We start from the raw sequence: 54,938 nt of genomic DNA on the forward strand, positions 1-54,938 counted from the left end.
CGGGGCTCTTCAAGTCGTTCATCGACGTGCTCGACCCCGACGCCCTCACCGGCAAGCCCGTGCTGATCGGCGCGAACGCGGGCACCGCCCGTCACTCGCTGGCGATCGACTACGCCATCCGGCCGCTGTTCACGTACCTGCACGCCGAGCCGGTCTCGACCGGCGTGTTCGCCGCGTCGAGCGACTGGGGCGCATCGGCCGACAACGTCGCGCCGCTGGGCGAGCGCATCGATCGCGGTGCGCGCGAGCTCGCCGAGGCCATCGAGCGCCGCGAGCCGGCGACCGACGCCGACCCGTTCGACCCCGCGAACTACCTCGGTGAGGGCCGTTCGTTCGGTCACCTGCTCGGCGGTCTCGCAGGGGAGTGATCCTCAGCTGAGGACGACATCCTCCGGTGCGCGGAGGGGACGCCACGCGTCCTCTCCGCGCACTGTCGTGCGGGGGAGGACATCGGCCTCGACGAGGCTGCCGAGGTCCACGCCTGACAGCTCCTCGATGTCGGCGATCGGCACCTGGAAGGTGCGGAAGGCGCCGAGCGTCGGCACCTCGAGCACGCCCTGGCTGAGGTCGATGAGCTCCGACTGGTCCAGCACGAAGCCTGCGGCCGCGAGCCGAGGCATCCCGTCGTCCCTGATCGTCCACGCGGCGACCTTGAAGAACCGGCGCGGGACACGGATGCCGCGGTACAGCGGATCGTCGGCGGCCAGCACCGGTGCCGTGAAGACGCTGATGCGCTCGTCGGTGGCGTCGGCGAACTCCAGCACGTGGTCTTCGAGGCCGAGCCAGAGCTCCTTCGACTGGTTGAACCCGCTCGCCTGCGGCGCCGCGTTCGGGTAGGTGAACGTCGCCTCCGTCGCCCGGCGAGCCTCTTGTTCGGAGCCCCAGCCGGGATCGCGGCGGCGCACCAGATGCCCGCGGTCCAGGTCGTTCGAGGCGTAGACGGCCGGGCCCGCCTGCTCCGCCGCAGGGATGCGCGGATCGAGCTCCCACGTGCCAGTGCGGGGGAGGTCCTGCAGCGCGGCGCCGTCGATGTTCACCCCGGTCACGGCCGCGAGCCGGCGCTGGGGATCGAGCAGCACCGTGAACCGCGGGTAGGTCAGCTCGCGCACCTCACGCCCGTCGCCGGGCCGGGGGAGGGGGAGCGGTATGCCGAGGAAGGCGTCGTCGTATGCGTCGGGTGTCACGTCTGCCACGCGCCCATCATGGCCTCCGGGGGCGACATCACGCGATGCCCGGCTCATTCGTTCTCGGCCGCGCGCCGGGCGCCCAGGCGCCGCGCGAGCACCGCGTCGATCGCGAGCCCGAGGCCGACGGCGAACGCCACCGAGACGACGACGGCCACCACCGGCCCACCGGGGACGAACGTGGCGACGATCGCGCCGACCAGCGCCTGGTAGATCGCCCACGCGAGGGCGGCGAGGCCCGCCACCGCGAGGTAGCGCGGTGCCGGCAGGCGCGTCGCGCCCGCGGTCAGATTGACGGCGAGCCGCGCGAACGGGATGAACCGTGCCGTGAACAGCACGAGCGCCGCGCGCCGCTCGAGCCGCAGCCGCGCCCATGCGAAGGCCGTCTGCGTTCGGGGTGCGCGCATCCAGCGCCAGCGCTCGAGCCCGATCGTGCGGCCGATGAGGTAGCAGATGGCGTCGCCGGTGAGGGCGGCGGCGGCCGCCACGAGCACGATCGCGACGAGCGCGGGCTCGCCCTGCGACACCGCCAGCGCACCCAGTGCGGTGACGGCCGCCTCGCCCGGGATCACCACCAGGAACGCGTCGCCCAGGACGAGGGCGAAAAGCAGCGGCAGCGCCCACGCGCTGGACGCGACGGTGGTGAGCAGGTCCTCGACCATGTCTTCTTGGTAGCCGCCCGCGGTGAACGGCGACGGAACGGGGCACGTCCGGTGACCCGCCGCGGTGCATCCGGTGAACTCTTCCGCACGGAGGCGGGTTCGCGGCATCCGTCTTCCTTCGTCCCGTCACGCTGGAGGCGTGAGAGTCGCACTGCTCGCCGAATCGTTCCTGCCCCACATGAACGGGGTGACGGGGTCGGTGCTCCACGTCCTCCGGCATCTCGCCGCCGAAGGACACGAGACGCTCGTCATCGCACCGCGCGCCGGAGAGATCACCACCGATCTCCACGGCGCCCGCACCGAGCTGCTGCGCTCGGCGCCCCTGCCGTCGTATCCCGAGGTGCGCGTGGTGTTCGCGCGGGCCGCGCGGCTGACAGCGATCCTCCGCGAGTTCCGGCCCGACGTCGTGCATCTGGCTTCGCCGTTCGTCCTCGGCTGGCAGGGTCTCGCCGCCGCCGACGCGCTGCGGGTGCCGTCGGTCGCGGTGTACCAGACCGACGTCGTCGCGTACGCGGAGAAGTACGGGATGCCGCAAGCCTCCGCCCTCGTCGGACGCCACATCGGGCGCCTGCACCGACGTGCCACGCTCACGCTCGCACCGTCGTCCGCGTCGCTGCGGCAGCTCGAGGACCTCGGCGTGGATCGCCTGCGCCGCTGGGGACGCGGCGTCGACGTCGAGCGCTTCGGGCCCGAACGACGCAGCGACGACTGGCGCGCGCGCATCGCGCCGGGGGAGACCATCGTCGGCTACCTCGGCCGGCTCGCGCCCGAGAAGCAGGTCGAGGACCTCGCCGCGCTCGCCGGGCTCCCCGGTACGCGCCTGGTCATCGTCGGCGACGGACCCGCCCGGCCGGCGCTGGAGCGCGCGCTGCCGGACGCCGTCTTCACCGGACACCTCACCGGGGCCCGGCTCGCCGAGGCGCTCGCGAGCTTCGACGTCTTCGTGCACCCGGGCGAGAGCGAGACGTTCGGGCAGACGATCCAGGAGGCGCTCGCCAGCGGCGTGCCGGTCGTCGCGACCGGCGTCGGCGGCCCCGTCGACCTGGTGCGATCGTCGGTCGACGGATGGCTCTACCGACCCGGAGACCTCGGCGACCTGCGCGCCCGCGTCGCCGACCTCGTCGGCGACGCCGGCAAGCGCCGCGCGTTCGCGGCTGCGGCCCGCGAATCGGTGCGCGAGCGCACGTGGCACGCCGTCTGCAGCCGCCTGGTCGAGCATTACGACGAGGCGCGGATGCTGCGACCCATCGACGACGCGCAGCCTCAGCGCGCGGCGACCCGGCCGGCGGTGCCGACGCCCGCGCCGCGGCGCTCGTGGTCGCGGTTCGTCGCGCTCGGCGACTCGATCACCGAGGGGCTCTGCGACGCCTCGCGCATGCCCGCAGGGCAGTACCGCGGCTGGGCCGACCGCCTCGCGCAGCTCCTCGCCCACGCGGGGGCCTCCGGCGAGCCGTTCCGCTACGCCAACCTCGCGGTGCGCAGCCGCCGGGTGCGGCACGTCGTGAGCGAGCAGGTGCCCCAGGCGCTGGCACTGCGGCCGCAACTCGTGTCGATCCTCATCGGCGCCAACGACCTGGTCGCGCGCCGCGTCGATCCGGTCGCCGTCGCCGGTGAACTCGAGGACGCCGTGCGGACGCTGCGCGGCGCCGGGATCGACGTGCTCCTCGTGACGCCGTTCCTCCCGCGCCGGCGCCCGGCGCGGCTGTTCGCGCGCCGGTTCGCCGTGTTCTCGTCGGAGCTGCGGCGCATCGCCGCGGCCACGGGCGCGGTGCTGCTCGACACCGACGCGTTCCTCGACGCGCGCGGGCTTCCCGCCGTCGGCGACCTCGACCTCTGGGCCGACGACAAAGTGCACCTGCGTCCGCGCGGTCACCGGTATCTCGCCTACCGCGCGGCCGAGGCCCTCGGCGTGCCCGACGCCGAGGCGCTCGGCGAGCTCGACGCGAGCCTGCACGCCGACGACGACCCGGTGCTGCCCGGCACGTGGCTCCGCCGCGACGCCCTGCCATGGGTGTGGCGGCGCCTCCATGGGCGCACGGCGGGGGACGGGCTCGTCGCCAAGCACGCCGACTACGTGCTCATCGGCGGCCCCGGCGACGTGCCTGCCCGCGCGCACGCAGGCTGAGGCATCCGTTCAGTCCTTCTCGCCGATCGTGCGGCGGGCCAGCAGGGCCGCCGCGAAGAAGCAGAGCGCGCCCACGCCCGTGCCCAGGTTCGCCCACAGCGGGCTCAGGAGCTCGCCGGTCGCCGGCACCACGAAGGCGGCGACCGCGGAGACGCCGAAGGCGATCGAGCCCAGCAGGTTGAGGCCGGTGCCGTGCCACGTGCGGGCGTCGCGGTCCCACAGCGTCCCGCGGTCCTTCGTCGCGACGACCGCCAGCACGCTCGAGACGAGGAAGGCGATCGACCCCCAGGCGTCGGGCCGCCAGCCCGCGCCGACGTAGTCCGGATCGGTCATCGCGGCGATGAGCGCGGCGGCGGTCGACACGTTGAACAGCAGCGTGCCGGCGAACTGGATCGCGGCCGCCCACCAGTCGAAGCGGTCCGCCCGGTTCATGCGCACGTCCGGCGCTTTGCGTCCGCTCAGCAGCAGCTGGATGAGTCCGGCCGTCGTGAAGAAGATCGATCCGGCGAAGAACGTGACGTTCGCGCCGACCAGCCCCGCCCACGCGGCATAGGCCGGCACCACGCCGATGAAGAACAGCGCCGAGCCGACCGCGAAGCCCCACGACTCCCGCCGGAGTCGCCGCATGCGCCGCGCGGCCGGGTCGGCCGATTGCGCGGCGCTCAATGGTGGAAGACGGGACCGATGCCGGGGTGGGGCATAGGGCTGTCGAGTGAGTCGAGGAACTCGGTCTCGCTCTGGATGTCCTTCATGAGATCCTCGGCGAGGTCGCGGCTGAGCCCGTTGCGGCACACGATGCGCATCACCGTCTGGTCCGACAGCTCGCCCGACAGCGGGTACGCCGGGACGAGCCAGCCCTTGATGCGCAGCCGCTCCGACAGGTGGTAGAGCGTCCATTTGTCGGTGTGGCCCTCCTTGAGGCGCCACGCGAACACGGGGATGTCGGTGCCGTCGCTCAGCAGCTCGAAGGCGTCGAGCTCGGCGATCGCCGACGAGAGGTACACGGCGACGTTCTGCGAGGCCTGCTGGATCGCGGTGTAGCCGGCGCGGCCGAGGCGCAGGAACCGGAAGTACTGCAGGAGCACCTGGGTGCCGGGCCGCGAGAAGTTCAGCGCGAAGGTGGGCATCGACCCGCCCAGGTAGCTCACCTTGAAGACGAGGTCGTCGGGCAGCGCCGCGGTGTTGCGCCAGACCACCCATCCGACGCCCGGGTAGACGAGCCCGTACTTGTGGCCCGACGTGTTGATGGACTGCACGCGCTCGACGCGGAAGTCCCACTCGAGGTCGGGCTGCAGGAACGGTGCGACCATCGCGCCCGAGGCGCCGTCGACGTGCATCGGGATGTCGAGCCCGGTCTTCGCCTGGATCTCGTCGAGCTTCGCGGCGATGGCCTTCACCGGCTCGTACGCGCCCGTGTACGTGACGCCCACGATCGCGACGACGCCGATCGTGTTCTCGTCGACGTAGTCCTCGAGCCCTGTGCCGTCCATGAGCGGGTGCTCCTCGGTGACGGGGACCAGCCGCATCTCGACGTCGAAGTAGTTGCAGAACTTCTCCCAGCACACCTGGACGGCCGAGCTCATGATGAGGTTGGGCTTCTCGGTGGACTTGCCGGCGGCGCGGCGCGCGTGCTGCCAGCGGCGCTTGAGTGCGAGGCCGCCGAGCATGCACGCCTCGGAGGAGCCGATGGTGGATGTGCCGATCACGTCATCGTTGTCGGGCACGTTCCACAGGTCGCCGAGGATACGCCAGCAGCACTCCTCGATCGCGGCCGTCGCCGGGTACTCGTCCTTGTCGATCATGTTCTTGTCGGCGGACTCGACCGTGAGCTTGTCGGCGTAGTCGTCCATCCAGGTGCCGACGAAGGTCGCGAGGTTCAGCCGCGCATTGCCGTCGAGCATCGTCTGGTCGCGGATGACCCGGTACGCGGTCTCGGGCAGCATCTCGCCCTCGGGGATGACGTTGTACCTCGCGGTCGTCGCCTCGCCGGCTCGGGTGAAGGTGGGCTGGAGCGCTTCGTCCTGGTACATGCATCCTCCATCGCTGGGCGGGCCGGCCGCGCGGGCGCGCGACGGAGGCTGCGGTGCGCAGTCCACCGCACCCCCCGGTCGACCCTTCGGTGCCGAAGCTATACCGCAGCGCGCGCCGCGTCATCCCCCAGATCGCGTGACGGCGGCCTGTCAGGCGTCGGGGCTGATCTCCCCGGCCTCGATCGCCGATTCACGCTCCTCGAGCTCGACGTCGTCGACCTCGTCCTCGACCGCCTCGAGCGGGTCGAGGGTCGGCGGAGGGAGCTCGAACTCCACGCTGTCGTCGACGGGCACGTCGCGCTCGTCGTCGGGGATCCGCTCCCGGAAGTCGCTCATGGCCGCCTCGCGATCATTGCTCCGACCTGCTCCTACCCGCTCTTGCGACGGAATTCGCGCTTCGTGACCGCCCCGTGCGTGCCGTGGATCGCCGAATCGGCGTCCATGTGGGACTCGCCCTGACGGTTGTTCGCGTTCTTCTTGTCGAGTGCTTCCTTGAACTTGCGCTTCATCTCATCGGATGCCGCGGACGCCGGCTTCTCGTCGGTGCTCATGCCCCCCACCCTAGGCGCGGCATCCGGCGCCCGCCAGGGTGGGTGATCGGAGGGGGTGGCTGATAGGCTGTGTCGGGTTGCCCTGTGGCAACCGCTCAATTCCACATGTGAGCTACTCGGAGCAGGCCGGCAGGAAGCTGGTCCCCTGTGGTGGATTCCCCGCCCCGACGACGTCGGGTGATCTTCTACTGGTGACCAGCGCTGGCGAACCTCGCGGCACTCCCGCGCGCCGAGATCTGCCTGTTCGTGCTCCTTCGCACAAGCTCGTGCGCGAAACGCGCGTGCGAGCCTAAACAAAGAAGGAGAGACCTCTTGGAAGGTCCTGAAATCACCGCCGCTGAGGCCGTTCTCGACAACGGCCGTTTCGGCACCCGTACCGTCCGGTTCGAGACCGGACGACTCGCGCAGCAGGCACAGGGTGCCGTCGCCGCGTACCTCGACGAGGAGACGATGCTCCTGTCGGCGACCAGCGCCGGCAAGTCCCCTCGCGAGGGCTTCGACTTCTTCCCGCTGACCGTCGACGTCGAAGAGCGTTCGTACGCCGCCGGAAAGATCCCCGGCTCGTTCTTCCGTCGTGAGGGCCGCCCCTCGACCGAGGCGATCCTGGTGTGCCGTCTCATCGACCGCCCGCTGCGTCCGTCGTTCGTCGACGGCCTCCGCAACGAGGTGCAGATCGTCGTCACGGTTCTCTCGATCGCGCCGGGCGAGTTCTACGACGCGCTCGCGATCAACGCGGCATCGCTGTCGACCCAGATCTCCGGTCTGCCGTTCTCGGGCCCGATCGCGGGCGTCCGCCTCGCGCTCATCCCCGGCCACGGCGAGCACGCCGACCAGTGGATCGCGTTCCCGACCGTCACCCAGCTCGAGGAGGCCGTGTTCGACCTCATCGTCGCCGGCCGCGTGCTGCCCGACGGCGACGTCGCGATCATGATGGTCGAGGCCGAGGCCACCGAGCACAGCTGGAACCTCATCAAGGCGGGCGCCACCAAGCCCAACGAGGAGATCGTCGCCGCAGGCCTCGAGGCCTCGAAGCCGTTCATCAAGGAGCTCGTCGCGGCGCAGAACGTCGTCGCCAACTCCGCGGCGAAGGAGATCAAGGAGTTCCCGGTCTTCCTGCCGTACAGCCAGGAGACGTACGACTTCGTCGCGCACCGCGCCTACGACAAGCTCGTCCCGATCTACCAGATCGCCGACAAGCAGGACCGCCAGAACGCCGACGACGAGCTGAAGGACGCCGTCAAGGCGGAGCTCGTCGCCGCCGTCGAGGCCGGCGAGCTCCCCGCCGTCGCGACGACCGAGTTCTCGGCCGCCTACAAGTCCGTCACCAAGAAGATCGTCCGCGGTCGCATCCTCGCCGAGGGCGTCCGCATGGACGGCCGTGGCCTGGCCGACATCCGCCCGCTCGACGCCGAGGTGCAGGTCATCCCGCGCGTCCACGGCTCGGCGATCTTCCAGCGCGGCGAGACCCAGATCCTGGGTGTCACCACGCTGAACATGCTCAAGATGGAGCAGCAGATCGACTCGCTGTCGCCTGTCACGAGCAAGCGCTACATGCACCACTACAACTTCCCGCCCTACTCGACCGGTGAGACCGGCCGTGTCGGCAGCCCGAAGCGTCGCGAGATCGGGCACGGCTTCCTGGCCGAGCGCGCGCTCGTGCCGGTGCTGCCCAGCCGCGAGGAGTTCCCGTACGCGATCCGCCAGGTCTCCGAGGCCCTCGGCTCGAACGGATCGACATCGATGGGCTCGGTGTGCGCGTCGACCCTGTCGCTGCTGAACGCGGGTGTGCCGCTGCGCGCCCCCGTCGCCGGCATCGCGATGGGCCTCGTGTCGGACGAGGTCGACGGCCAGACGCGCTACGCGGCGCTGACCGACATCCTCGGCGCCGAGGACGCGCTCGGCGACATGGACTTCAAGGTCGCCGGCACGAGCGAGTTCGTCACGGCGATCCAGCTCGACACGAAGCTCGACGGCATCCCGTCGTCGGTCCTCGCCGCCGCGCTCACTCAGGCCAAGGACGCGCGTCTGACGATTCTGAACGTGCTCAACGCCGCGATCGACGGCCCGGACGAGATGGCACCGACCGCTCCGCGAGTGATCAGTGTTCAGATCCCGGTCGACAAGATCGGCGAGCTGATCGGCCCGAAGGGCAAGACGATCAACGCGATCCAGGACGAGACCGGCGCGCAGATCTCCATCGAGGAGGACGGCACCGTCTACATCGGCGCGACCGACGGCCCGTCGGCCGAGGCCGCCCGCGCCCAGGTCAACGCGATCGCCAACCCCACCAACCCGGAGGTCGGCGAGCAGTTCCTCGGAACGGTCGTCAAGATCGCGACGTTCGGCGCGTTCATCTCGCTCCTGCCCGGCAAGGACGGCCTGCTGCACGTCAGCGAGGTCCGCAAGCTCGCCGGCGGCAAGCGCGTGGAGAACGTCGAGGACGTGCTCTCGGTGGGCCAGAAGCTGCTCGTCAAGATCACCAAGATCGACGACCGCGGCAAGCTCTCGCTCGAGCCGGTGCTCGAGGAGGCCGCCGACCAGGAGGGTCGCGCCGCGGCCAGCGAGGGCCCGGAGGCTCCCGCCGAAGGCTGAACGCCCTCGCCGTCCGGTCCGCCCGGTCGATGAATCACGGATGCCCGTCCCCTCGTGGGGGCGGGCATCCGTCGTCGGTCGTCCGGTAGCTGCAGACGGCGGGGCAGGCGCCGATGAGGGGGTGAACCCCCTGAGGATCGGCGCGTCGTGACCAAAGCGTTATGTAATGTTTATCCATAGTTCGCCTCAGTGAACGGCTCCCTGTCCGGACTGGCCTACCCTGTGTGTAAGCGCCGGGGGGCGCGAACAGTGATCACGACATCCGTGCGGATTCGTGAGGGGGTGGCACATGGCTTACTTCGGCGTTGACTCGACGCTCCCGTCGTCGAGTCCGGATGCCGCGTCCGCGTCGCCGGGCGCCGTCGTCCGCGGCCCGCATCCCTCCGCCCCGATCCCGGTGCAGGGTCCCGCGGTCGGCAGCAACATCCGTGTCCCGCTCGGCGAGAGCGGCTCGCACATCTTCCCGCTCATCCTCGGCGCCGCCGAGTTCGGGTGGAACGTCGACCTCGAGTCGAGCCACGCGATCCTCGACACCTACGCCGAGCTGGGTGGCAACGCCGTGCACACCGCAGACAGCTACTCCAGCGGTCGCAGCGAGCACATCATCGGCCAGTGGCTGCAGTCCCGCGGCCTCCGCGACGACGTCGTGCTCGCCGTCCGCGTCGGCGGCCACGCCGACAACCCGGGTCTCGGGCCGGTCAACCTCGTGCGCGCGGTCGAGGCGTCGCTCAACCGGCTGCGCACCGACCGCATCGACGTGCTCTATCTCGATGCGACGACCGATCGCGCCTCATCCCTCGAAGACACCCTCGCGACGGCGGAGTGGCTCGTCGAGACCGGCAAGGTGCGGGCGCTCGGCGCCATCGGCTACAGCGCCGCGCAGCTCGTCGAGGCGCGCATCTTCGCGTCGGCGGGCTATCCGCGCATCACGGTGCTCGACGTCCCGTTCAACGTGCTGCGCCGTCACGAGTTCGACGCCGACCTGCGACTCGTCGCGGGTGCGCAGGGCATGGCGGTGACCCCGTCGCACGCGCTGGAGCACGGCTTCCTCGCGGGCCGCCAGCGCTCCAAGATCCGCGGCGCCCTGTCGGTGCGTGGTGCACAGCTCGCCGCCAACCTCAATCGCCGCGGAAGCCGCACGCTGCGCGCCCTCGACGCCGTCGGTGCGGAGCTCGGAGTGCCCGACGCCGCGGTCGCCGTCGCGTGGCTCCTCTCGCAGAAGCTCGTCACCGCGCCGATCGTCAACGCCTACGCGCCGCAGCACGTCGAGGAGCTCGTGCAGGGCGTCGGCGTCCGTCTCAGCCGCGGCCAGCTGTCCGACATCGGCCGCGCCTCGGAGTAGTCGCCGCGCGGCTCGCGGGCCGGGCGGAGCGACGTTCGGCACACCGCCTCCGCGCCGCTCGCGGGCCGATCGACGCGCCCGTCCACAGGGTCGCGGGCGACCCCGGGGCGGTGTCATAGGGTGGAGGGAGTGCCTTCCCCTGGGCACGCGATCCCCGACGGAGTGAGCTGCGTGACGCACTACATCTACCTCGTGCGGCATGGTGAGCATCAGGACGCCGAGCACGGACTCGTCGACGGACCCTTGTCGCCGCGCGGTCGCCGGCAGGCGGCGCTGATCGCAGATCGGCTGTCCGGGGTGCCGTTCGACGCGCTGTGGCATTCGCCGCTGGAGCGGGCCAGCCAGACCGCTCGTGCGGTCGCCGAGCGGATGCCGTCGCTCACGCCCGAGCCGTCCGCGCTGCTGTTCGATTGCGTGCCGACGGGCATGACCGACGAGACGCCGGCCGCCTTCGAGCCGTTCTTCGGCTCCGTCACCGAGGCCGAGGTCGAAGCCGGCCGTGCCCAGATGGCGGATGCGACGAGCGAGTTCCTGGCGCGCAAGCGCGGCGAGGTGCACGAGCTGCTGATCACGCACAACTTCGTGATCGCGTGGTTCGTGCGAGAGGTGCTGCAGGCGCCCGACTGGCGCTGGATGACGCTGAACCAGGCCCACTGCGGGCTCACGGTCATCGCGCAGAAGCAGGGGCGCCCGTGGACGCTGCTGTCGCACAACGACCTCGCACACCTGCCGGTCGAACTCCGGACAGGCCTCCCCGAGGTCTACCCCGTCTGACTCGCGGCGGCGCTCAGAGCGGCTTGCCGTACCAGCGTGACGCGTTCGGGTTGTCGTTGTACGGCTCGATCGCGACGAACCCGGTGCGCGCGTAGAGCGCGCCGGCGGCCTCGAGCGAGTGGTGCGTGTCGAGCACGAGTTCTGCGGCGCCGAAGGCGCGCGCGCGTTCGACCAGGTCCTCGACCAGCAGGCGGCCCCACCCGCGGCCGCGGGTGACCGGGCGCAGGTACAGGTGCTTCAGTTCGTACCGCGTGCCGAGAGGCCCGTCGGGGATGAGGCGGATGCCTCCGCAACCCTGCGCCACGCCCTCGTCGTCGTCGAGCACCACGAAGACGCCGGCGGGCGGGACGAAGGCCGCGGGGTCGGGGAAGGTCGTGCGATAGGCGACGCCCTGGTCGGCGAATCCTTCGGTGCGGATCCGGAAGTACTCGGCGAGGAGGTCATGGGCGTCGGGCGCGTCGACGGGGGAGGGGCGGAGTGTCACCACCTCTCCAGCGTAGGCGCACCGGGGCGGCGCGGCCCGGGGCGCGGGCCGCCCGCCGCCTAGGATGGAGGCATGACGACACGCGTGGCCATCGTGGGCGGCACCGGAAAACTCGGCGCGATCATCCGCGATGTGGTCGAGGCCGAACCCGGGTTCGAGGTCGCCGCGGTGCTGTCGTCCCGCTCCGAACTGTCCGAGCTCGCTGGGGCGGACCTCGTGGTCGATGCCTCCACGCCGGCCGTGTCGATCGATGTGGTCCGCGCCGCGATCGAACAGGGCATCAACGTGCTGGTCGGCACCTCGGGGTGGTCGGCCGAGCGCATCGCATTGGTGCGGCCCCTCGTCGAGGCGGCCGGCACCGGCGCCGTCTTCATCCCCAACTTCTCGCTCGGCTCGGTGCTGGGCTCGGCCCTCGCCGCCGCGGCAGCCCCGTTCTTCCCGTCGATCGAGATCGTCGAAGCTCATCGCGAGACCAAGATCGACTCGCCCAGCGGCACGGCTGTGCGGACGGCAGAGCTCATCGCCGCCGCGCGCGACGGTGTCGGCCCGGTGGAGTCGCCGCACGTCGACCAGCGCGCCCGGGGCCAGCAGGTCGCGAGCGTGCCGATCCATTCCCTGCGCCGCCCGGGCGTCATCGCCCGCCAGGAGACCATCTTCTCGGGCGCGGGGGAGTCCCTCACGATCGTTCACGACACCGTGGATCCCGCGCAGGCGTACGGTCCCGGCATCCGTCTCGCCCTCGCCGCGGCGCGCGACGCCGCGGGGGTGACCATCGGGCTCGACAGCCTGATCGACATCGGCATCGGCCGTCGCACTCCTTCGGCCGACGGGCGGCCCGTCGACGAGGGCGGCGTGCCCGGTCAGGTCGCCCGCACCACCGGCGCATGAGCGCTCGCATCGGCGTCGCCGTGATGGCGGCGCTGCTCGCGCTGTACATCGTGCTCGTCGGTCAGCGCGCGTGGCTGCTGCTGCTGAGCGGCGATCCCGTCGGCATCGCGATGGGTGCGGCGCTCGTCGTGCTGCCGCTCATCGCCGCATGGGCGCTCTGGCGCGAGCTCTGGTTCGGCGTGCGCGCGCAGCAGCTGGGCACGCGGCTCGAGGCGGAGGGCGCGCTGCCGCAGGAAGAGGTCGCGGTACGCCCCAGCGGTCGCGTGATGCGCGAGGACGGCGACGCCGTCTTCCCCGCGTACCGTGCCGACGTCGAGGCGCACCCCGACGACTGGCGCGCCTGGTACCGGCTCGGCCTCGCCTACGACGCCGCGGGCGACCGCCGTCGCGCGCGCGAGGCCGTGCGGGCCGCCATCCGCCTCGAGAAGGCCGACCGCCCCGGCTGAATCCCGCCCGGGGTGAGGACGAGGATCAGGATGCCGCGGGCACGGCCGCCGCGACCGCGTCCTCGACCGTCGGGTGCGCGAACGTGAAGCCCGACGCCTCGAGGGCCTCCGGTACGACGTGGGCGTCGGACGTGAGGATCGCCTCGGTGGCGTCCGCGCCGAGCGCGAGCTTCATGCCCCACACCGGCGCGCGCAGCAGGAACGGACGGTTCATCCGCACGGCGAGCGCGAAGCCGAGGTCGTTGGCGGTGGCGCGGGTCGGCCCGCTCAGGTTCACCGGCCCGCTGAGACGCGAATCGATGACGTGCCGGATCGCACGCACCTCGTCGTCGAGCGAGATCCACGGCCAGGCCTGCGTCCCGCGGCCGATCGGCCCCGAGACGCCGAGCTTCGTCAGGAGCATCAGCGGCTTCAGCACGCCGTCGGCGTGCACGACCGGCGCCGTGCGCAGCACCGACACCGCAGCATCCGTCCCCGCGCCGAACGCGGCGGCCTCCCACTCGCCGCAGAGATCCGCGAGGAAGGTCTCGCCGCGGCGGGCGTCCTCGGTCAGACGCGTACCGGGGACCGAGCCGTAGTAGCCCACTGCCGAGGCCGACACGAAGTGCGGCGCATCCGTGCGGAGTTCGCGCACCGCACGGGCGAGCGCGCGGGTGGGCGCGATGCGTGACCAGAGCAGCGTGCCCTTGTACGCCGGCGTCCAGGGGAACCGCCCGATGCTCGCGCCGTTGAGCCCGACGACGGCGTCGGCGCCGTCGAGCACCGCCGGATCCAGCGGCTCGGCCGTCGTGAGCCACTCCACTTCGTGCGCGGTCTCGGCCTGCCGGCGCACGAGGGTCGTCACCTCGACGCCGTCGGCGCGGAGACTGTCGACGAGCGCCCGGCCGATGAGGCCGGACGCCCCGGCGACGACGACCCGCCGGCCGCCGTCACCCGTGGGACGGCCTTCAGGCAAGCGTCGCCTCGAGGGTGATCTCGATGCCCGCGAGGGCCTGCGAGACGGGGCAGCCGCGCTTCGCGGCCTCGGCGAGACGTTCGAAGTCCTCGGGCTCGAGGCCCGGTACGACCGCGTTGACGTTCAGATGGCTGCCGGTGATGCCGGTGCCCGGCTTGAATGTGACGGACGCGGTGGTGTCGATCGACTCGGGAGGAGTGCCGTTCTCGGCCAGCGCAAGCGAGAACGCCATGCTGAAGCACGACGCGTGCGCCGCCGCGATGAGCTCTTCGGGCGTCGTGACCGACGTCGAGCCTTCGCTGCGGGCCTTCCAGTTGACGGGGAAGGTCCCGAGGCCCGACGACACGAACGTGGTCTCACCGGAGCCGTCGAACAGCCCGCCCTTCCACGCCGTGGTTGCTTCGCTCGTGACGGTCATGTGGGCCTCCTCGGTGGCGGGTCGCCCGCGTGCCGGGCGTCACGCGTCAGCCTATGGTGTGGGGCCGACACCTCGCGATGGGTTGACGGATGCTGCGTCCCTCGCCATGCGACGGGCGGCAGGCGCGTCAGGCCGAGGCCGGGCGCGCGCGCCCCATGATGCCCGCGCGCTGCAGCAGCAGGTACAGCTGGCAGCCGAGGCAGAGACCGAAGACGGCGTTGAGGAACGCCGCGATGAACGCCGCCGCCGCGGCGATGGTGAGGGCCCACGGCACGCCGAAGAGCTGCAGCACGAGGCCGAGGGCCGAGACGAAGAGGCCGACCCCCTGGGCGAAGCGCGGCGGGCGCGGGTCTTCGAGCTCGGTCGGCGGCGAGAGCTTCGGCGCCACGACCTTGCGGTAGAGGACACCCCACGGCGCCGTGCGCGGGGAGATGACACCCCAGAGGAACAGGAGGGTGGCCGCGAGCAGGAGCAGGAACGCGGGGTCGAGCACCCGGTCGGCGATGCTCGCCGACGAGATCGCCCAGCCTTCAGCCGTCTGCGCCGTCGACAGGCCGGTGAGCCCGAGGAACACGACGATCAGGAGCAGCACGGCGGTGATCCCCGCAGCGAAGCGCGGACCTCGGGGATCGATGCCGCGCAGGGGCGCAGCATCCACTCGTTCAGACATTCGCGTCTTCTGCGATCAGCCGGTTGAGCTCGAGTTCGAGCACGTCGCGGCCGGGGGCGCCGCCGAAGCGGGTCTGCACGACGCCGTTGCGGTCCAGCACGAGCGTGGTGGGTGTCTGCAGCACGTGGAAGTGCTTGGCGATGTCGGGGCGGTGGGTGAGATCGACGTCGAGGTGGCGCACGCCCTCGTGGTCGTCGGCGATGGCCGCGAGCGTGCGGTGCACGCCCGGACAGCGGGCGCAGAGCTCGGTGCTGAACTGGAGGAGGGTGGCGACTTCGCCGAGTCCGTCGGCGCCGAGACGGTGAGGTTCGACGACCTCGTGCTCGACGTTGCGGCGGGCGTGGGACTGTCGCCAGTTCAGGAAGACACCGAGTGCCACCGTCGCCGCGAGGAGCGCGGCGAGGGCGATGAGGGCGCCGACGAGGTTCACAGCAGATCAGGCTAACCCCTTTCACCTGAATGGAGGCCGAAACGGCCAATATGTCCGGCGAGCCGTAACAATTCGGGGGTGACGGCCGTGAGTCCGGGCGGCGCGGGCAGGGCCGTCATGTCGGCTGCCGAGGGTATCGTGGCAGCCGTGACGACGCCGATCCCGACTCCGTACGAAGACCTTCTGCGCGACGTGCTCGACCACGGCACCCACAAGGACGACCGCACCGGCACCGGCACGACGAGCGCGTTCGGCCGGCAGATCCGTTTCGACCTGTCGCAGGGCTTCCCGCTCATCACGACCAAGCGCGTGCACTTCAAATCGATCGCATACGAGCTGCTGTGGTTCCTGCGGGGCGAGTCGAATGTCGCCTGGCTGCAAGAGAACGGCGTCACCATCTGGGACGAATGGGCGGATGCCGCGGGTGAGCTGGGTCCCGTCTACGGCGTGCAGTGGCGCTCGTGGCCGACGCCGTCGGGCGAGCACATCGACCAGATCGCGCTCGTGCTCGACCAGATCCGGGCGAACCCCGACTCCCGACGCCTGATCGTGTCGGCATGGAACCCGGCCGACATCCCCGACATGGCCCTCGCGCCGTGTCACGCGATGTTCCAGTTCTACGTCGCCGACGGCAAGCTGTCGTGCCAGCTGTACCAGCGCAGCGCCGACCTCTTCCTCGGCGTGCCGTTCAACATCGCGTCGTACGCGCTGCTGACGCTCATGGTGGCGCAGCAGGCAGGGCTCGAGCCGGGCGACTTCGTGTGGACCGGTGGCGACTGCCACATCTACGACAACCACGTCGAGCAGGTGCGCGAGCAGCTCACGCGCGAGCCATACCCCTACCCGACGCTGCGCATCGCGCGCACGCCCGAGTCGATCTTCGACTACCGCTACGACGACTTCGTGCTCGAGGACTACCAGCACCACCCCGCGATCCGCGGGGCCGTGGCGGTATGACGGCACCGGTCGGCCTGATCTGGGCCGAGGCGCACGGCGGGGTGATCGGCGCTGACGGCGGCATGCCGTGGCACGTGCCCGAAGACCTCGCGCACTTCAAGGCCCTCACCCTCGGGGAGCCCGTCGTCATGGGGCGACGCACGTGGGAGTCCTTCCCCGCGCGGTTCCGACCGCTGCCGGGGCGGCGCAACATCGTGATCACCCGGCAGGACGACTGGACGGATGCCGGCGCCGAGCGCACCGGCTCGCTCGAGGCCGCGCTGGCCCTGGCCGACGAGGGCGCGCCCACGCGCATCTGGGTGATCGGCGGCGGGCAGCTGTTCCGCGACGCCATCGACCTCGCCGATCTCCTCGAGGTCACCGAGCTCGACGTCGCGGTGCGCGGCGACACGCTCGCCCCCGACCGCGCCGGCTGGGCGACGGCCTCGACGGACCCGGTCGACGGCTGGCACACGTCGGGTGGCGGCATCCGCTATCGCTTCCTGCGACTGGTGCGTCCCGCCGTCGGCGCGGCGCAGGTCGATTCGGCGGAAGGCTGACCTGGCATGGCGAAGACGGCGCTCGTCACCGGTGCGAGTTCGGGGCTCGGCGCGGAGTATGCGCGCCAGCTCGCAGCGAAGGGCGCGCACCTGGTGCTCGTGGCCCGCGACCGGCATGCGCTCGAGCAGCTCGCGGTCCGGCTGCGCGCGACCTACGGCGTCGAGGTCGAGGTGCTCGCGGCCGACCTTCTGAAGCGCCGCCAGCGCGAGCGGGTCGAAGCGCGCGTCGCCGACGAGGCCCGTCCCATCGAGATCCTGGTGAACAACGCGGGGTTCGGGCTGCCGCTGGCGTTCGAGCGCAACGACATCGAGGACGAGGTGCGTCACCTCGAGCTGCACGTCGAGGTGCCGATGCGTCTCACGCATGCGGCGCTGGGCGCGATGCTGGCGCGTGGGCACGGCCGCATCATCAACGTCGCGTCGGTCGCGGCGTTCATCCCGCGCTCGACCTACGGCGCCGGCAAGGGCTGGCTCGTGAGCTTCAGCCGCTGGGCGAACGGCCGGTACGGCCCGCGCGGCGTCACGGTGACCGCCGTGTGCCCCGGCTACACGCACACGAACTTCCACGAGCGCCTCGGACTCCCGCCGGGGCAAGAGGGCGTGCCCGACGCGATGTGGCTCGATGCCGGCACCGTGGTGGCCGAGTCCCTGCGGGACGCCGCCCGCGGCGCGGCCGTCTCGATCCCGTCGCTGCGCTACAAGCTGCTGGTGACCCTCGCCCGCTTCGCCCCGCCGTCCCTCGCCGCCCGCCTCGGCGAGCGGGGCCGCTGACCCCCGCACCCCGGGGTCCCTCTTTCCCCTCTCGGTTCTCTCTTGCCGAAACACGGGTCGGTGACGACGACACGCCGGTGATGGATGCTGCGGCCCGGCGTGTCGTGTGATGCGCCCGTGTTTCGGCAACAGACGCCGGCCGCCCACCCCGGTGAGCGTCCGGACTCGCTCCCTACGTAGAGGTCCCTGCCTTCGTCGGGCACCCGAGTCTGGTTCTTGCCGAAACACGGGCCGGTGACGACGACACGCCGGTGATGGATGCTGCGCCCCGGCGTGTCGTGTGACGAACCCGTGTTTCGGCAACAGGGAGGAGAAGGGGAGGAGAGAGAAGGGGGGGAGAGAAGGGGAGGGGAGAAGACGGTGGCCGGTCCGCCGGAGTGATCTGGGGGAGCGTGCCGCCGGTTCCTCCACAGGAGTCGTGTGCTGGAGGTTATCCCCGGACGGGGCCCGCACGGCTCCGGCGGCCCGCCGACCGCGCCACGGTGAGGCATGACCGTCGAATCCGCCGTGGCCGTTGTGGAGATGCTCGGAGGTGCTGCACGCACGCGCGACGTCGTCGCCCAGGGCGTCCGCAAGGGCGACCTCACTCGTGCGCGCCAAGAGGGTCTCCTCCTGCGGCCGAGGGTCGGCGTCTACGTGACACCGGCGACTCCGCCCGCCACGGTCGAGGCGCTGAGCCATCGCGGCCGGATCGCGTGCGTCACGGCAGGACGTGCCTACGGGCTGTGGATTCTCGACGACAGAGACCAGGAACCCGTCCACACCTGGATCGACGAGAAGCATCACCCCATGCGGATCGCCATCCACCCCGAGCCCGACGACCGTGCGTGCTGCGCGTTCCACCGCGACGTCGCCCTCGACGAGCCGACTCTGACGTGCGTCGGACTTCTCCACTGCCTCCGGCAGATCCTCGCATGCCGGGGCGAGGAGGCGTTCTTCGCTGCGCTCGAATCGGCGCTGCGACAGAGCCTGATCGATGACGAGGCACGGGAGCGTCTGAAGCTCAGCCTGCCGGCCGCATCGCGATGGCTCGTGGACTTCGCCCGCTCCGACGCCGACAGCGGACTCGAGTCCCTCGTACGGCTGCGACTGCGCAAGCACGGGCTCGTCCTCACGCCGCAAGTCGCCATTCCGGGAGTCGGCATCGTCGACTTCGTCAGCGGCGACTGTCTGATCCTGGAGGCGGACGGCGACACCCACGAAGGACCCTCCCGGCACCGTGACCGCGTCCGGGACGCGGTGGCCATGGCGCTCGGCTTCGTCTCCCTGCGGTTCGACTACGCGCTCATCGTCCACGAGTGGGAGGTCGTCGAGGCCGCGATCCTCGCCGCGGTCTCGCGGAACCTGCACCGCAGCACCGCCGGCCTCACGTGGTGACCGCCGTCTGACTCGCCGCGGGGTCGGCACGCAGCATCCGTCCCCCTCCTTCGCCGGCCTGCCGAAACACGGGTCGGTGACGACGACACGCCGGTGACGGATGCTGCGCCCCGGCGTGTCGTGTGACGAACCCGTGTTTCGGTGAAGAGTGGGGAGAGGGCGGCGGGCGGGCAAGAGCGTCACCGGGCGCGCCGGGGCGCGGCGGCCAGATAACCTGAGTGCATGACGCATACGGGCAATCCCTTCGGACAGGTGCTCGTCGCGCTCGTCACCCCGATGACGGCCGACGGCGAAGTCGACTGGCCCGCTGTCGAGAAGCACATCGACGACGTCATCACCGCGGGCGCCGACGGCATCGTCGTCACCGGCACCACCGGTGAGACGTCGACCCTCACCGATGCGGAGAAGATCCGCCTCGTCGAGGTCGGGAAGGATGTCGCCGCCGGCCGCGCCAAGATCATCACGGGCGGCGGCTCCAACGAGACCGCGCACGCGATCGAGCTCTACAAGGCCAGCGAGAAGGTCGGCGCCGACGGCATCATGATCGTCACGCCGTACTACAACAAGCCCACGCAGGCCGGCATCCTCACGCACTTCCGCCTCGTCGCCGACGCGACCGATCTGCCGGTGATCCTGTACGACATCCCCGGCCGCACCGGCGTTCCGATCCGGTACGAGACGATCCTCCGCCTCGCCAAGCACCCGAACATCCTCGCCATCAAGGACGCCAAGGGCGACTTCAGCGAGGTGAGCCGCGTGCTCAACCAGACCGACCTGATGTACTTCTCGGGCGACGACGCCAACGTGCTGCCGCATCTCGCGATCGGCGCGACCGGTCTCATCGGCGTCACCGCGAACATCGCGGCCCAGCCGTACCGCGCGATCGTCGACGCCGTGAACGCCGGCGACCTGAAGACCGCCACCGCCGCGCACCAGCAGCTCGAGCCGCTCGTGCGCGCCGTGATGACGCACGTGCCCGGCACCGTGTCGGCGAAGTACATCCTCCACGGCCTCGGCCGCATCGGCAGCCCGCGCGTGCGTCTGCCGCTGGTCGGACCGGAGGAGTGGGAGGCCGCGAAGATCGAGGACGAGCTCGCCCTCGTGAGCGACGTTCCCGGCGCCGACTTCTCGAACTTCCGCCCCGACCGCAACGCCGCCGCCGGCGGCGCACTGCCGAAGGTCTCGGGCACCACGAGATAACGAATCGCGCCGTCGCGGAATCGGCGGCGGCGCGCAGATGACGGGCGTCCCAGCGCCCGGAGGAGGCTTCGCAATGCCCACCACCCCGTACGACCCGCCGGAGCTCGAAGCAGGAACTCTCCGGATCGTCCCGCTCGGCGGCCTCGGCGAGGTCGGCCGCAACATGACGGTGTTCGAGTACGGCGGGAAGCTTCTCGTCGTCGACTGCGGCGTGCTGTTCCCCGAGGAGCACCAGCCCGGCGTCGACCTGATCCTGCCCGACTTCGAGCCGCTCAAGAAGCGGCTGGACGACATCGTCGGGGTGGTGCTCACGCACGGCCACGAGGACCACATCGGCGCGGTGCCGTATCTGCTGAAGCTGAAGGGCGACATCCCGATCATCGGATCGGGGCTGACCCTCGCGCTCACCGAGGCGAAGCTCAAGGAGCACCGCATCAAGCCGTACAGCTTGACGGTCGCGGAGGGCCAGAGCGAGAACCTCGGTCCGTTCGAGCTCGAGTTCGTCGCGGTCAACCACTCGATCCCCGACGCGCTCGCGGTCGCGATCCGCACGCCCGCGGGTCTGGTGCTCGCCACCGGTGACTTCAAGATGGACCAGCTGCCGCTCGACGGCCGGCTCACCGACCTCCGCGCCTTCTCGCGCCTGGGGGAGGAGGGCGTCGACCTCTTCCTCGTCGACTCCACCAACGCCGACGTGCCGGGCTTCACACCCCTCGAGCGCTCGATCGGCCCGGTGCTCGACCAGGTGATCGGTAAGGCGCCGCGTCGCGTCATCGTCGCGAGCTTCTCGAGCCACGTGCACCGCGTACAGCAGGTGCTTGACGCGGCGGCCGCCCACGGGCGTCGCGTCGCCCTGCTCGGCCGCAGCATGCTGCGCAACATGACGATCGCCGAGGACCTCGGCTACCTGCACGTGCCCGAGGGCGTGCTCATCGACTACAAGAAGGCGCGCGACCTGCCCGACGACAAGATCGTCTACATGTCGACGGGCTCGCAGGGCGAGCCGATGGCCGTGCTCAGCCGCATGGCGAACCTCGACCACGCCATCGAGCCCGGGCCTGGCGACACCGTCATCCTGGCGTCGAGCCTCATTCCCGGCAACGAGAACGCGGTGTACCGCGTGATCGACGGGCTGACGAAGCTCGGCGCCAACGTCGTGCACAAGGGCAACGCCAAGGTGCACGTGTCGGGCCATGCCGCCGCCGGCGAGCTGCTCTACTGCTACAACATCCTGAAGCCCAAGAACGTGCTGCCGGTGCACGGCGAGTACCGCCACCTCATGGCGAACGCGCGCCTCGCGCAGGACACCGGCATCGAGCCCGAGCGCACGATCCTGGCCGAGAACGGCACGGTGATCGACCTCAAAGCCGGTGACGCGCACGTCGTCGGCCAGCTCGACCTCGGCTTCGTCTACGTCGACGGGTCGACCGTCGGCGAGATCACGGATGCCGACCTCAAGGACCGCCGGATCCTCGGCGAAGAAGGCTTCATCTCGGTGATCGTCGTGGTGGACGCCTCGACAGGCAAGGTCATCTCGGGGCCGGAGGTGCACGCCCGCGGGTTCGCCGAGGACGACGCCGTGTTCGAGGACGTCAAGCCGAAGATCGCGGCCGCGCTCGCAGAGGCCGCCAAGTCCGGCGTCCGCGACCAGCACGCGCTGTCGCAGGTGGTGCGCCGCACGATCGGCCGCTGGGTCAACCAGTCGCTGCGCCGACGGCCCATGATCGTCCCGCTCGTCATCGAGGCGTGAGCGGGCCCCGGGCCGCGGCATCCGTCGCCGTCATCGCGATGTAACACGCGGCCCGTACGATCGCCCCGTGGCCTCCTCGTTCCGCATCCGTCCCGCCGTGTCGGCGGACGGCGCCTTCCTCGGCGACATGGTCGTCGAGGCGGCGAACTGGCGGCAGGGTGGGGCGAAGCCCCGCCACGAGGTGATCGGCGGGGCGGATCACCGGCGGTACGTCACCGGCTGGATGCGCCCCGGCGACGCCGGCTTCATCGCCGAGGACGCCAACGGCGAGCCGGTGGGCGCCGCCTGGTACCGGATGCTGCCGCGCGACGAACCCGGGTTCGGCTACGTCGGCACCGGGGTGCCCGAGCTCATCATCGGGGTGCGGCCGATCTGGCGCGCCCACGGCGTGGGTCGGGCCCTGCTGCAGCGCCTGTGCGAGCACGCCGGCGCACAGGGTTTCGCGCGCATCAGCCTCAGCGTCGAGCGGGACAACTTCGCGGCGACGCTGTACCGCAGCGAGGGGTTCGCCGTGACGCAGAGCGGTTCGGGCCGCGACACCATGGTCAAGCGCCTGCGCTGAGCAATCCGTCGTCGCGGCCGTGCGCGACGCGCCGGGCCTCCGGCCGGAGGGCGGCGTGGTTCCGGGCAAATGTCGGGGAGTCGGCCTACCGTGGGGGGATGGCCAGGAGCTCAAGCCCGACCAAGGGGTCGCGCGCGTCTTCGAACGCGTCGGCGAACGCGCGTTCGAGCGCGTCGTCGTCGGCGCGCAAGCCCGCGGCCGCCAAGCCGGCACCCGCACCCAAGAAGTACGTGAACGAACCCGACCGGCCGCCGGTCATCGCGCGGGCGTGGATGGGCCTCGCGCACGCCACCGGAGCCCTGTTCCGGGCGTTCGGCCCCGAGTCGCTCGAGAAGGAGCAGCGCCGCGACGGCTTCCCGTTCCTGCTCGTGCTGCTCGCGATCGCCGGAGCCGTGAACGAATGGTTCTTCATCGGCAACGAGGTCGCCCAGACCATCAGCGCCTACACCGTCGGCATGCTCATCGGCCGTGAGGCCTTCGTCATGCCGGTGCTCCTGCTGCTGCTCGCGGGGTGGATGTTCCGGCATCCGTCCTCCGTCCACGACAACGGGCGCGTCGGGATCGGATTCGGTCTGCTGGTGCTGACGATCGCCGGCTTCTGCCACGTCGCCGGCGGACGCCCGCAGCCGAGCGAGGGGCTGCCCACGCTCAGCGAGGCGGGCGGGCTCTTCGGCTGGATGCTCGGCGAGCCGCTGGCGACGGTGCTCACCGACGTCGGCGCGTACGTCGTGCTGTCGCTGTTGGCCGTGCTCAGCATCCTGATCATCACGAAGACGCCCCCGAACCGCATCGGGCGCCGCCTGGGCGAGCTGTACGCCTGGATGTTCGGCGCCGAGCCGCGCGAAGAGAAGGCGACGACGGATGCTGCGGCCCCGTCCGCTGCGGACGATGAGGGCGACTCGTCCCTGCCGTTCTGGCGTCGCAACAAGACAGGACGCGAGAAGGACCCGGACGACGGGCTCGGCTCGCAGGACCTCACGGAGCTGCTGCCCGCGGGCTCGTCGCAGGGCGGGTTCGAGCAGGCCATGATGCCGTCCGTCTCGCCGGCGCCCGAACCGGCGACCGACGCGCTGACCGAGGTCATCGATCCCGGCGTGCTGTCGGCGGCGAAGGCGGCGACCTCGTCGCGTACCTCGCTGCGCGACGACGCCGAGGTCATCGAGGACGACGGCACCCTGCCCGGCCTGGACGGCATCGGCTCCGTGGCGTCGGTCGACTCGCCGTCCGCGCCCTACCGTCTCCCGTCGGTCAACGCGCTCGCCGCCGGGTCGCCGCACGTGGCGCGTTCGCAGGCGAACGACGACACGGTGCGGGCGATTACGAGCGTGCTCGAGCAGTTCAAGGTCGACGCGCGCGTCACCGGGTTCTCGCGCGGCCCGACAGTCACGCAGTACGAGATCGAGGTCGGCCCGGGCGTCAAGGTCGAGCGCATCACCGCCCTCACCAACAACATCGCCTACGCGGTGGCCTCGAATGAGGTGCGCATCCTCGCGCCCATCCCGGGCAAGAGCGCGATCGGCGTCGAGATCCCCAACACCGACCGCGAGATCGTGACGCTCGGCGACGTGCTGCGCTCGCAGACGGCGACCAGCCAGACCCACCCCATGACGATCGGCGTCGGCAAGGACGTCGGCGGCGGCTACGTCATCGCGAACCTGGCGAAGATGCCCCACCTGCTCGTCGCCGGCTCCACGGGCTCCGGTAAGTCGAGCTTCGTGAACTCGATGATCACGAGCCTGCTGATGCGCGCCAAGCCTGCCGATGTGCGGATGGTGCTCATCGACCCCAAGCGCGTCGAGCTGACGTCGTACGCGGGCGTTCCGCACCTCATCACCCCCATCATCACGAACCCCAAGAAGGCCGCCGAGGCGCTGCAGTGGGTCGTGAAGGAGATGGACATGCGGTACGACGACCTCGCGTCGTTCGGCTTCCGCCACATCGACGACTTCAACAAGGCCGTCGTCGCGGGCGAGATCACGCTGCCGCCCGGCAGCGAGCGCGTGCTGAAGCCGTACCCGTACCTGCTCGTGGTCGTGGACGAGCTCGCCGACCTCATGATGGTGGCCCCGCGTGACGTCGAGGACTCGATCGTGCGCATCACGCAGCTCGCGCGCGCCTCGGGCATCCACCTCGTGCTCGCGACCCAGCGACCCTCGGTCGACGTCGTGACGGGCCTCATCAAGGCCAACGTGCCCTCGCGCCTCGCCTTCGCGGTAACGAGCGTGACGGACTCCCGCGTCATCCTCGACCAGCCCGGCGCCGACCGCCTCATCGGCCAGGGCGACGGCCTGTTCCTGCCGATGGGCGCCTCGAAGGCGCTCCGCGTGCAGGGCGCGTGGGTCAGCGAGAGCGAGATCGAGACCGTCGTCAAGCACGTCACGAACCAGGCGCGGCCGGAGTACCGTCCCGACGTGGCGGCGGTGGCCGAGAAGAAGGAGATCGATGCCGACATCGGGGACGACCTCGAGCTGCTGCTGGCGGCGGCCGAGCTCGTCGTGTCGAGCCAGTTCGGCTCGACGTCGATGCTCCAGCGCAAGCTCCGTGTCGGCTTCGCGAAGGCCGGCCGCCTGATGGACCTCCTCGAGTCCCGTGAGATCGTCGGCCCGTCCGAGGGCTCCAAGGCCCGTGACGTGCTGGTCACGGTCGAGCAGCTGCCGTCGGTGCTCGCGCGCCTGCGCGGCGAGGACGTGCCCGTCGAGGCGTCCGCCCCGGCGTCGGCGCCGGCCGCGCCGGCTGCGGCGGCAGACGATCGCTATGGGACGGATGCCGTGGCCTCGCAGTACGACGGCTACCCGGTCGTCGAGAGCGACGACGACGGCTCCGAAGACGCATGGGGTCTCACCGGCCGCGACTGACCCGCTGCACCGCCGCGACCGGGGCGCGCCGATAGGCTCGGGCCATGGCGATCCCCCGGCAGCTGCCCAACGCGATCACGATCGTGCGCATCCTGTGCGCGCCGGTCTTCCTGTGGATGCTCCTGGCCGACGGGGGAGCGGACGGCGCCCTCCGCTGGTGGGCGGCGGTGCTGTTCATCGTGGCCATCGCCACGGACGGGATCGACGGCTACCTCGCGCGCAAGCACGAGATCGTCACGGATCTCGGCAAGCTCCTCGACCCGATCGCCGACAAGGTGCTCACCGGCTTCGCCTTCATCGGGCTCTCGATCCTGGGCGAGCTCCCGTGGTGGATCACCATCGTGGTGCTCGTCCGCGAGATCGGCATCACCGTGTACCGGTTCATGGTCGTGGGCGACCACGTGCTGGCCGCCGCCTGGATGGGCAAGCTCAAGACGCTCGCCCAGGGGCTGGCGCTCTCGATCGCCCTCCTGCCGCTGTGGACGGTCGTCGGCGACTGGATCTTCTGGGTCAACGGCGTGCTCATGACGATCGCGGTCATCCTCACGATCGCGAGCGGCATCGACTACATCGTGACCGAGATGCGCGCCGCCCGCGCGAAGCGGAGGGACGCGTGACGGATGCTGCGCCCCTCGCCGCTGCGGTGCTGCAGGCGCTCGACGGGCGAGGCTGGTCGATCGCGGCCGCAGAGTCGCTGACGGGCGGGCGCGTCGTCGCGACCCTCGTCGACGTGCCGGGGGCCTCCGCGCACGTCAGGGGCGGCATCGTCGCGTACGCCACCGACGTCAAGGCGAGCCAGCTGGGCGTGGACGCCGATCTGCTGGCCGCACGCGGCCCCGTCGACGCCGACGTCGCGGTGCAGATGGCGCAGGGCGTCCGCCGCGCGCTGCGGGCCGATGTGGGCGTCTCGACGACCGGAGTCGCCGGCCCCGACCCACAGGACGGCGTGCCCGTCGGCACCGTCCACATCGCCGTCGTGACCCCGGACGAGACCGTGGCGTCGTTCCTCGAGCTGACCGGGACGCGCGATGAGATCCGCACCGCGACGGTGCGCAGTGCGCTGGAGCTCGCTCTGACCGCGGTGGGAGGCATCCGTGAACCGTGACACCGAGTCCGGGAACAGATGGTGTTTCGTCTCGGTTACATTCGGAGATTCCCACCCATTGCCCAGTTCACGGGATTAGATTGACATCATCCGGTGCTGTACTGTTGGCCACCCGGACGACGGTGGAATCAGAAGTGAGGAGGGGCCCTGATGATCCTGGTACGTCAAGAGATCGGCGAAGTGCTTCGTGATTTCCGCCAGCAGAAAGGGCGGACCCTCCGCCAGGTCGCCAGTCGTGCGAGTGTCGCGCTGGGGTATCTGAGCGAGGTGGAGCGCGGCCAGAAAGAGGCCTCGAGCGAGATCCTCGCGTCGGTGGCCGAGGCGCTCGATGTTCCCATCTCGATCATCATGCGCGAGGTGGGCGACCGCATCTCGGTCCTCGAGGGCCTGCAGACCTTCCCCGACGTCGTCCCCGACGACCTCGTGGCCTCGGTCGACGCCGAGCTGTCGCTGCGCTGATCGCGCCGCTTCTCCCGATGCGTCGTAGTGAGTTCAACCGCGCCGTGAGCGACGAGTTCGGCGTCCGCGCGAACGCCGTCGTGACCGATCTGTACCTGTCGAAAGCGGGCGGCCGCACGGCCGCCGAGGCGATCGATGCCGGCGTCGATCCCCGCGAGGTGTGGCTCGCGCTGTGCGAAGAGCTCGATGTTCCCGCCGAGCGCCGGTACGGCGTCGGTCGGCTCGAGCCCCGCCGCTGACCGCGCCCGCCGACCTTTCTCGGTGTCCGCGCCACGGCGTGTCATCGAAGAAGTGTTCGAGATCCGCGTAGGCTCCTGCACAGCAGGTGTCGAGAGCGTGTTTTCCACGGACTCGGAGGGAGCGAAGACGGATGTCGGAACCCCTCCCTAACGTGAACAGCGTCGAACGACACCTCACGCCTTGTCGCAGCATCCGTCCCACCGGGGCGGAGCGCGACAGCCTACAGGCGACGGAACGCGAGCACTGAGGAGCACGTCATGCCATCACCCGTTGACCGCGAGAAGGCCCTGGAATCGGCCCTCGCCCAGATCGACCGGCAGTTCGGGAAGGGCTCGGTGATGCGCCTCGGCAGCGACGAGCGCGCCCCCGTCGAGGTCGTGCCCACCGGCTCGATCGCCCTCGATGTCGCGCTCGGCATCGGCGGTCTCCCGCGCGGCCGCATCATCGAGATCTACGGACCGGAGTCGTCGGGTAAGACGACGCTGACCCTGCACGCGATCGCCAACGCCCAGCGCGCCGGCGGCATCGCGGCCTTCATCGACGCGGAGCACGCGCTCGACCCCGACTACGCGCAGAAGCTCGGCGTCGACATCGACGCGCTGCTCGTCTCGCAGCCCGACACGGGTGAGCAGGCGCTCGAGATCGCCGACATGCTCGTGCGCTCCGGTGCGATCGACCTCATCGTGATCGACTCCGTCGCGGCACTCGTGCCCAAGGCCGAGATCGAAGGCGAGATGGGCGACTCCCACGTCGGTCTGCAGGCACGTCTCATGTCGCAGGCCCTCCGCAAGCTCACCGGTGGTCTCAACCAGACCAACACCACGATGATCTTCATCAACCAGCTGCGCGAGAAGATCGGCGTGTTCTTCGGCTCGCCCGAGACCACCGCCGGCGGTAAGGCGCTCAAGTTCTACGCCTCGGTGCGTCTCGACATCCGTCGCATCGAGACCCTCAAGGACGGCACCGAGGCGGTGGGCAACCGCACCCGCGTCAAGGTCGTCAAGAACAAGATGGCTCCGCCCTTCAAGCAGGCCGAGTTCGACATCCTGTACGGCGTCGGCATCTCGCGTGAGGGCAGCCTCATCGACTTCGGCGTGGAGCATGCCATCGTCAAGAAGTCCGGTGCCTGGTACACCTACGAGGGCGAGCAGCTCGGGCAGGGCAAGGAGAACGCGCGCAACTTCCTCCTCAAGAACCCGGATGTCGCGGCCGAGATCGAGACGAAGATCAAGACGAAGCTCGGCATCGGCGTGCCGAAGGCGACCGGCGAGGTCGCGGACGAGCTGGCGGCGCGCCGCCCGGCGTGATGGTCCGCTTCGTCGACAGCGGGGGCGAGTCCGACACCGAGCACGGCGGCGGACTCGCCCCTGTGACCTCCCTCTTCGGCGACCGCGGGGCGAGGACGTTCCCCAAGACCGCGGCCGACGTCCGTCAGCAGCTCGACGACCGCGTCCCGGTGCGTCGTGGCGAGGCGGACTCGTGGTCCGTGGCCGAGCCGTCTGCCGCCCCGGCATCGCCCACGCCTGCCGCGGCGTGGCAGACGGAGCCCGACGACGATCCCGGCCCTCGGGACGAGCCGGAGCGCGAGGCGCGTCCGATCGACCTCGACGCCGAATGGGCCGGCAGAGCGCGCTCCGGCGGACGCCGCGCCGGCCAGCGAGAAGACGCAGACCCCGCCGGCACGGCCGAGCTCGGCCTTCTGAAGAAGCTCCGCGCCCGTCAGCTCTCCGTCTCGGAGGCGAAGACGTACCTCGGTCAGCGCGACCTGGGAAGCGACGGCGTCGAGGCGATCCTCGACGCCTTCCTCGCGCGCGGCTACCTCGACGACGCCCGGCTCGCCGAGCAGGTCGTGCACGCGGGCGTCGACCGCAAGGGCCAGGGGCGCCAGGCGATCTCGCAGAGCCTGGCGAAGCGGGGGGTGCCGCGCGACATCGCCGACGCCGCATTGGCCGAGCTGCCCGACGACGACGCCGAGCGTGCGCTCGAGTTCGCACGGTCCAAAGCCGGCTCCATGCGCGGGCTCGAGCGGGACGTCGCACTGCGTCGCCTCGCCGGCCAGCTCGCGCGACGCGGGTACGGCGGCTCGTCGGCCCTCACCGCCGCGCGGCAGGCGCTCGACGAGGCGATGCGTCCCACCGGGCGCGTGCGGTTCGACTGACCCCGGACGCGTCCGTGCCGGCCGGGGCGCAGCATCCGTCCCCGCCTCCGTCCCCAGGCGCGGCTCGTAGAATGGGCGGATCATGTCTTCGCCTTCCGCCACCCCGACTCTCATCGCGCCCTCCGAGGCGGCGCACGATGTCGACGGGCGTGCCCGCACCTACGAGGTGCGCACGTTCGGCTGCCAGATGAACGTGCACGACTCCGAGCGCCTCTCCGGTTCGCTCGAGAGTGCCGGCTACGTCCGCGCCGAGGTGGGCGAAGAGGCGGACGTCGTCGTCATCAACACCTGCGCGGTGCGCGACAACGCCGCCGGCAAGCTGTACGGCACGCTCGGCCACCTCAAGTCCCGTAAGGACAAGCACGACGGCATGCAGATCGCCGTCGGCGGGTGCCTCGCCCAGATGGACAAGGACGCCGTTCAGCAGAAGGCGCCGTGGGTCGACGTCGTCTTCGGCACGCACAACATGGGGTCGCTGCCGAGCCTGCTCGAGCGTGCGCGCCACAACGGCGAGGCCGAGCTCGAGATCCTCGAGGCACTCGAGATCTTCCCCTCGACGCTGCCGACCAAGCGCGACAGCGTGCACAGCGGATGGGTGTCGATCTCGGTCGGCTGCAACAACACCTGCACGTTCTGCATCGTCCCGAGCCTGCGTGGCAAAGAGAAGGACCGCCGGCCCGGCGACATCCTGAACGAGATCCGCCTGCTCGTCGACGACGGCGCCATGGAGGTCACCCTCCTCGGCCAGAACGTCAACTCGTACGGCGTCGAGTTCGGCGACCGCCAGGCGTTCGGCAAGCTGCTGCGCGCCGCCGGCGAGATCGAAGGCCTCGAGCGCATCCGCTTCACGAGCCCGCACCCGGCCGCGTTCACCGACGACGTCATCGACGCGATGGCCGAGACGCCGTCCGTCATGCCGCAGCTCCACATGCCGCTGCAGTCCGGCAGCGACCGCATCCTCAAGGCGATGCGCCGGTCGTACCGCAGCGAGAAGTTCCTCGGCATCCTCGATCGCGTCCGCGAGAAGATGCCCGACGCCGCCATCACCACCGACATCATCGTGGGTTTCCCCGGCGAGACCGACGAGGACTTCGAAGACACGATGCGCGTGGTCGAGCAGGCGCGCTTCGCCAGTGCCTTCACCTTCCAGTACTCGATCCGCGAAGGCACTCCGGCGGCCACCATGCCCGACCAGGTTCCCAAGGAGGTCGTGCAGGCGCGCTACGAGCGTCTCGCCGCCCTGCAGGAGCGCATCTCGCGCGAGGAGAACGAGAAGCAGCTCGGCCGCGAGCTGCAGGTGCTGGTCTCGACGGGCGAGGGCAAGAAGGACGCCGAGACCCACCGGCTCACCGGCCGCGCCGAAGACAACCGTCTGGTGCACTTCGAGGTGCCCGCGGGCTCCGAGATCCCGCGGCCCGGCGACGTCGTCTCGGTCGTGGTGACGCACGCCGCGCCGTTCCACCTGCTCGCCGACTCGACCGACGGCGCGCCGCTGCGCATCCGCCGCACGCGCTCGGGCGACGCGTGGGACCGTTCGCAGGCCGAGTCGTGCGGCATCCCGGCGCCGGCGGGCGAGTCCGGCGCGCCGCGCGCGGTATCGCTGGGTCTGCCGACGCTCCGCATCGGCGTGTGACCCCTCCGTGAACACCCCGGCCGACGCCGCGCCACCGGCGCGCCTGTGGGCCGTCGTGGGCGCGACCGGCACCGGCAAGACGGCGCTGTCTCTCGAGCTCGCCGACGCCCTCGCGGCGCGCGGCCGCCCCGCCGAGATCGTGAACGCCGACGCCATGCAGCTGTACCGCGGCATGGATATCGGCACCGCGAAGCTGCCCGAGGCCGAGAGGCGAGGCATCCGTCATCACCTCTTCGACGTGCTCGACGTCACCGACGACGCGGCGGTCGCCTGGTATCAGGACGCCGCGCGCACGGCGATCCGCGAGATCCACGGTCGCGGCGCCGACGCCGTGCTGGTCGGCGGCTCCGGACTGTACGTGTCGAGCGTGCTGTTCGACTTCCGCTTCCCGCCGCGGGACGAAGAGCTCCGCGCGCGGCTCGAGACGGAGCTCGACGCGCACGGCCCCGGCGCGCTCTACGCCCGCCTGCGCGAGCTCGATCCGGCGACCGCGGCCAAGGTCGATCCGCGCAACGGCCGCCGTATCGTCCGCGCTCTCGAGGTGCTCGAGCTCGGTGAGCGCACGCACGGCGCGATGCTCCCCGACGCGCCCGTGCTCTGGCACGACGACACCCGCATCATCGGTGTGGCCGTGCCGCGCGACGAGCTCGTGGTCCGCCTCGATGCGCGCGTCGAGGCGATGTGGCGGGACGGGCTGCTCGACGAGGTGCGGGCTCTGCGCGCGCACGGGCTCGAGCAGGGCGTCACCGCCCGGCGCGCCATCGGCTACGCGCAGGCGCTCGCGCAGCTCGAGGGCGAGCTGACCGAAGCCGAGGCGATCGCCGAGACGCAGGCGCTGACGCGCCAGTACGCCCGCCGCCAGGTGTCGTGGTTCAAGCGCTACGACGCTCTGCGCTGGGTGGATCCGGGAGTGGATGCTGCCGCCCTGGCAGACTCGTGGTCATGAGCATCGCGATCCGGGCCTTCGAACTCCCCGACACCGAGGCGGTCGTCTCGCTGTGGCAGCAGACGGGGCTCACGAGGCCGTGGAACAACCCGTATCAGGACATCAGCCGAAAGCTCTCGGTGCAGCCCGAGCTGTTCCTCGTCGCCGTCGACGGGCGCACGATCGTCGGAACGGTCATGGCCGGCTACGACGGCCACCGCGGCTGGCTCTACTACCTCGCGAGCGCGCCCGACCGCCGCGGCGAGGGGATCGCGCGCAAGCTCGTCTCCCACGCCGAGGAGCTTCTGACCGACATGGGGTGCCCCAAGGTGCAGCTCATGGTGCGGCCCGAGAACGGGATCGCCCAGGGGTTCTACGACTCCCTCGGATACGAGCCGTTCGAGACCTGGAACACCGGCAAGCGCCTCATCGCCGACTGAACCCTGGCTGATCCGGCGGCCGCGCCGGCGCCGCGCATCCCGCCCGTAGACTGGTGCGATGCCGCAGACGATCGCGTTCACCAAGGGCCACGGCACCGGCAACGACTTCGTGATCGTCCCCGATCCCGACGGCGCGCTCGCCCTCAGCGACGACCAGGTCGCCGTGCTGTGCGACCGGCGCTTCGGCATCGGCGGCGACGGAATCCTCCGGGTGGTGCGCGCGAGCGCGATCGACGAGGGCGCCGAGGCCGCAGCATCCGGAGCCGAATGGTTCATGGACTACCGCAACGCCGACGGCTCGAAGGCCGAGATGTGCGGCAACGGCGTGCGGGTCTTCGTGCGCTACCTCGTCGACGTCGGCTGGGCCGATGTCGACGGCACGCCGCTCAAGATCGGCACGCGCGCGGGCATCAAGACGGTCACCCGCAGCGACCGCGGGTACGAGGTGGACCTCGGTCCGTTCACCGTCGACGATTCCGGAGTGCTCGTGCGCACGCGCGGCGGCGGCGCGCCCCGCCCGGGTGTCGGGATCGACGTCGGCAATCCGCACGTCGTCGTGGCGCTGCCCGACGAGGGCGAGCTCGAGGGGCTCGACCTCGCCGCTCAGCCGCTGCTGCAGCCCGAACCGCCGCACGGCGCGAACATCGAGTTCGTCGTGCCGAGCGACCCGCTCGTGCACGAGGGCGTCGGCTCGATCCGCATGCGCGTCTTCGAGCGCGGCGTCGGCGAGACCCTGAGCTGCGGCACCGGCGTCGCCGCCGCCGCTCTCGCGGTGCGGCACTGGGCCGGCCCCGCGGCACCGGATCACTGGGTCGTCGAGGTTCCGGGCGGCACGCTGGGCGTGCGGATGCCCGAGATCGACGGCGAGCGGCACGTGCTGCTGTCGGGTCCCGCCACGCTCGTCTACACCGGCGAGGTCACGCTCGCGTAGCGGGCCTCAGAGCTCGGACAGGTCGGGCAGGTCGATCGGCTCGCTCGGCGGCGAGCCGTGCCGGCGCACCTTGAGCACGCGGAACCCGCGTGCGGTCGCTGCGCGCTGCACGCTGAAGCGGCGGTCCAGCGTCGCGGCGAGCCACCGCTGCAGCGAATCCGACCCGAGGTTGCGCTGCACGACGAGCCACGCGTCCGCCCGCTCGTCGAGGCGGGGGATCCACCGCTCGAGCAGGCCGTGCAGCTCGTTCTTGCCCACGCGGATCGGCGGGTTCGACCGGATCGTGCGGAACATGATGTCGTCGGGAACATCATCGGGCAGCGAGGCGTTGACGTTCGAGAGACCGAGCGCGGAGGCGTTCCGGCGCACCAGGTCGAGTGCTCGCTCGTTCACGTCGACGGCCCAGACGGTCGCGCGTGGCGCATCGAGCGCGAGGCTGAGTGCGATCGGTCCCCACCCGCACCCGAGGTCGAGGAAGTTCCCGCCCGCCGGAGGCGGGGGAGTGTTCGACAGCAGCACCGCGGTTCCCGAGTCCACGTGATCGGGGCTGAAGACGCCCCCGGCAGTCGTGACCTCGAGATCGCGACCGGCGAGCGTGACCCGGATGCGGCGCAGGTTTTCGGGGCTGGCGGGCGTCGCACTGAAATAGTGGTCACTCCCCATAGCCGACGAGCCTAGCGGAGGCGCTCCGCATGACGGGAAGCTAGAATTCACGGATGCCGCGAACCGGCCGATGAACGCAGGAAAACGGCATCCACGGCAACAAGCGAAGGAACACATGACGGATACCACGACACCCCAGAGCACCGACGAGACGCCGGTGGACCCGGTGGATCGCGTGCTGGCGCGCGCCGAAGCGCGCTCGGGGGTGCACGTCTTCGGAGCAGCGCAAGCGCTCCAGGACGAGGCCACGATCGGGCGTGCCGACACCGATGGCGAGCAGTGGGATCGCGAGGAGCGCGCAGCGCTCCGGCGCGTCCCCGGGCTCTCCACCGAGCTCGAAGACGTCACCGAGGTCGAGTACCGGCAGCTGCGCCTCGAGAACGTCGTCCTCGTCGGCGTGCACGCGCAGGGCGAGACGGAGGACGCCGAGAACTCGCTGCGCGAGCTCTCGGCACTGGCCGAGACCGCCGGCGCCGTCGTGCTCGACGGCGTGCTGCAGCGGCGTCCCCACCCGGACCCCGCGACCTACGTCGGCCGCGGCAAGGCGGAGGAGCTGCGCGACATCGTCGCCTCGGTGGGTGCCGACACCGTGATCGCCGACACCGAGCTCGCGCCCAGCCAGCGGCGTGCCCTCGAGGACGTCGTCAAGGTCAAGGTGATCGACCGCACGACGGTGATCCTCGACATCTTCAGCCAGCACGCGAAGAGCCGCGAGGGCAAGGCCCAGGTCGAGCTCGCGCAGCTCGAGTACCTCCTGCCGCGCCTGCGCGGCTGGGGTGACTCGATGAGCCGCCAGGCCGGTGGCCAGGTGGGCGCGGGCGGCGCGGGCATGGGCTCGCGCGGTCCCGGTGAGACGAAGATCGAGCTCGACCGCCGGCGCATCCGCACGCGCATGGCACAGCTGCGCAAGCAGATCCGCGACTTCGCCCCGGCGCGCGACGCGAAGCGGGCCGAGCGCAAGCGCAACACGATCCCGTCGGTCGCGATCACCGGCTACACCAACGCCGGCAAGTCGTCGCTGCTCAACCGCCTCACGAGCGCGGGCGTGCTCGTCGAGAACGCCCTGTTCGCGACGCTCGACGCCACCGTGCGACGGACGGAGACGAACGACGGCCGCATCTACACGCTGACCGACACCGTCGGCTTCGTGCGGAACCTGCCGCACCAGCTGGTGGAGGCCTTCCGCTCGACCCTGGAAGAGGTCGGCGAAGCCGACGTCATCGTGCACGTCGTCGACGGCTCTCACCCCGACCCGGCCGCGCAGCTCGCGACGGTGCGCGACGTGATCGGCGACGTGGGCGCGCGCGACATCCCCGAGATCATCGTCTTCAACAAGGCCGATCTGATCGACGACGACGCGCGCCTGCTGCTGCGCGGACTCGAGCCCAAGGCCGTCTTCGCGTCCTCCCGCACCGGCGAGGGGATCGACGAGCTGCGCGCCCTCATCGAGGAGACGCTGCCGCTGCCGGCCGTCGAGGTGCGGGCCCTTGTGCCCTACGACCGCGGCGACCTCGTCTCGGCGATCCACGAGCAGGGCATGATCCTGTCGCAGCAGCACGAGGAGGGCGGCACCGCGGTGCACGCCCGCGTGGGCGAGCACCTCGCTGCGCGCCTCGCCCCCTTCACGGTCTGAGGAGGGTCGCCGCTCGAGCCGCTAGTCGAGCTCGAGCGGCGGCACTCCCGGCGTCTCGAAGCCGAACACCTGGCCGAGGAACGCGAGCTCGGCCTCCAGGGTGCGCACGAGCGTCGTCGCGCTGCGGAAGCCGTGCCCCTCGCCCTCGAACGCGAGGTAGGCGTGCGCGACGCCGTTCGCGGCGAGGGCGTCCCGCACCGCCTCGGACTGCGACGGCGGCACGACCCGGTCGTCGAGGCCCTGCTCGATGAGCAGCGGGGTGCGCAGGCGATCGAGGTGCGACAGCGGCGACCGCTCGACGTACAGCGCCTCGGCCTCGGGGAGCGGACCCACCATGCCGTCGAGGTAGCGCGCCTCGAAGTCGTGCGTGTCTTCGGCGAGCTTGCGCAGATCGGCGACGCCGTAGCGGCTGATGCCCGCGCCGAACGCGTCGGAGTTCGTGAGCGCGCACAGCACCGTCCAGCCGCCCGCCGAGCCGCCCGCGATCGCGAGGCGGCGCCCGTCGGCGGTGCCCGCCTCGGCGAGTCCGCGGGCCGCGGCCACGACGTCGTCCACGTCGACGACGCCCCACTGGCCGAGCAGGCGCTCGCGGTAGGCGCGGCCGTAGCCGCTCGAGCCGCCGTAGTTGACGTCGAGAACGCCGATTCCGCGGCTGGTGAGGAACGCGATCTTCCCGGATGCCGCGCCCCCGACATGATCGGTCGGCCCGCCGTGCACGAACACGACGTACGGGGGTCGCTCGTCGTCTGGGCCCACGACGCCGGGGTTCGTCGGCGGGTAGTCGAAGGCGTGCACGGGACCGTGCGGCCCGGGCACGGTGACGGCGCGGGATCGCGGCATCCATTCGGCTCCCCAGGGTGAGGCGCCGCCCACGATGAGTCGCGTCGCGGCGGGGTCGTCGACGTCGACCTCCCAGAGCCCTGCGCCGCCGGAGCCTGCGCCCGAGAGCAGCACGCGCGTGCCGCGGGCGTCTTCGACCGACAGGCGGGTCACGGCGTCGACGTCGAGCGTGCGGCGCCCGCCCGCGGCGTCGATCACGACGAGCTCCTCGGCGCCGTTCGCCTGGACCGCGACGATGCGCCCGTCGGCGAGCAGGGCGAACCACCGCGTGCCGAGCACCCACAGCGGGCCGCCGGTGTCGGCGTCCGCCGGAGCGACCGGCTCGTGGCGGAGGTCGGCCGAGAGGCGCAGCCGCCACAGGTTCCATCGGCCCGTCGGGTCGTCGGCGTAGACGAGGTCGTCGTCGTCGACCCACTCGGGCTGCAGCGGCGAGGATGGGCCGCCCGCCACCGTCGTCCATTCCGCGCCGTCGCCGCCGGTGAGCCGGCCGACGCGCAGCTCCGCGCGGTCCCAGGCCATGTGCGGATGATCCCACGCGATCCAGGCGAGGCGCGTGCCGTCGGGCGACAGCGCGGGGTGGGCGACGAAGTCGCTGCCGCTCGCGAGCGAGCGCAGGCGCGCAGCATCCGTTCCCGTCCCATCGAGGGGGATATCGACGATGTCGCGCGCCGGCACGGCGGTCGTGCCGGTGTGGTCCTCGCGCACGGCGAGCAGGCGGCCGTGCTGCAGCGTCAGGCCGCCGAAGCGCACGTCGCCGGCGTCGGGCGTGAGCGGGCGCGCCTCGTCGCCCGGCGCGAGCCGCCAGACACGCTGGTCCGACTTCTCGACGAAGTAGAGCACCCCGTCGGCGTCGGCCGTCCACGAGCCGCCGCCGTACTCGTGCACGCGCGATCGGGCGCTCCACGGTGCCGGCAGCACATCGACGACGGCTCCGGATGCTGCGCGCCGGCGCACGGCGGAGCGGCCGCCCTCTTCGGGCACCGACTCGCCCCACCACACCTCGGGATCGTCGACACCCACGTAGCGCGCGCCCTCCAGACGCGGCGAGGCCGCAGAGACGTCCGCGGCGGAGATCGGGGAGGGCCAGCTGCCGTAGGGGAGCACGTCGGGTGTCGTCACGCATTCCACGCTACGACGAAGCCGACGCATGCCGCGATCGAAACAGAACGTCACAGGCGACATCGCGACGGCGCGCTCCGCTACCGTGGACGCATCGTCGCCCGGTCGTCCTCACGGACGCCCCGAACCTCGGGGCCCGGGCAGGAGCGACAGCCGAGCCCGGCACCCGCCCGCGAATGACACCTCTTCCGCCGTCCGGCGGGTGGAGGTGCCGCGGCCGATCGGGCCTTCCCGTACGGCTCAGCCCTGTCCGCCGATCCCTGAGAAGCAGGCCATGTCGATCGACCTGAGCACTCCTCCCGTGCCGATCTCCTTCGAGGTGTACCCGCCGCGCTCCGACGCCGGCGTCGCCGCCCTCCACGAGACGATCCGTCACCTGGCGTCGGTCGACCCGCGGTTCATCTCGGTGACCTACGGCGCCGGCGGCTCCACCGGCGGCCGCTCGCTCGAGCTGCTCACCCACATCCTGCGCGAGACCCACGTCGAGCCCCTCGCCCACCTCACGTGCGTCGGGAACACCTACGCCGGCGCGACCGCGCTGATCAGGGAGTTCCTGGATGCCGGGATCACGAGCTTCCTCGCGCTCCGCGGCGATCCGCCGGCCGGCGTGTCGGAGGACGACGTCTTCCTCGGCGATCTCGACAGCGCGGCGCAGCTCGTGCAGCTGATCGACCGGGTGCAGGCGGAGCGTGCGCCCTACAGCGAAGCGCCGATCCCCGGCGTTCCCGGTGCGGTGCGGGTCGCCGAGCGCCCCCGCGTCGACATCGCCGTCGCGGCGTTCCCGAACGGCCACCCGCGGTCGCGGCATCCGTTCGAAGACATCGACGCGCTGCTCGCCAAGCAGGCCGCCGGCGCGACGCTCGCCATCACGCAGCTGTTCTTCCACGCCGGCGACTACCTCGCCTTCGTGCAGCGATCCCGCGAGGCGGGCGTCACGATCCCGATCCTCCCCGGCATCATGCCGATCACCTCGCCCACGCGACTGCGCCGCGTGCTCGAACTGACGGGGGAGCAGCTGCCCGCCGAGCTCGCCATCGCGCTCGACATCGAGCCGACCGCCGAGGGCCAGCGCGAAGTGGGCGTCGCGCACGCTGCGCGCCTCGTCCGTGAGGTCGTGGACGGCGGCGCCCCCGGCGTCCACCTGTACGCCTTCAACCACCACGACACCGTCCTGGACGTGCTGCGTGAAGCCGGGGTGCACGCCCCGGCGACACGAATGCCCGACGCCGTCCGCTGACCCGGGCGCCGCGATCCGCCGGATGGCCGGCGGGTCTCTTCGGCGACCCCGAAAACCCCACTCCGAGATGCACGAAGCGAAAGAGAGAGCACGATGACCGAACCTCGCAGCACCTTCCCCCACGGCACGATCCTGGGCTATCCCCGGATCGGACGCCGCCGCGAGCTCAAGCGCGCGGTCGAGGCGTACTGGGCCGGCACGACCGACGCCGAGGCACTGGAGCAGACGGCGGCCGGGCTCCGCCGCGCGACGCGCGAGCGGCTCGCCGAGCTGGGCCTGGGGCGCGACGACTCGTCGATCCCCGAGTCGTTCTCGTTCTACGACCAGGTGCACGACGCGGCCGTCACCGTCGGGGCGCTGCCCGAGCGGTTCGCGGCGCGGCGCGATGCCGACGGCGGGATCGGCCTCGACGCGTACTTCACCGCCGCGCGCGGCGCCGGCGAGGACGCCCCGCTCGAGATGACCAAGTGGTTCGACACGAACTACCACTACCTCGTGCCCGAGATCGGCCCCGAGACGGTCTTCGCGCTCTCGAGCGACCGGTTCGCCCGCCAGGTCGCCGAGGCGAAGGCCGACGGCTTCACCGTGCGCCCCGTCGTCGTGGGCCCGGTCACGCTCCTCGCTCTCGCGAAGGCGACGGATGCTGCGCCCGCAGGCTTCGACCCGCTCAGCCGGCTCGACGACCTGCTGCCGGTGTACGCCGAACTGCTGTCGGCCCTGCGCGCCGCGGGTGCCGAGTGGGTGCAGCTGGACGAGCCCGCGCTCGTGAGCGAGAGCCTTCCGGCCGACCCGGCGGCGCTGGCGGATGCTGCGGCTCGCGCCTACACCGCGCTCGGGGTTCGCGGTGACCGGCCCGCGATCCTCGTCGCGGCCGGCTACGCGCAGCTGTCGCCCGAGGCCTGGACGGCGCTCGCCGCGGCGCCGATCGAGGCCATCGCCATCGACCTCACGCGCGGTGCGGTGCCCGAGGCCGTGCCGGGCCTCGACCGCAAGACGCTCGTCGGCGGCGTGATCGACGGACGCAACGTGTGGCGCGGCGACCTCGACGCCGCGTTCACGCGCCTCGAGGCCCTGAACGACCTCGGCGCGTCCGAGATCAGCGCGGGCACCTCGACCTCTCTCCAGCACGTGCCGCACGACGTCGCCGACGAGTCCGCGCTCGACCCGCGGCTCGCGTCGTGGCTCGCGTTCGCCGACCAGAAGGTCGCGCAGGTGGTGACGCTCGCGGCGGGTCTGGTCGACGGGCGGGCTGCCATCGCCGAGCCGCTGGCCGCAGCATCCGCCGCCCTCAGCGATCGCCTGGGCGCACCCGGCGTCCGCGACGGCGCGGTGCGCGAACGGGCCACGGTGTTGAGCGCCGACGACTTCGCGCGCGGTGACTACGACGCCCGCGTCGCCGCGCAGGACGTGGAGCTCGCGCTGCCCGTGCTGCCGACGACCACGATCGGGTCGTTCCCGCAGACCGGCGACATCCGCCGTGCCCGCGCCCGTCACGGCCGCGGTGAGATCGGCGCCGACGAGTACGAGCGGTTCCTCCGGGACGAGATCGCGCGCGTCGTGACCCTCCAGGAGGACATCGGGCTCGACGTCCTCGTGCACGGCGAGGCCGAGCGCAACGACATGGTGCAGTACTTCGCCGAGAACCTCGACGGCTTCGCGGTGACCGAGAACGGCTGGGTGCAGTCCTACGGCTCGCGAGCGACGCGTCCGTCGATCCTGTGGGGCGACGTCTCGCGGCCCGAGGCGATCACCGTCGCGTGGTCGGCGTTCGCGCAGTCGCTCACCGACAAGCCCATGAAGGGGATGCTGACAGGCCCCGTGACGATCCTGGCGTGGTCGTTCGTGCGCGACGACCAGCCGCTCGGCGAGACGGCGAACCAGGTCGCGCTGGCGCTGCGCGACGAGATCGCCGACCTCGAGGGCGCGGGCATCCGTGTGATCCAGGTCGACGAGCCCGCGCTGCGCGAGCTGCTTCCGCTCAAGGCGGCGGACCAGCCCGCCTACCTCGAGTGGTCGGTCGGCTCGTTCCGCCTGGCGACCGCGGGCGCGGCGCCCGCGACGCAGGTGCACACGCACCTCTGCTACTCGGAGTTCGACGTCGTGATCGACGCGATCGCGGCGCTCGATGCCGACGTCACCTCGATCGAGGCCGCCCGCAGCCGCGGCGAGGTGATCGGCGACATCCGGGCGTCCGGCTTCGCCGCCGGCGTCGGCCCGGGCGTCTACGACATCCACTCGCCGCGCGTGCCGTCGGTCGACGAGATCACCGACCTGCTCGACCGCGCGGTCGGCGAGCTCGCCCTCCGACGCGTCTGGGTCAACCCGGACTGCGGGCTCAAGACCCGCGGGTACGACGAGACGGTCGCCTCGCTGAAGAACCTCGTCGAGGCGACCGAACTCGTGCGCGAGCGCGTGGCGCTCGCCCGCTAAGCGCGGGGCTTCTTGGTGGATGCCTCGGCCGGCGCGGACGCGTCGGTCGAGGCATCCGTCATCTCGGGGATGACCTCTGTGTCGTTCTCGTCTTCGACGACCACCGTGTCGGCCTCGATGACGAGGGTGTCGGCAGTGCCGTCGGGGTCGGCGTCCTCGGCGGCGACCGTCTCCGCGACCACGACCTCGTCGGGGCGGATCTGCAGCAGCTCGAGGATCCAGGTGACGACGAGAGCGACGATGAGCACCAGGAAGACGTCGCCCGCCGACAGCGGCCGCAGCGCGAACAGCCAGATGACGGCGATCACGATGATGAGCGTGCGCACCAGGGTGCGGTAGCGGTAGAGCCACGCGCCGAAACGGCCGGTGCCGAAGCCGTGGCTCGACAGCTGGCGTCGCGCCGACGCGTTGAGGCTGGCGATGGCCTGGCGTGAGCGCACGGCCGGTGTCCAGCGTCCGGCGAACCAGCCCAGGATCGCGATGACGACGCCCAGCAGCACGGCGATGGCCGCGGTCTGCTGCATCGCGCCGACGAGGCTCTGGTAGACCACGTCGAGAGCGGTGGCGGAGAGCCCGAGCTGCACGGCCGTCTGGCCGATGACCGGGTAGCCGATCGCGAACGCCAGCGCCAGGGCGCCGCCGCCGAGCGCGAAGCCGATGCCCGAGCCGAGCACCGCCGTGCTGCGACGGCGCGCGATGAGGATGCCGAGGACGAAGAGCCCGATCGTGATGATCGGCAGCCACCAGCCGAGCGCGGTGGCGAGCGCGTACGTCGTCCGGATCGTCACGAGGGTGTCGCCGGTGCCGATGATGATGACCTTGTCGACGGCGGGGATCAGCTGGGCGATGCCCACGCCGCGGTCGATGAGGTTCTGCTTGACCCGCTCGACGATCGCGCCGAGCTGGATGCCGAGGCCCTCATCGTTCATGACGACGATGCCGCCGCCGTCGGAGGTCGCCGCGGCCGTCAGGGCGCGGTGGGCCGCGCGGGTGGTCGCCGTCCAGGTGTCGGCGAAGGCGTCGGATTCGACGACTCGCGTCACGGTCTGCGTCAGGAGGTTCTGGAGGCCCTCCGCCGCGGGGGCCTGAAGCAGCTTGAGAGCCTGCGAGGCACGCGGCGGCAGGCCGAGCTGATCGATGCCGTCGAAGACGTTCGCCGTCAGCTCTTCGAAGTCGACCTGCGCCTGGACCGCCTCGACCGTCTCGTCGATGATCATCTGCTGCACGGCGGGGTCGTCGGCGAGCGGGGCGAGGGTCTGCACGAATGCGGACTCGTCCACGAGCTCGAGCCGCGCCCACGCGGTGACGATCGAGATCGGCACGAGGATCGACGCGATCACGATGCACAGCGCGGAGAAGAACGCGCGCCATCCGCTGCCGGCCGGACGATTCGCCGCCCTGCCGGTGGGCGGCGCGGGAGCGGCGCCCGCTTTGAGGAGGGCGTTCTCGGCCTCGAGCGCGTCCAGGCGGGCCTGGAGGTCGGGAACGTCTGGCGAAGGCGTCACGGCGGTCATTCCACCCTTATAGCGCGTGGCGAGTACCGCCCACCACCTCTGTGCTCGCGCGATTCGTACGAAATGGCGTCAGACCGCGCGCAGCACCGCGACGACCTTGCCGAGCACGGTGGCGTCGTCGCCCAGGATCGGCTCGAACGCCGAGTTGCGGGGGAGCAGCCAGGTGTGACCGTCGCGCTGGCGGAACGTCTTCACGGTCGCCTCGCCGTCGAGCATCGCCGCGACGATGTCGCCGTTGTCGGCCGTGGCCTGCGACCGCACGACGACCCAGTCGCCGTCGCAGATCGCGGCGTCGATCATCGACTCGCCCGAGACCTTGAGCATGAACAGGTCGCCCTTGCCGACGAGCTGACGGGGGAGGGGGAAGATCTCCTCAACCTGCTGCTCGGCGGTGATCGGCACACCGGCGGCGATGCGGCCGACGAGCGGCACGAGCGCCGCGTCGCCGACCGACGGCGCGGCGTCGGCGGGGCTCTCGGTGGCGGTGCCGGGCAGATCGATGAGCACTTCCATCGCGCGGGTCTTGCCCGCGTCGCGACGGAGGTAGCCGCTCAGCTCGAGCTGGTTGAGCTGGTGCGTGACGCTCGACAGCGACTTGAGCCCGACCGCGTCGCCGATCTCGCGCATGCTCGGCGGGTAGCCGTGACGGGCGATCGAGCGCTGGATCACTTCGAGGATCGCGAGCTGCTTGTCGCTCAGGCTCTTGCGCCGGCGGGTCTGGGGCTTCTCGCGCCCGGCCGCGTCGCTCATCTTCCGGCTCCGTCCTGCGCCCGGCCGCCGAGCGCTGTTTCTTCGAATGTCGGAGGCCCGTGGTGGGGTTCTCGTATCGAAACCGTATCCGGATCGCAGGCGATGAGGTGGGAACCTCGCCGCGTGTCGCGTTCGAGAGATCGACGCCCGGATCCGGTATTGACATCCTACAGACTCGAAGATAGCTTCGGAAGAGAGGTTCGCATTATCCACTCCCGGCCGAGTGGAGAATGCGAATCTCCCCCCATCAGGAGGAGACGAGCATGACCGCGATCGACTTCACGACGTCCGTCCCGTCGCCGGCACGCGCCGCCGGCGCCGCAGCCCAGCGCGCCACGCGCGCGGTGGCCGGGCGAACCACGCGTCTGCGTCTGACAGTGCGCGGCCGCCGCGTCCTCGCCGTCCTGGCGGCGCTGCCTGCCGTCATCGCCCTGAGCGCGGCGATGCTGGGCGGCGGTGCCGCTCTCGCTTCTCGCGACGCCGGCGCGCCTGCAGGCTCCTTCACCACGGTCACGGTGGCGCCCGGGGAGTCTCTGTGGACGATCGCGGAAGAGGTCGCGCCCGAGCGCGACCCGCGTGACGTCGTCGACGAGCTCGTGCGACTCAACGCGCTCGACACCGTCCTGGTGCAGGCAGGGCAGCGCCTCGCGATCCCAGCGTCGTACGAGCGCTGATCCCGGGTGCGCCGCGCAGCGTCACGCGGCGCGAGGCCCACGACGCCCGGGCCTACCATGGGATGGGTGAGTGCACGTCTCGAAGACCTCCCCCTCCGCGCCGATCTCCGGGGGCTGAAGCCGTACGGCGCCCCGCAGGCGCCGCTGCCCGTGGCCCTCAACGTCAACGAGAACACGCATCCGGTTCCGTCCGAGGTCGCCGACGACATCCTCGACTCGATCGCACTCGCCCTGCGCGACGTGAACCGGTACCCCGACCGGGAGTTCACCGCGCTGCGCGAGGGGTTCGCCGACTACCTCGGCCACGGCCTCACCCGTGACCAGATCTGGGCGGCGAACGGATCGAACGAGGTGCTGCAGCACATCCTCCAGGCCTTCGCGGGTCCGGGTCGCACCGCGTTCGGCTTCGGCCCCACGTACTCGATGTACCCGCTCCTCACCCGCGGCACGGGCGCCGAGTGGATCTCGGGGACGCGATCGGCCGACTACACGGTCGACGCCGACGACGCAGCATCCCAGGTCTCCGACGCCTCGCCTGACGTGATCTTCCTGTGCTCGCCGAACAACCCGACCGGCACCCCTCTCGGACTCGATGTCGTGAAGGCCGTCTACGAGGCCACCGACGGCATCGTGATCGTGGACGAGGCGTACTTCGAGTTCGCCCCGCACGACGAGCGCTCGGCTCTGACCCTGCTGCCCGGGCGTGAGCGTCTGGTGGTCTCGCGCACGATGAGCAAGGCGTTCGCGTTCGCCGGCGCGCGCGTCGGCTACCTCGCGGCGGATCCCGTGCTCATCGACGCCCTCCGGCTCGTGCGCCTGCCCTACCACCTCAGCTCGCTCACGCAGGCGGCGGCGTCCGCCGCGCTGCGTCACGCCCCGGTCATGCTCGGCATGGTCGACGAGATCGTCGCCCAGCGCGACCGCATCTCGGCGACGGTCGAGGCACTCGGCTACACACCCCACGAGTCGTGGACGAACTTCGTGCTGTTCGGGGGCGTGGCCGATCCGGCGGCGACTTTCCGGGCCCTCTACGACGAGGGCGTGCTCATCCGCGACGTCGGCATCCCCTCGCACCTGCGGGTGACCGCGGGCACCGCCGACGAGACGACCGCGTTCCTCGACGCCCTCGCCTCGGTAGGATCGGCCGCATGAGCGCCGCACCACGCACCGCCTCGCTGCGCCGGGCCACCAGCGAATCGACCGTCGAACTCGAGCTCGATCTCGACGGCACCGGCCGCAGCCGCATCGACACCACGGTGCCCTTCTTCGACCACCTGCTGACCGCCTTCGCGAAGCACTCGCTCACCGACCTCACGGTCCGCGCGTCGGGCGACACCGACATCGACGCCCACCACACGGTGGAGGACATCTCGATCGTGCTCGGGCAGGCGATCCGCGAGGCACTGGGCGACAAGTCCGGCATCTCGCGCTACGGCGACGCCCTCGTGCCGCTCGACGAGGCGCTTGCGCAGGCCGTCGTCGACATCAGCGGCCGTCCCTACCTCGTGCACACCGGCGAGCCCGCCGGCTTCGAGCACCACCTGATCGGCGGCCACTTCACCGGCTCCCTCGTGCGCCACACGTTCGAGGCGATCTCGTTCAACGCGGCGCTGACCGTGCACGTGCGCGTGCTGTCGGGCCGTGACCCGCACCACATCGCCGAGGCGGAGTACAAGGCGTTCGCCCGGGCGTTCCGGCAGGCGAAGGCGCTCGACCCGCTCGTCGAGGGCATCCCGAGCACGAAGGGCGCCCTGTGACCGCAAGCGCTCCCTCCGCACCGGAGAAGCCGCTCGTCGCCGTCCTCGACTACGGGTCGGGCAACGTGCACTCCGCGGTCAAGGCGCTCGTCGCGGCAGGCGCCGATGCGCGCCTGACCTCCGACCGCGGCCTCATCAGGGACGCCGACGGACTGTTCGTGCCCGGCGTCGGCGCGTTCCGCGCGGTGGCCGAGGCGCTGCGCGCGAGCCGCGGCGACGAGCTGATCGAGCGCCGGCTCGCGGGCGGGCGCCCGGTGCTCGGCGTGTGCGTCGGCATGCAGATCTTCTTCGAGCGCGGCGTCGAACGCGGCGTCGACACCGAGGGCATGGGGGAGTGGCCCGGTGTCGTGACCGAGCTCGACGCACCCGTGCTGCCCCACATGGGGTGGAACACCGTCGAGCCCGGCGAGGGCTCGCGCCTGTTCCGTGGCATCGAGAACGAGCGCTTCTACTTCGTCCACTCGTTCGGCGCGCAGAAGTGGCTGCTCGACGTGCAGCCGCCCTTCCCCGAGCCCGTCCTGACGTGGTGCGAGTACGGGACTCCGTTCCTCGCGGCCGTCGAGAACGGGCCGCTGTCGGCCACGCAGTTCCATCCCGAGAAGTCGGGGGATGCCGGCATCCGTCTCCTCACGAATTGGATCGACGGCCTCGGCGGGGCTACCCTCTGAGACCGTGCCGTCTGCGGGAGCGCGTGCTCCCGTGATCGCCCCCACAGCTTCCCCATGTCTGAGCCAGGAGCCATGAACGATTTCGCGTCCACACCCAAGCTCGTCCTCCTGCCCGCCGTCGATGTGGCCGACGGCAAGGCCGTCCGTCTGACGCAGGGCGAGGCCGGCACCGAGACGAGCTACGGCGACCCCGTCGATGCGGCCATGGACTTCGCGCGCCAGGGCGCCGAGTGGATCCACCTCGTCGACCTCGACGCCGCCTTCGGCCGCGGCAGCAACGCCGGCGTCCTCCGCAAGGTCATCAAGCAGGTCCGCGGTGTGCAGGTCGAGCTCTCGGGCGGCATCCGCGACGACCGCACCCTCGAGGCCGCGCTCGAGAGCGGTGCGGCGCGCATCAACCTCGGCACCGCCGCGCTCGAGAACCCCGAGTGGGCCGCCGACGTCATCGGCCGTTACGGCGACGCGATCGCCGTCGGTCTGGACGTCCGCGGCACGACGCTCGCGGCGCGCGGCTGGACGCGCGAGGGCGGCGACCTGTGGACGGTCCTCGACCGCCTCGAGTCCGCCGGCTGCAGCCGCTACGTCGTCACCGACGTCACCAAGGACGGCACCCTCAAGGGCCCGAACCTCGATCTGCTGCGCGAGCTGATCACCCGCACCCCCAAGCCCGTCGTCGCCTCGGGCGGCGTGTCGAGCCTCGACGACATCGCGGCCCTTCGCGACCTCGTCCCGCTCGGCGTCGAGGGCGCGATCGTGGGCAAGGCGCTCTACGCCGGCGCCTTCACGCTCGCCGAGGCGCTGGATGTCGCCGGACACTGACCCGCACGCCGCCCACCACGGCCACGGGCACGGCGGCGACTCCGCCGGCGTGCCGTGGGAGGGCCGCAGCTTCCAGTCCAACCCGCACGCCGCGGACGACGGGTCGGCCGACCCGGCGCTGCTCGCAGCCCTCACCGCGTTCCGTGCCGGCACCGGCGGGCAGCGCGAGGTCGTCGACGCCTACCGTGCGGCACGCCTGCTGATCCCGCTCGTCGCCGAGAAGGGCGACCACGGCATCGGCGCGCACGGCCTCGAAGTCGACAAGACACAGGAGCTGTCGATCGTCACGGTGGCCGCCCCCGACGGGCGTCGCGTGCTGCCGGTCTTCACGTCGGTCGACACGATGAGGCGATGGGATGCCTCGGCCCGGCCGGTTCCGGCCGACGGCGTCCGCACCGCCCTCTCCGCGGCGGCCGACGACACCGACCTCATCGTCGTCGACCCGGCGTCGGAGACCGAGTTCGTCATCCGGCGCCCCGCCGTGTGGGCGATCGGCCAGGGGCAGCCGTGGGAGCCGAGCTTCCTCTCTCCCGAGGTGTACGCGGGACTGCAGGCGAGCATCGGCGGCGAGCTGTCGGTCATCGACCTCGCGGTCGAGCCGGGCGACCCCGACGCGCGCCTGCGGGGACCTGAGCTCGTGGTGCGCCTGCACCTGATGGACGGACTCGAGAAGGCCGAGCTCGACACCGTTCTGGCCCGCCTCGCCCAGCGCTGGGCCGCCGACGATCGCATCGCGGTCCTCGTGGACTCGCTGACGGTCAAGCTCGTCCGCGCCTGACGGACGAGCCCTTGCGGCCCCCGGCCGGCCGGTGGATGATCGGCTCCGCGGAGGTGGCGGATGGAGCACGGGGCGAGCAGTGACTACGGGCGGGCGCTGCACACGGCGCACCGCCACGCGATGGCGTGGCTCGATTCGCTCGACGAGCGCCCGATCCGCCCCGAACTCGATGCCGACGCGGTCCGCGACCGCTTCGCAGCCGAACTGCCCGATGAGCCCAGCGACGCGACCTCCGTCGTGGCGGAGCTCGTGGCTGCTGCGGAACCGGGTCTCATGGCGATGGGCTCGTCACGCTTCTACGGCCTTGTGACGGGTGGCACCTACCCGGCGGCGCTCGCGGCGGACTGGCTCGTGTCGGCCTGGGACCAGAACACGGGGCCACGTCAGGTCGCCGGGGCGACGGCCGCCGTGGAGGAGACCGCCGGACGCTGGCTCCTCGACGTCCTCGGGCTGCCGCCCGACAGCGGAATCGGCTTCTCGACCGGCGCCACGGGCGCGAACCTCGCCTGTCTGATCGCCGCCCGCGACGCCCTCGTCCGCGAACGTGGGGGCGACCCCGCTGCCGGACTGCATGATCTGCCGCCCGTCCGCTTCTTCGCGGGCGACGCCGTGCACACGTCGGTCGTCCTCGCGGGACGCATGTCGGGGCTCGGTGCTCCCCGAACAGTCGGCGCGGACGCGCAGGGCCGGATCGACGTCGACGGGCTGGCGCGGGCGCTGCACGAGCACGGCGACGACCCCGCCATCGTCGCCCTGCAGGCGGGCGACGTGCACTCCGGCGCCTTCGACGACTTCGTCGCGGCCGTGGAGGTGGCGCATCTGGCGGGCGCGTGGGTGCACGTCGACGGTGCGTTCGGACTGTGGGCCGCTGCGAGCCCGCGATCGCGGCACCTGGTCGAGGGCGTCGCGCACGCGGATTCGTGGGCGACGGACGCCCACAAGACGCTCAACGTCCCGTACGACTGCGGAGTCGCGATCGTCCGCGACGAGGCTGCGATGGCCGCGGCCCTCGGCGCGCACGCGGCCTATCTCCCCGAGATGGCCGGCGTCGCCGACCCCTACGACCACGTCACCGAGATGTCGCGCCGGGCGCGCGGGGTTCCGGTCTGGGCCGCGCTGCGGTCGCTCGGCCGTCAGGGGGTCGCCCAGCTGGTGGACGGGCTGACGGATGCTGCAACCGCCCTCGCGGCCGGATTCCGGGCGATTCCTGGGCTCGAGGTCCTCAACGACGTCGTGTTCACGCAGGTGTGTCTCGCCGCGAGGGACGATGCATCGACCGCGGCGCTGGGGGAGTGGCTGCGCGCCGAGGGGACGGCGTGGGCCTCGTCGTCGACGTGGCACGGGCGCACGGTGGTGCGCTTCTCGGTGAGCAACCATGGCACCGATGAGGAGGCGGTCCGCCGCACCGTCGACGCGGTCGCGCGCGGCGCGGCGGCCCTGGGACTCGAGGACTGAGCCCCGCGAGCCGGGGAGTGTCGCCGCGTCAGGTGACCGGGCCGGTCCACTTCTCGCCGGGGCCCTTGCCGATCGGATCGGGGATGACCGATGCCTCGCGGAACGCGAGCTGCACGGAGCGCAGTCCGTCGCGGAGCGAGCGCGCGTGCATGTCGCTGATCTCGGGGGCGCCCGCCGTGATGAGTCCGGCCAGCGCGTTGATGAGCTTGCGTGCCTCGTCGAGATCGGTCTGCGTCGCGGGGTCGTCCGCCAGTCCGACCTTGACCGCGGCGGCGCTCATCAGGTGCACGGCGGCCGTCGTGATGACCTCGACGGCCGGTACGTCGGCGATGTCGCGCGACGCCGATGCGGCCGCTCGCTCCTGCTCCTCCCAGCGCGCCTGGCGCTCAGCATCCACTGCCGCCGCGCTCGTCTGATCGCCGTCCTGGTCTCGAATCGTGTCCACGCCGTTCTCTCTGATAGACTGCTGCGGTCTCCGGTGCGTTCTGCACCGGATCGGAAAGTGGATCACATCCCACCCGCGCTTGCCGTTCCAGGCTACCGGGTCATGCACTCCGCCCCGACCGTTCTGCGGCCGGGGTAGCCGTCGGGGCGACCGGACGGGAACTCCATCACCGGAGAGGGTGCAGGAAGTCGGCGCTCGAAGCGTCTGACGGGTGGAGTGGATCTTCCTCCGCCCGCGATACGACTGCGTGTCGCGGTGGTCCAGCCCATATACCCAAGGAGTTCCGCATCAGCGATCCCCGCACCAACGACCGCATCCGGGTCCCCGAGGTCCGCCTCGTCGGTCCGAACGGAGAGCAGGTCGGCGTCGTCCGCATCGAGGTGGCGCTGCGCCTGGCCCAGGAGGCCGACCTCGATCTCGTCGAGGTGGCCCCCAACTCGAAGCCGCCCGTGGTCAAGATCATGGACTACGGCAAGTTCAAGTACGAGGCTGCGCAGAAGGCCAAGGAAGCGCGTCGCAATCAGGCGAACACCGTCCTCAAGGAGGTCCGGTTCCGTCTGAAGATCGAGGCCCACGACTACATCACCAAGCTCAAGCGCGCCGAGGGCTTCCTCCAGTCCGGCGACAAGGTCAAGGCGATGATCCTGTTCCGCGGTCGCGAGCAGTCGCGTCCCGAGCAGGGTGTGCGCCTCCTCCGCAAGTTCGCGGAGGACGTCGCCGAGTTCGGCACCGTCGAATCGAACCCCACGATCGACGGCCGCAACATGGTGATGGTGGTCGCACCGCACAAGAACAAGTCCGAGGTGAAGACCGAGCAGAACGCTCAGCGCGCCGCGAACAAGGAAGCTGCCCGCTCCGCCCGCAGCGGCGCGACGCCGGCCGGCGCCGCAGAGGCCCCCGAGGCCGACGCACCGGCCGCCGCCACCGAGGCAGCCCCGGCCGAGTAAGGCCCCACAGACTCCCGCACCGCGGGATACCGACTCCCGCCTGGGCGGGAAGTGAAACGAAGGAAGAAGAGATGCCGAAGCAGAAGACCCACTCGGGCGCCAAGAAGCGCTTCAAGGTCACCGGCAGCGGGAAGCTCATGAAGCAGCAGGCGAACCTCCGCCACAACTTCGAGGGCAAGCCCAGCCGCCGCACCCGCCGCCTGTCGCAGGAGCAGGTCCTCGCCCCGGGCGACGCCAAGGTCGCGAAGAAGCTCCTCGGCCGCTGACGCGCGCCGACGCAAGTTAGGAACACCAAGAAATGGCTAGAGTCAAGCGGGCCGTCAACGCCCACAAGAAGCGTCGCGTCATCCTCGAGCGCGCCTCCGGTTACCGGGGCCAGCGTTCGCGTCTGTACCGCAAGGCGAAGGAGCAGGTCACCCACTCGCTCGTCTACGCGTACCGCGACCGTCGCAAGCGCAAGGGCGACTTCCGCCGCCTGTGGATCCAGCGCATCAACGCCGCTGCCCGCCAGAACGGCATCACGTACAACCGCTTCATCCAGGGCCTCGGCCTCGCGGGTGTGCAGGTCGACCGCCGCATGCTCGCCGAGCTCGCGGTGAACGAGCCCAAGACGTTCGCGTCGCTCGTCCAGACCGCCAAGAAGGCGCTGCCCGAGAACGTCAACGCTCCGAAGAGCGCCTGACACGCGGCATCCGTTGTCTCGAAAGGGGCGTCCTCCTCACGGAGGGCGCCCCTTTCGCACGCGTCAGGGCCGAGAAGCGCATGCCGGAGACCGGTCCCCACGCCCTCTCCCGACGCCGCTGGCGCGTCGCCAGGAGCCTCTGGGCGCGTGGGCCCAGCCGCGACTCTAGACTGAGAGCCGTGCTCGAGAACCCCCGCTCTCCGCGTGTCCGCGCCGTCGCGAAGCTGACGAAGCGCAGCGCCCGTCAGGAGACCGGCCTGTTCCTCCTGGAAGGACCGCAGGCCGCGCGCGAGGCACTGGCCTATCGCCCCGAGACCCTCGTCGAGATCTTCGCCACGCCGACCGCGCTCGAGAAGCACACCGACGTGCGCGACGCCGCGCAGGACGCCGGGCTCGAGATCGTCTACACGACCGAGGCCGTGCTCGACGCGATGGCCGACACGGTGACGCCGCAGGGGATCGTCGCGGTCGCCCGTCAGTCGCCCACCTCGGTGCGCGAGGTGTTCGCGGCCTCGCCGCGACTCGTCGCGATCTGCGAGGAGGTGCGCGACCCCGGCAACCTCGGCACGATCATCCGGGCGGCGGACGCCGCCGGCGCGGACGCGGTCGTGCTCACGGGGCGCACCGTCGACCCGTACAACCCCAAGGTCGTGCGCGCGACGACCGGATCGCTCTTCCACGTGCCGGTCGCGGTGGGCGTCGACCTCGCCACGGCCGTCGCGAAGGCCCACGAGGCGGGCGTGCGCGTCATCGCGGCCGACGTCGGGGGAGGCGACTTCCTCGCATCCCGCGATGTGCTCGCCGAGCCCACCGCGTGGCTCTTCGGCAACGAGGCGCGCGGCCTCGAGGAGGAGGCGCTGGCGCTCGCCGACCTCTCGCTGCGGCTGCCGATCTACGGCGCGGCCGAGTCGCTCAACCTGGCCACCGCGGCCAGCGTCTGCCTGTACGAGACGGCCTTCGCGCAGCGCGCGGCGCGCTGACAGGTCCTGTTACAACACGGTTAAGACGCGGGCAAGCCTCTGGCATCGTATCGGAGCGCGGTTCTAGGGTGTGGCTATGACGCCCGATGACAGTGCGCAGGCGCAACAGCCGGCCGCGCAGGCGAACCCGACGAGCAACATCTCGGTCCGCCGCGGTGATCCCCTCGTCCAGATCTCGAACGTTCAGAAGCACTACGGCGACTTCCAGGCGCTGAAAGACATCGACCTCACCGTCAACCGCGGTGAGGTCGTCGTCGTGATCGGTCCCTCCGGGTCGGGCAAGTCGACGCTGTGCCGCACGATCAACCGCCTCGAGACCATCACCAGCGGCACGATCACGATCGACGGCAAGGAGCTCCCGAAAGAGGGCAAGGCCCTCGCCGGGCTGCGCGCCGACGTCGGCATGGTGTTCCAGTCGTTCAACCTCTTCGCGCACCTCACGATCCTCGACAACGTCACGCTGGGGCCCATCAAGGTCAAGGGGATGAAGAAGGCCGAGGCCGAGGCGCTCGCGAAGCGTCTGCTGGACCGCGTCGGCGTCGGGCACCAAGCCGCGAAGCTGCCGGCGCAGCTCTCGGGCGGCCAGCAGCAGCGGGTCGCGATCGCGCGTGCGCTGGCGATGGAGCCCAAGGTGATGCTGTTCGACGAGCCGACGAGCGCGCTCGACCCCGAGATGATCAACGAGGTGCTCGACGTCATGGTCGGCCTCGCGCAGGACGGCATGACGATGATCGTCGTCACGCACGAGATGGGATTCGCCCGCAAGGCCGCCGACCGCGTCGTGTTCATGGCCGACGGGCAGATCGTCGAGGAGGCGACTCCGCAGGAGTTCTTCACCAACCCCCGCTCGGACCGCGCGAAGGACTTCCTCTCGAAGCTCCTCACCCACTGACCCTCGCCTCACACGCCGTCGGAAGGACGACACGAGCACGCACCTCAGACTTCGAACCGCACGAACCCGACGTCGGACATACGGAACCCGTGGAAATCACATGCAACAGGAGGAACCCATGCGCAAGACGAAGTTGATCGCGGGCGTCGGCCTGGCCGCCGCCGCCCTGCTCGCCCTCACCGCGTGCAACAGCGGCACGCCGGGGGCAGCCCCGTCGGACGAAGCGACCGGCGGCGGAGAAGAGACGTCGAGCACGCCCTGGGAGGTCGCCACCGACGTCACCATCGACGGCAGCCCGACATTCGATGCCATCACCGAGCGCGGGATGGTGAAGGTCGGCGTCAAGGAGGACCAGCCCGGCCTCGGCTACCTCGACCCGACCACGGGGGAGCGCACCGGCTTCGATGTCGACGTCGCCCGCTGGATCGCCGCGTCGCTCGGCTACGACGAGGACAAGATCGAATTCCAGGCGATCCCGTCGGCGAACCGCGAGCAGGCGATCGTGAACGGCGACATCGACTACTACGTCGGCACGTACTCGATCACCGACAAGCGCAAGGAGCAGATCTCCTTCGCCGGCCCGTACTTCATCACCGGTCAGGGTCTGCTCGTCGCGGCGGACAACGACGACATCAAGGGACCCGACGACCTCGCCGGCAAGAACGTCTGCTCGGCGACGGGTTCGACCTCGATCCAGCGGATCAAAGACGAGTACCCCGATGCCACCACGACCGAGTTCGACACCTACTCGCAGTGCGTCGAGCAGCTCAAGAGCGGCCAGGTCGACGCGGTCACCACCGACGAGGCGATCCTCATCGGCTACGCCGCACAGGACCCCGACAACCTCAAGGTCGTCGGCGACGTGTTCAGCGAGGAGCGGTACGGCGTCGGCATCCAGAAGGGCGACACGGCGTTCGTCGAGTTCGTGAACACGATGTTCACCGACGGCGGTGACGTCTGGCAGCAGATCTTCGACAACAACCTCGGCGCCGCAGGCGTGGAGGGCACCCAGCCCGAAGTCGACCCGGCCGACTGAGAACTGACGGCGGCGGCATCCGGCCGGTCCGGGTGCCGCCGCCACCCCGAGGAGGAGGGACGCGCGGGTGAACATCATCACCGACTACCCCGACCTGTGGCGCGACGCGCTCGTGGGAACGCTCGTGCTGTTCTTCGGCGGCGGCGTGATCGCGATCGTGCTGGGT

The 54,938-nt window shown here is 71.2% G+C and carries 58 protein-coding genes (2 of these 58 cut by a window edge); 42 read left to right on the forward strand and 16 right to left on the reverse strand.

Annotated features, from left to right (window positions below; translation table 11 throughout):
- On the forward strand, positions 1–368 hold the 3' portion of the coding sequence (locus ACFC1I_RS14525) for an FMN reductase (protein WP_376010663.1). Its footprint begins 283 nt before the window's first position; only the last 368 of its 651 coding nucleotides appear in the window; its start codon lies beyond the left edge, outside the window; its stop codon occupies positions 366–368.
- Between the two features lie 3 nt (positions 369–371).
- Here the strand turns inward: ACFC1I_RS14525 and ACFC1I_RS14530 are convergent, their stop codons facing one another.
- Both ACFC1I_RS14530 and ACFC1I_RS14535 read right to left on the reverse strand, forming a co-directional pair.
- Entirely contained in the window at positions 372–1,184 is an 813-nt protein-coding gene (locus ACFC1I_RS14530; RefSeq protein ID WP_376010897.1) for a DNA/RNA non-specific endonuclease, read from the reverse strand.
- Positions 1,185–1,237: 53 nt separating this feature from the next.
- The gene (locus ACFC1I_RS14535) at positions 1,238–1,954 is read right to left on the reverse strand and encodes a DedA family protein (protein ID WP_376010666.1); all 717 of its coding nucleotides are present in this window, start codon (positions 1,952–1,954) and stop codon (positions 1,238–1,240) included.
- Between the two features lie 31 nt (positions 1,955–1,985).
- Here ACFC1I_RS14535 and ACFC1I_RS14540 point away from each other — a divergent pair, with 31 nt between their 5' ends.
- Positions 1,986–3,971, forward strand: coding sequence for a glycosyltransferase (locus tag ACFC1I_RS14540; RefSeq protein WP_376010669.1), 1,986 nt, complete (start codon positions 1,986–1,988; stop codon positions 3,969–3,971).
- 9 nt (positions 3,972–3,980) lie between these two features.
- On the opposite strand, the gene ACFC1I_RS14545 is transcribed toward ACFC1I_RS14540, so the two are convergent.
- From ACFC1I_RS14545 to ACFC1I_RS14560, 4 genes are all read right to left on the reverse strand, one after another.
- Positions 3,981–4,637, reverse strand: a complete 657-nt coding sequence (locus ACFC1I_RS14545; protein ID WP_376010672.1) for a hypothetical protein — start codon at positions 4,635–4,637, stop codon at positions 3,981–3,983.
- Positions 4,634–6,001, reverse strand: coding sequence for a glutamate decarboxylase (locus ACFC1I_RS14550; protein WP_376010675.1), 1,368 nt, complete (start codon positions 5,999–6,001; stop codon positions 4,634–4,636). Before ACFC1I_RS14550 ends, ACFC1I_RS14545 begins: the two co-directional genes overlap by 4 nt.
- 150 nt (positions 6,002–6,151) lie before the next feature.
- Positions 6,152–6,337 carry a hypothetical protein gene (locus ACFC1I_RS14555; RefSeq protein WP_376010678.1) on the reverse strand — a complete coding sequence of 62 codons (186 nt, stop codon included), beginning with the start codon at positions 6,335–6,337 and terminating at the stop codon, positions 6,152–6,154.
- Positions 6,338–6,369: 32 nt separating this feature from the next.
- Positions 6,370–6,552, reverse strand: a complete 183-nt coding sequence (locus ACFC1I_RS14560; RefSeq protein ID WP_376010681.1) for a DUF5302 domain-containing protein — start codon at positions 6,550–6,552, stop codon at positions 6,370–6,372.
- Positions 6,553–6,864: 312 nt separating this feature from the next.
- Here ACFC1I_RS14560 and ACFC1I_RS14565 point away from each other — a divergent pair, with 312 nt between their 5' ends.
- From ACFC1I_RS14565 to ACFC1I_RS14575, 3 genes are all read left to right on the forward strand, one after another.
- Positions 6,865–9,144 carry a polyribonucleotide nucleotidyltransferase gene (locus tag ACFC1I_RS14565; protein WP_376010684.1) on the forward strand — a complete coding sequence of 760 codons (2,280 nt, stop codon included), beginning with the start codon at positions 6,865–6,867 and terminating at the stop codon, positions 9,142–9,144.
- A gap of 289 nt (positions 9,145–9,433) precedes the next feature.
- Entirely contained in the window at positions 9,434–10,486 is a 1,053-nt protein-coding gene (locus tag ACFC1I_RS14570; protein WP_376010687.1) for an aldo/keto reductase, read from the forward strand.
- 171 nt (positions 10,487–10,657) lie between these two features.
- Positions 10,658–11,260, forward strand: coding sequence for a histidine phosphatase family protein (locus ACFC1I_RS14575; protein WP_376010900.1), 603 nt, complete (start codon positions 10,658–10,660; stop codon positions 11,258–11,260).
- Between the two features lie 13 nt (positions 11,261–11,273).
- On the opposite strand, the gene ACFC1I_RS14580 is transcribed toward ACFC1I_RS14575, so the two are convergent.
- On the reverse strand, positions 11,274–11,747 hold the full coding sequence (locus ACFC1I_RS14580; protein WP_376010689.1) for a GNAT family N-acetyltransferase: 474 nt from the start codon (positions 11,745–11,747) through the stop codon (positions 11,274–11,276).
- A gap of 69 nt (positions 11,748–11,816) precedes the next feature.
- Here ACFC1I_RS14580 and dapB point away from each other — a divergent pair, with 69 nt between their 5' ends.
- Both dapB and ACFC1I_RS14590 read left to right on the forward strand, forming a co-directional pair.
- The gene (dapB, locus tag ACFC1I_RS14585; protein ID WP_376010692.1) at positions 11,817–12,632 is read left to right on the forward strand and encodes a 4-hydroxy-tetrahydrodipicolinate reductase; all 816 of its coding nucleotides are present in this window, start codon (positions 11,817–11,819) and stop codon (positions 12,630–12,632) included.
- Positions 12,629–13,078, forward strand: coding sequence for a hypothetical protein (locus tag ACFC1I_RS14590; protein ID WP_376010695.1), 450 nt, complete (start codon positions 12,629–12,631; stop codon positions 13,076–13,078). The genes dapB and ACFC1I_RS14590 overlap by 4 nt, the downstream gene beginning before the upstream one ends.
- 25 nt (positions 13,079–13,103) lie before the next feature.
- On the opposite strand, the gene ACFC1I_RS14595 is transcribed toward ACFC1I_RS14590, so the two are convergent.
- From ACFC1I_RS14595 to ACFC1I_RS14610, 4 genes are all read right to left on the reverse strand, one after another.
- The gene (locus ACFC1I_RS14595; protein ID WP_376010698.1) at positions 13,104–14,033 is read right to left on the reverse strand and encodes a TIGR01777 family oxidoreductase; all 930 of its coding nucleotides are present in this window, start codon (positions 14,031–14,033) and stop codon (positions 13,104–13,106) included.
- Positions 14,026–14,451, reverse strand: a complete 426-nt coding sequence (locus tag ACFC1I_RS14600; protein ID WP_376010701.1) for an OsmC family protein — start codon at positions 14,449–14,451, stop codon at positions 14,026–14,028. Before ACFC1I_RS14600 ends, ACFC1I_RS14595 begins: the two co-directional genes overlap by 8 nt.
- A gap of 127 nt (positions 14,452–14,578) precedes the next feature.
- Entirely contained in the window at positions 14,579–15,121 is a 543-nt protein-coding gene (locus ACFC1I_RS14605; protein WP_376010704.1) for a DUF4395 domain-containing protein, read from the reverse strand.
- Positions 15,114–15,551, reverse strand: a complete 438-nt coding sequence (locus ACFC1I_RS14610; protein ID WP_376010706.1) for a TlpA family protein disulfide reductase — start codon at positions 15,549–15,551, stop codon at positions 15,114–15,116. The genes ACFC1I_RS14605 and ACFC1I_RS14610 overlap by 8 nt, the downstream gene beginning before the upstream one ends.
- A 117-nt stretch (positions 15,552–15,668) precedes the next feature.
- Here ACFC1I_RS14610 and ACFC1I_RS14615 point away from each other — a divergent pair, with 117 nt between their 5' ends.
- From ACFC1I_RS14615 to dapF, 18 genes are all read left to right on the forward strand, one after another.
- Positions 15,669–16,508: a thymidylate synthase gene (locus ACFC1I_RS14615; RefSeq protein WP_376010902.1), complete on the forward strand. Its 840-nt coding sequence runs from the start codon at positions 15,669–15,671 to the stop codon at positions 16,506–16,508.
- Positions 16,505–17,047 carry a dihydrofolate reductase gene (locus ACFC1I_RS14620; protein ID WP_376010709.1) on the forward strand — a complete coding sequence of 181 codons (543 nt, stop codon included), beginning with the start codon at positions 16,505–16,507 and terminating at the stop codon, positions 17,045–17,047. Before ACFC1I_RS14615 ends, ACFC1I_RS14620 begins: the two co-directional genes overlap by 4 nt.
- A 6-nt stretch (positions 17,048–17,053) precedes the next feature.
- Positions 17,054–17,818, forward strand: coding sequence for an SDR family NAD(P)-dependent oxidoreductase (locus tag ACFC1I_RS14625; protein WP_376010712.1), 765 nt, complete (start codon positions 17,054–17,056; stop codon positions 17,816–17,818).
- 489 nt (positions 17,819–18,307) lie between these two features.
- Positions 18,308–19,195, forward strand: coding sequence for a DUF559 domain-containing protein (locus ACFC1I_RS14630; RefSeq protein WP_376010715.1), 888 nt, complete (start codon positions 18,308–18,310; stop codon positions 19,193–19,195).
- Between the two features lie 222 nt (positions 19,196–19,417).
- The gene (gene dapA / locus ACFC1I_RS14635; protein ID WP_376010718.1) at positions 19,418–20,395 is read left to right on the forward strand and encodes a 4-hydroxy-tetrahydrodipicolinate synthase; all 978 of its coding nucleotides are present in this window, start codon (positions 19,418–19,420) and stop codon (positions 20,393–20,395) included.
- A 73-nt stretch (positions 20,396–20,468) separates the two neighbouring features.
- The gene (locus ACFC1I_RS14640) at positions 20,469–22,145 is read left to right on the forward strand and encodes a ribonuclease J (protein WP_376010721.1); all 1,677 of its coding nucleotides are present in this window, start codon (positions 20,469–20,471) and stop codon (positions 22,143–22,145) included.
- 67 nt (positions 22,146–22,212) lie between these two features.
- Positions 22,213–22,707, forward strand: coding sequence for a GNAT family N-acetyltransferase (locus tag ACFC1I_RS14645; RefSeq protein WP_376010724.1), 495 nt, complete (start codon positions 22,213–22,215; stop codon positions 22,705–22,707).
- A gap of 98 nt (positions 22,708–22,805) precedes the next feature.
- Positions 22,806–25,562, forward strand: a complete 2,757-nt coding sequence (locus tag ACFC1I_RS14650) for a DNA translocase FtsK 4TM domain-containing protein (protein ID WP_376010727.1) — start codon at positions 22,806–22,808, stop codon at positions 25,560–25,562.
- Positions 25,563–25,606: 44 nt separating this feature from the next.
- The gene (pgsA, locus tag ACFC1I_RS14655; RefSeq protein ID WP_376010730.1) at positions 25,607–26,179 is read left to right on the forward strand and encodes a CDP-diacylglycerol--glycerol-3-phosphate 3-phosphatidyltransferase; all 573 of its coding nucleotides are present in this window, start codon (positions 25,607–25,609) and stop codon (positions 26,177–26,179) included.
- Positions 26,176–26,667, forward strand: a complete 492-nt coding sequence (locus ACFC1I_RS14660) for a CinA family protein (protein WP_376010732.1) — start codon at positions 26,176–26,178, stop codon at positions 26,665–26,667. Before pgsA ends, ACFC1I_RS14660 begins: the two co-directional genes overlap by 4 nt.
- 150 nt (positions 26,668–26,817) lie before the next feature.
- The gene (locus ACFC1I_RS14665; protein WP_018172206.1) at positions 26,818–27,126 is read left to right on the forward strand and encodes a helix-turn-helix domain-containing protein; all 309 of its coding nucleotides are present in this window, start codon (positions 26,818–26,820) and stop codon (positions 27,124–27,126) included.
- 17 nt (positions 27,127–27,143) lie between these two features.
- On the forward strand, positions 27,144–27,365 hold the full coding sequence (locus ACFC1I_RS14670; protein WP_376010735.1) for a DUF3046 domain-containing protein: 222 nt from the start codon (positions 27,144–27,146) through the stop codon (positions 27,363–27,365).
- A gap of 258 nt (positions 27,366–27,623) precedes the next feature.
- Positions 27,624–28,673, forward strand: a complete 1,050-nt coding sequence (gene recA / locus ACFC1I_RS14675) for a recombinase RecA (RefSeq protein ID WP_056370073.1) — start codon at positions 27,624–27,626, stop codon at positions 28,671–28,673.
- Positions 28,673–29,524: a regulatory protein RecX gene (locus tag ACFC1I_RS14680; RefSeq protein ID WP_376010738.1), complete on the forward strand. Its 852-nt coding sequence runs from the start codon at positions 28,673–28,675 to the stop codon at positions 29,522–29,524. The genes recA and ACFC1I_RS14680 overlap by 1 nt, the downstream gene beginning before the upstream one ends.
- Before the next feature lie 82 nt (positions 29,525–29,606).
- On the forward strand, positions 29,607–31,157 hold the full coding sequence (miaB, locus tag ACFC1I_RS14685; protein ID WP_376010741.1) for a tRNA (N6-isopentenyl adenosine(37)-C2)-methylthiotransferase MiaB: 1,551 nt from the start codon (positions 29,607–29,609) through the stop codon (positions 31,155–31,157).
- A gap of 7 nt (positions 31,158–31,164) precedes the next feature.
- The gene (gene miaA, locus ACFC1I_RS14690; RefSeq protein WP_376010743.1) at positions 31,165–32,103 is read left to right on the forward strand and encodes a tRNA (adenosine(37)-N6)-dimethylallyltransferase MiaA; all 939 of its coding nucleotides are present in this window, start codon (positions 31,165–31,167) and stop codon (positions 32,101–32,103) included.
- Positions 32,100–32,522 (forward strand): GNAT family acetyltransferase, encoded by a 423-nt coding sequence (locus ACFC1I_RS14695; RefSeq protein WP_376010745.1) that lies wholly within the window; start codon positions 32,100–32,102, stop codon positions 32,520–32,522. The genes miaA and ACFC1I_RS14695 overlap by 4 nt, the downstream gene beginning before the upstream one ends.
- Positions 32,523–32,580: 58 nt before the next feature.
- The gene (gene dapF, locus ACFC1I_RS14700) at positions 32,581–33,453 is read left to right on the forward strand and encodes a diaminopimelate epimerase (RefSeq protein ID WP_376010748.1); all 873 of its coding nucleotides are present in this window, start codon (positions 32,581–32,583) and stop codon (positions 33,451–33,453) included.
- Positions 33,454–33,459: 6 nt separating this feature from the next.
- On the opposite strand, the gene ACFC1I_RS14705 is transcribed toward dapF, so the two are convergent.
- Entirely contained in the window at positions 33,460–34,116 is a 657-nt protein-coding gene (locus tag ACFC1I_RS14705; protein ID WP_376010751.1) for a class I SAM-dependent methyltransferase, read from the reverse strand.
- 115 nt (positions 34,117–34,231) lie between these two features.
- Here ACFC1I_RS14705 and hflX point away from each other — a divergent pair, with 115 nt between their 5' ends.
- Positions 34,232–35,749, forward strand: coding sequence for a GTPase HflX (gene hflX / locus ACFC1I_RS14710; RefSeq protein WP_376010753.1), 1,518 nt, complete (start codon positions 34,232–34,234; stop codon positions 35,747–35,749).
- A gap of 21 nt (positions 35,750–35,770) precedes the next feature.
- Here the strand turns inward: hflX and ACFC1I_RS14715 are convergent, their stop codons facing one another.
- Positions 35,771–37,738 (reverse strand): alpha/beta hydrolase family protein, encoded by a 1,968-nt coding sequence (locus ACFC1I_RS14715; RefSeq protein WP_376010756.1) that lies wholly within the window; start codon positions 37,736–37,738, stop codon positions 35,771–35,773.
- Between the two features lie 244 nt (positions 37,739–37,982).
- Between ACFC1I_RS14715 and ACFC1I_RS14720 the strand changes: the two genes are divergently transcribed.
- Entirely contained in the window at positions 37,983–38,945 is a 963-nt protein-coding gene (locus ACFC1I_RS14720; RefSeq protein ID WP_376010759.1) for a methylenetetrahydrofolate reductase, read from the forward strand.
- Positions 38,946–39,038: 93 nt separating this feature from the next.
- On the forward strand, positions 39,039–41,375 hold the full coding sequence (metE, locus tag ACFC1I_RS14725; RefSeq protein ID WP_376010762.1) for a 5-methyltetrahydropteroyltriglutamate--homocysteine S-methyltransferase: 2,337 nt from the start codon (positions 39,039–39,041) through the stop codon (positions 41,373–41,375).
- Here the strand turns inward: metE and ACFC1I_RS14730 are convergent.
- The gene (locus tag ACFC1I_RS14730) at positions 41,372–42,889 is read right to left on the reverse strand and encodes a hypothetical protein (protein ID WP_376010764.1); all 1,518 of its coding nucleotides are present in this window, start codon (positions 42,887–42,889) and stop codon (positions 41,372–41,374) included. The genes metE and ACFC1I_RS14730 overlap by 4 nt on opposite strands.
- Positions 42,890–42,958: 69 nt before the next feature.
- On the reverse strand, positions 42,959–43,639 hold the full coding sequence (gene lexA, locus ACFC1I_RS14735) for a transcriptional repressor LexA (RefSeq protein ID WP_045297256.1): 681 nt from the start codon (positions 43,637–43,639) through the stop codon (positions 42,959–42,961).
- Positions 43,640–43,902: 263 nt separating this feature from the next.
- Between lexA and ACFC1I_RS14740 the strand changes: the two genes are divergently transcribed.
- The 7 genes from ACFC1I_RS14740 to ACFC1I_RS14770 all read left to right on the forward strand — a co-directional run bounded on the left by ACFC1I_RS14740 (position 43,903) and on the right by ACFC1I_RS14770 (position 49,790).
- Positions 43,903–44,313, forward strand: coding sequence for a LysM peptidoglycan-binding domain-containing protein (locus tag ACFC1I_RS14740; RefSeq protein ID WP_376010767.1), 411 nt, complete (start codon positions 43,903–43,905; stop codon positions 44,311–44,313).
- A gap of 57 nt (positions 44,314–44,370) precedes the next feature.
- A complete protein-coding gene (locus ACFC1I_RS14745; protein WP_376010770.1) occupies positions 44,371–45,465 on the forward strand; it encodes a histidinol-phosphate transaminase in 1,095 nt (364 codons plus the stop codon).
- The gene (gene hisB / locus ACFC1I_RS14750) at positions 45,462–46,070 is read left to right on the forward strand and encodes an imidazoleglycerol-phosphate dehydratase HisB (RefSeq protein ID WP_310289914.1); all 609 of its coding nucleotides are present in this window, start codon (positions 45,462–45,464) and stop codon (positions 46,068–46,070) included. Before ACFC1I_RS14745 ends, hisB begins: the two co-directional genes overlap by 4 nt.
- Positions 46,067–46,738 carry an imidazole glycerol phosphate synthase subunit HisH gene (hisH, locus tag ACFC1I_RS14755; RefSeq protein WP_376010773.1) on the forward strand — a complete coding sequence of 224 codons (672 nt, stop codon included), beginning with the start codon at positions 46,067–46,069 and terminating at the stop codon, positions 46,736–46,738. The genes hisB and hisH overlap by 4 nt, the downstream gene beginning before the upstream one ends.
- A gap of 72 nt (positions 46,739–46,810) precedes the next feature.
- Positions 46,811–47,557 carry a bifunctional 1-(5-phosphoribosyl)-5-((5-phosphoribosylamino)methylideneamino)imidazole-4-carboxamide isomerase/phosphoribosylanthranilate isomerase PriA gene (priA, locus tag ACFC1I_RS14760; RefSeq protein WP_376010776.1) on the forward strand — a complete coding sequence of 249 codons (747 nt, stop codon included), beginning with the start codon at positions 46,811–46,813 and terminating at the stop codon, positions 47,555–47,557.
- Positions 47,541–48,335 (forward strand): SseB family protein, encoded by a 795-nt coding sequence (locus ACFC1I_RS14765; RefSeq protein WP_376010778.1) that lies wholly within the window; start codon positions 47,541–47,543, stop codon positions 48,333–48,335. Before priA ends, ACFC1I_RS14765 begins: the two co-directional genes overlap by 17 nt.
- Before the next feature lie 60 nt (positions 48,336–48,395).
- A complete protein-coding gene (locus tag ACFC1I_RS14770) occupies positions 48,396–49,790 on the forward strand; it encodes a pyridoxal phosphate-dependent decarboxylase family protein (protein WP_376010780.1) in 1,395 nt (464 codons plus the stop codon).
- Positions 49,791–49,818: 28 nt separating this feature from the next.
- Here the strand turns inward: ACFC1I_RS14770 and ACFC1I_RS14775 are convergent, their stop codons facing one another.
- Positions 49,819–50,187, reverse strand: coding sequence for a DUF1844 domain-containing protein (locus tag ACFC1I_RS14775; RefSeq protein ID WP_116196754.1), 369 nt, complete (start codon positions 50,185–50,187; stop codon positions 49,819–49,821).
- A 335-nt stretch (positions 50,188–50,522) separates the two neighbouring features.
- Here ACFC1I_RS14775 and infC point away from each other — a divergent pair, with 335 nt between their 5' ends.
- From infC to ACFC1I_RS14810, 7 genes are all read left to right on the forward strand, one after another.
- The gene (gene infC, locus ACFC1I_RS14780; protein ID WP_376010905.1) at positions 50,523–51,182 is read left to right on the forward strand and encodes a translation initiation factor IF-3; all 660 of its coding nucleotides are present in this window, start codon (positions 50,523–50,525) and stop codon (positions 51,180–51,182) included.
- Positions 51,183–51,253: 71 nt separating this feature from the next.
- On the forward strand, positions 51,254–51,448 hold the full coding sequence (rpmI, locus tag ACFC1I_RS14785; protein ID WP_045297246.1) for a 50S ribosomal protein L35: 195 nt from the start codon (positions 51,254–51,256) through the stop codon (positions 51,446–51,448).
- Between the two features lie 32 nt (positions 51,449–51,480).
- Positions 51,481–51,864 carry a 50S ribosomal protein L20 gene (gene rplT, locus ACFC1I_RS14790; RefSeq protein WP_045297244.1) on the forward strand — a complete coding sequence of 128 codons (384 nt, stop codon included), beginning with the start codon at positions 51,481–51,483 and terminating at the stop codon, positions 51,862–51,864.
- 179 nt (positions 51,865–52,043) lie between these two features.
- Entirely contained in the window at positions 52,044–52,844 is an 801-nt protein-coding gene (locus ACFC1I_RS14795; RefSeq protein ID WP_376010784.1) for a TrmH family RNA methyltransferase, read from the forward strand.
- Between the two features lie 76 nt (positions 52,845–52,920).
- The gene (locus ACFC1I_RS14800) at positions 52,921–53,736 is read left to right on the forward strand and encodes an amino acid ABC transporter ATP-binding protein (protein ID WP_376010787.1); all 816 of its coding nucleotides are present in this window, start codon (positions 52,921–52,923) and stop codon (positions 53,734–53,736) included.
- A gap of 118 nt (positions 53,737–53,854) precedes the next feature.
- Positions 53,855–54,772, forward strand: coding sequence for a glutamate ABC transporter substrate-binding protein (locus tag ACFC1I_RS14805; RefSeq protein ID WP_376010789.1), 918 nt, complete (start codon positions 53,855–53,857; stop codon positions 54,770–54,772).
- A gap of 67 nt (positions 54,773–54,839) precedes the next feature.
- Positions 54,840–54,938, forward strand: partial view of an amino acid ABC transporter permease gene (locus ACFC1I_RS14810; protein ID WP_376010792.1) — the beginning only. Its footprint extends 549 nt past the window's final position; 99 of the gene's 648 nt are visible here — the first part of the coding sequence; the start codon lies at positions 54,840–54,842; the stop codon falls past the right edge of the window.

Source organism: Microbacterium sp. NPDC056044, assembly GCF_042267145.1.
In the GTDB taxonomy this organism is placed as follows: Bacteria; Actinomycetota; Actinomycetes; order Actinomycetales; family Microbacteriaceae; genus Microbacterium.

What these genes read in the sequence shown, in the direction of transcription:
- ACFC1I_RS14765 (WP_376010778.1), top strand. Translation starts at nt 47,541, where the DNA reads ATGTCGCCGGACACTGACCCGCACGCCGCCCACCACGGCCACGGGCAC.
- ACFC1I_RS14625 (WP_376010712.1), top strand. Translation starts at nt 17,054, where the DNA reads ATGGCGAAGACGGCGCTCGTCACCGGTGCGAGTTCGGGGCTCGGCGCG.
- ACFC1I_RS14640 (WP_376010721.1), top strand. Translation starts at nt 20,469, where the DNA reads ATGCCCACCACCCCGTACGACCCGCCGGAGCTCGAAGCAGGAACTCTC.
- ACFC1I_RS14745 (WP_376010770.1), top strand. Translation starts at nt 44,371, where the DNA reads ATGGGATGGGTGAGTGCACGTCTCGAAGACCTCCCCCTCCGCGCCGAT.
- dapB (WP_376010692.1), top strand. Translation starts at nt 11,817, where the DNA reads ATGACGACACGCGTGGCCATCGTGGGCGGCACCGGAAAACTCGGCGCG.
- ACFC1I_RS14670 (WP_376010735.1), top strand. Translation starts at nt 27,144, where the DNA reads ATGCGTCGTAGTGAGTTCAACCGCGCCGTGAGCGACGAGTTCGGCGTC.
- hisB (WP_310289914.1), top strand. Translation starts at nt 45,462, where the DNA reads ATGAGCGCCGCACCACGCACCGCCTCGCTGCGCCGGGCCACCAGCGAA.
- pgsA (WP_376010730.1), top strand. Translation starts at nt 25,607, where the DNA reads ATGGCGATCCCCCGGCAGCTGCCCAACGCGATCACGATCGTGCGCATC.
- lexA (WP_045297256.1), bottom strand. Translation starts at nt 43,639, where the DNA reads ATGAGCGACGCGGCCGGGCGCGAGAAGCCCCAGACCCGCCGGCGCAAG.
- ACFC1I_RS14740 (WP_376010767.1), top strand. Translation starts at nt 43,903, where the DNA reads ATGACCGCGATCGACTTCACGACGTCCGTCCCGTCGCCGGCACGCGCC.
- ACFC1I_RS14600 (WP_376010701.1), bottom strand. Translation starts at nt 14,451, where the DNA reads ATGACCGTCACGAGCGAAGCAACCACGGCGTGGAAGGGCGGGCTGTTC.
- ACFC1I_RS14805 (WP_376010789.1), top strand. Translation starts at nt 53,855, where the DNA reads ATGCGCAAGACGAAGTTGATCGCGGGCGTCGGCCTGGCCGCCGCCGCC.
- ACFC1I_RS14590 (WP_376010695.1), top strand. Translation starts at nt 12,629, where the DNA reads ATGAGCGCTCGCATCGGCGTCGCCGTGATGGCGGCGCTGCTCGCGCTG.
- ACFC1I_RS14730 (WP_376010764.1), bottom strand. Translation starts at nt 42,889, where the DNA reads ATGACCGCCGTGACGCCTTCGCCAGACGTTCCCGACCTCCAGGCCCGC.
- miaB (WP_376010741.1), top strand. Translation starts at nt 29,607, where the DNA reads ATGTCTTCGCCTTCCGCCACCCCGACTCTCATCGCGCCCTCCGAGGCG.
- ACFC1I_RS14770 (WP_376010780.1), top strand. Translation starts at nt 48,396, where the DNA reads ATGGAGCACGGGGCGAGCAGTGACTACGGGCGGGCGCTGCACACGGCG.
- rplT (WP_045297244.1), top strand. Translation starts at nt 51,481, where the DNA reads ATGGCTAGAGTCAAGCGGGCCGTCAACGCCCACAAGAAGCGTCGCGTC.
- ACFC1I_RS14560 (WP_376010681.1), bottom strand. Translation starts at nt 6,552, where the DNA reads ATGAGCACCGACGAGAAGCCGGCGTCCGCGGCATCCGATGAGATGAAG.
- ACFC1I_RS14800 (WP_376010787.1), top strand. Translation starts at nt 52,921, where the DNA reads ATGACGCCCGATGACAGTGCGCAGGCGCAACAGCCGGCCGCGCAGGCG.
- ACFC1I_RS14720 (WP_376010759.1), top strand. Translation starts at nt 37,983, where the DNA reads ATGTCGATCGACCTGAGCACTCCTCCCGTGCCGATCTCCTTCGAGGTG.
- ACFC1I_RS14615 (WP_376010902.1), top strand. Translation starts at nt 15,669, where the DNA reads ATGTCGGCTGCCGAGGGTATCGTGGCAGCCGTGACGACGCCGATCCCG.
- hflX (WP_376010753.1), top strand. Translation starts at nt 34,232, where the DNA reads ATGACGGATACCACGACACCCCAGAGCACCGACGAGACGCCGGTGGAC.
- ACFC1I_RS14650 (WP_376010727.1), top strand. Translation starts at nt 22,806, where the DNA reads ATGGCCAGGAGCTCAAGCCCGACCAAGGGGTCGCGCGCGTCTTCGAAC.
- metE (WP_376010762.1), top strand. Translation starts at nt 39,039, where the DNA reads ATGACCGAACCTCGCAGCACCTTCCCCCACGGCACGATCCTGGGCTAT.
- ACFC1I_RS14680 (WP_376010738.1), top strand. Translation starts at nt 28,673, where the DNA reads ATGGTCCGCTTCGTCGACAGCGGGGGCGAGTCCGACACCGAGCACGGC.
- priA (WP_376010776.1), top strand. Translation starts at nt 46,811, where the DNA reads ATGAACGATTTCGCGTCCACACCCAAGCTCGTCCTCCTGCCCGCCGTC.
- recA (WP_056370073.1), top strand. Translation starts at nt 27,624, where the DNA reads ATGCCATCACCCGTTGACCGCGAGAAGGCCCTGGAATCGGCCCTCGCC.
- ACFC1I_RS14550 (WP_376010675.1), bottom strand. Translation starts at nt 6,001, where the DNA reads ATGTACCAGGACGAAGCGCTCCAGCCCACCTTCACCCGAGCCGGCGAG.
- ACFC1I_RS14665 (WP_018172206.1), top strand. Translation starts at nt 26,818, where the DNA reads ATGATCCTGGTACGTCAAGAGATCGGCGAAGTGCTTCGTGATTTCCGC.
- dapA (WP_376010718.1), top strand. Translation starts at nt 19,418, where the DNA reads ATGACGCATACGGGCAATCCCTTCGGACAGGTGCTCGTCGCGCTCGTC.
- ACFC1I_RS14535 (WP_376010666.1), bottom strand. Translation starts at nt 1,954, where the DNA reads ATGCCGCGAACCCGCCTCCGTGCGGAAGAGTTCACCGGATGCACCGCG.
- ACFC1I_RS14555 (WP_376010678.1), bottom strand. Translation starts at nt 6,337, where the DNA reads ATGAGCGACTTCCGGGAGCGGATCCCCGACGACGAGCGCGACGTGCCC.
- ACFC1I_RS14630 (WP_376010715.1), top strand. Translation starts at nt 18,308, where the DNA reads ATGACCGTCGAATCCGCCGTGGCCGTTGTGGAGATGCTCGGAGGTGCT.
- ACFC1I_RS14620 (WP_376010709.1), top strand. Translation starts at nt 16,505, where the DNA reads ATGACGGCACCGGTCGGCCTGATCTGGGCCGAGGCGCACGGCGGGGTG.
- ACFC1I_RS14570 (WP_376010687.1), top strand. Translation starts at nt 9,434, where the DNA reads ATGGCTTACTTCGGCGTTGACTCGACGCTCCCGTCGTCGAGTCCGGAT.
- ACFC1I_RS14705 (WP_376010751.1), bottom strand. Translation starts at nt 34,116, where the DNA reads ATGGGGAGTGACCACTATTTCAGTGCGACGCCCGCCAGCCCCGAAAAC.
- ACFC1I_RS14715 (WP_376010756.1), bottom strand. Translation starts at nt 37,738, where the DNA reads ATGCGTCGGCTTCGTCGTAGCGTGGAATGCGTGACGACACCCGACGTG.
- ACFC1I_RS14605 (WP_376010704.1), bottom strand. Translation starts at nt 15,121, where the DNA reads ATGTCTGAACGAGTGGATGCTGCGCCCCTGCGCGGCATCGATCCCCGA.
- ACFC1I_RS14695 (WP_376010745.1), top strand. Translation starts at nt 32,100, where the DNA reads ATGAGCATCGCGATCCGGGCCTTCGAACTCCCCGACACCGAGGCGGTC.
- dapF (WP_376010748.1), top strand. Translation starts at nt 32,581, where the DNA reads ATGCCGCAGACGATCGCGTTCACCAAGGGCCACGGCACCGGCAACGAC.
- rpmI (WP_045297246.1), top strand. Translation starts at nt 51,254, where the DNA reads ATGCCGAAGCAGAAGACCCACTCGGGCGCCAAGAAGCGCTTCAAGGTC.